The organism is Microvirgula sp. AG722 (assembly GCF_003269145.1).
GTDB classification, from domain to species: Bacteria; Pseudomonadota; Gammaproteobacteria; order Burkholderiales; family Aquaspirillaceae; genus Microvirgula; species Microvirgula aerodenitrificans.
In genome coordinates this window covers 1-55,490 of sequence record NZ_QLTJ01000012.1, presented here as the reverse complement: position 1 = coordinate 55,490, position 55,490 = coordinate 1, and the positions used below count along the sequence as shown (strand labels likewise).

The 55,490-nt window shown below is 64.8% G+C and carries 58 protein-coding genes (1 of these 58 running past the window's edge); 40 read left to right on the top strand and 18 right to left on the bottom strand.

The genetic code is table 11. The features are described from left to right. The 8 genes from DFO50_RS14255 to DFO50_RS14225 all read left to right on the top strand — a co-directional run. Positions 1–13, top strand: partial view of a hypothetical protein gene (locus tag DFO50_RS14255; protein ID WP_146745108.1) — the final stretch only. It extends 1,046 nt beyond the left edge of the window; the window shows 13 of its 1,059 coding nt (coding positions 1,047–1,059); its start codon lies beyond the left edge, outside the window; its stop codon occupies positions 11–13. Between the two features lie 191 nt (positions 14–204). Then, on the top strand, positions 205–1,527 hold the full coding sequence (locus DFO50_RS14250) for a DUF4214 domain-containing protein (protein WP_146745107.1): 1,323 nt from the start codon (positions 205–207) through the stop codon (positions 1,525–1,527). A 206-nt stretch (positions 1,528–1,733) separates the two neighbouring features. Continuing rightward, positions 1,734–2,552: a Crp/Fnr family transcriptional regulator gene (locus DFO50_RS14245; RefSeq protein ID WP_146745106.1), complete on the top strand. Its 819-nt coding sequence runs from the start codon at positions 1,734–1,736 to the stop codon at positions 2,550–2,552. A 141-nt stretch (positions 2,553–2,693) separates the two neighbouring features. Beyond that, positions 2,694–4,418: a type I secretion system permease/ATPase gene (locus tag DFO50_RS14240; RefSeq protein ID WP_276324990.1), complete on the top strand. Its 1,725-nt coding sequence runs from the start codon at positions 2,694–2,696 to the stop codon at positions 4,416–4,418. A gap of 11 nt (positions 4,419–4,429) precedes the next feature. Continuing rightward, entirely contained in the window at positions 4,430–5,794 is a 1,365-nt protein-coding gene (locus DFO50_RS14235) for an HlyD family type I secretion periplasmic adaptor subunit (protein ID WP_199489838.1), read from the top strand. A 2-nt stretch (positions 5,795–5,796) separates the two neighbouring features. Further along, the gene (locus DFO50_RS14230) at positions 5,797–7,134 is read left to right on the top strand and encodes a TolC family outer membrane protein (protein ID WP_036385996.1); all 1,338 of its coding nucleotides are present in this window, start codon (positions 5,797–5,799) and stop codon (positions 7,132–7,134) included. Between the two features lie 88 nt (positions 7,135–7,222). Then, a complete protein-coding gene (locus DFO50_RS18950; protein WP_146745105.1) occupies positions 7,223–7,441 on the top strand; it encodes a hypothetical protein in 219 nt (72 codons plus the stop codon). A gap of 143 nt (positions 7,442–7,584) precedes the next feature. Next, a complete protein-coding gene (locus DFO50_RS14225; RefSeq protein ID WP_107889134.1) occupies positions 7,585–7,830 on the top strand; it encodes a hypothetical protein in 246 nt (81 codons plus the stop codon). A gap of 3 nt (positions 7,831–7,833) precedes the next feature. Here DFO50_RS14225 and DFO50_RS14220 read toward each other — a convergent pair whose 3' ends face one another. Next, positions 7,834–8,157 (bottom strand): hypothetical protein, encoded by a 324-nt coding sequence (locus tag DFO50_RS14220; RefSeq protein WP_028499278.1) that lies wholly within the window; start codon positions 8,155–8,157, stop codon positions 7,834–7,836. 132 nt (positions 8,158–8,289) lie between these two features. On the opposite strand from DFO50_RS14220, the gene DFO50_RS14215 reads away from it, so the two are divergent. The 11 genes from DFO50_RS14215 to DFO50_RS14165 all read left to right on the top strand — a co-directional run bounded on the left by DFO50_RS14215 (position 8,290) and on the right by DFO50_RS14165 (position 17,750). Then, the gene (locus tag DFO50_RS14215) at positions 8,290–9,432 is read left to right on the top strand and encodes a glycosyltransferase family 4 protein (RefSeq protein WP_304598480.1); all 1,143 of its coding nucleotides are present in this window, start codon (positions 8,290–8,292) and stop codon (positions 9,430–9,432) included. A 131-nt stretch (positions 9,433–9,563) separates the two neighbouring features. Then, positions 9,564–10,100, top strand: coding sequence for an iron transporter (locus DFO50_RS14210; protein WP_028499280.1), 537 nt, complete (start codon positions 9,564–9,566; stop codon positions 10,098–10,100). Between the two features lie 86 nt (positions 10,101–10,186). Continuing rightward, on the top strand, positions 10,187–10,507 hold the full coding sequence (locus DFO50_RS14205; RefSeq protein WP_028499281.1) for a cupredoxin domain-containing protein: 321 nt from the start codon (positions 10,187–10,189) through the stop codon (positions 10,505–10,507). A 7-nt stretch (positions 10,508–10,514) separates the two neighbouring features. Continuing rightward, entirely contained in the window at positions 10,515–11,342 is an 828-nt protein-coding gene (locus DFO50_RS14200; protein ID WP_028499282.1) for an FTR1 family protein, read from the top strand. Next, on the top strand, positions 11,339–12,700 hold the full coding sequence (locus DFO50_RS14195; protein WP_028499283.1) for a 4Fe-4S binding protein: 1,362 nt from the start codon (positions 11,339–11,341) through the stop codon (positions 12,698–12,700). The genes DFO50_RS14200 and DFO50_RS14195 overlap by 4 nt, the downstream gene beginning before the upstream one ends. Before the next feature lie 179 nt (positions 12,701–12,879). Next, a complete protein-coding gene (locus DFO50_RS14190; RefSeq protein ID WP_028499284.1) occupies positions 12,880–13,656 on the top strand; it encodes a ferredoxin--NADP reductase in 777 nt (258 codons plus the stop codon). A 171-nt stretch (positions 13,657–13,827) separates the two neighbouring features. Beyond that, positions 13,828–14,895, top strand: coding sequence for a dTDP-glucose 4,6-dehydratase (gene rfbB, locus DFO50_RS14185; RefSeq protein WP_112692762.1), 1,068 nt, complete (start codon positions 13,828–13,830; stop codon positions 14,893–14,895). Then, complete coding sequence (gene rfbD, locus DFO50_RS14180; RefSeq protein WP_107889136.1) at positions 14,892–15,782, top strand: dTDP-4-dehydrorhamnose reductase; 891 nt, start codon at positions 14,892–14,894, stop codon at positions 15,780–15,782. The genes rfbB and rfbD overlap by 4 nt, the downstream gene beginning before the upstream one ends. Before the next feature lie 15 nt (positions 15,783–15,797). Continuing rightward, entirely contained in the window at positions 15,798–16,679 is an 882-nt protein-coding gene (gene rfbA / locus DFO50_RS14175) for a glucose-1-phosphate thymidylyltransferase RfbA (RefSeq protein WP_107889138.1), read from the top strand. Continuing rightward, positions 16,680–17,216 carry a dTDP-4-dehydrorhamnose 3,5-epimerase gene (gene rfbC / locus DFO50_RS14170; protein WP_107889140.1) on the top strand — a complete coding sequence of 179 codons (537 nt, stop codon included), beginning with the start codon at positions 16,680–16,682 and terminating at the stop codon, positions 17,214–17,216. It abuts the gene before it with no gap. A 171-nt stretch (positions 17,217–17,387) separates the two neighbouring features. Next, positions 17,388–17,750 carry an acid-shock protein gene (locus DFO50_RS14165; protein ID WP_107889142.1) on the top strand — a complete coding sequence of 121 codons (363 nt, stop codon included), beginning with the start codon at positions 17,388–17,390 and terminating at the stop codon, positions 17,748–17,750. Positions 17,751–18,032: 282 nt separating this feature from the next. Here the strand turns inward: DFO50_RS14165 and DFO50_RS14160 are convergent, their stop codons facing one another. Together DFO50_RS14160 and DFO50_RS14155 are read right to left on the bottom strand one after the other, a co-directional pair. Then, positions 18,033–19,337, bottom strand: a complete 1,305-nt coding sequence (locus DFO50_RS14160) for an ATP-binding protein (protein ID WP_112692761.1) — start codon at positions 19,335–19,337, stop codon at positions 18,033–18,035. Next, entirely contained in the window at positions 19,334–20,044 is a 711-nt protein-coding gene (locus DFO50_RS14155) for a response regulator (RefSeq protein ID WP_028499290.1), read from the bottom strand. The genes DFO50_RS14160 and DFO50_RS14155 overlap by 4 nt, the downstream gene beginning before the upstream one ends. Before the next feature lie 551 nt (positions 20,045–20,595). On the opposite strand from DFO50_RS14155, the gene DFO50_RS14150 reads away from it, so the two are divergent. Together DFO50_RS14150 and DFO50_RS14145 are read left to right on the top strand one after the other, a co-directional pair. Continuing rightward, positions 20,596–22,671, top strand: coding sequence for a carbon starvation CstA family protein (locus DFO50_RS14150; protein WP_028499291.1), 2,076 nt, complete (start codon positions 20,596–20,598; stop codon positions 22,669–22,671). After that, positions 22,661–22,867, top strand: coding sequence for a YbdD/YjiX family protein (locus DFO50_RS14145; RefSeq protein WP_107889148.1), 207 nt, complete (start codon positions 22,661–22,663; stop codon positions 22,865–22,867). The genes DFO50_RS14150 and DFO50_RS14145 overlap by 11 nt, the downstream gene beginning before the upstream one ends. 57 nt (positions 22,868–22,924) lie before the next feature. Here DFO50_RS14145 and DFO50_RS14140 read toward each other — a convergent pair whose 3' ends face one another. Both DFO50_RS14140 and DFO50_RS14135 read right to left on the bottom strand, forming a co-directional pair. Continuing rightward, positions 22,925–24,130, bottom strand: coding sequence for a multidrug effflux MFS transporter (locus DFO50_RS14140; RefSeq protein ID WP_107889149.1), 1,206 nt, complete (start codon positions 24,128–24,130; stop codon positions 22,925–22,927). Between the two features lie 71 nt (positions 24,131–24,201). Next, entirely contained in the window at positions 24,202–24,789 is a 588-nt protein-coding gene (locus DFO50_RS14135) for a DUF924 family protein (RefSeq protein ID WP_107889151.1), read from the bottom strand. A 95-nt stretch (positions 24,790–24,884) separates the two neighbouring features. Between DFO50_RS14135 and arsC the strand changes: the two genes are divergently transcribed. Next, complete coding sequence (gene arsC, locus DFO50_RS14130) at positions 24,885–25,253, top strand: arsenate reductase (glutaredoxin) (protein WP_028499295.1); 369 nt, start codon at positions 24,885–24,887, stop codon at positions 25,251–25,253. Positions 25,254–25,266: 13 nt separating this feature from the next. On the opposite strand, the gene DFO50_RS14125 is transcribed toward arsC, so the two are convergent. The 4 genes from DFO50_RS14125 to DFO50_RS14110 all read right to left on the bottom strand — a co-directional run bounded on the left by DFO50_RS14125 (position 25,267) and on the right by DFO50_RS14110 (position 27,823). Continuing rightward, positions 25,267–25,638, bottom strand: a complete 372-nt coding sequence (locus DFO50_RS14125) for an META domain-containing protein (protein ID WP_051528855.1) — start codon at positions 25,636–25,638, stop codon at positions 25,267–25,269. 149 nt (positions 25,639–25,787) lie between these two features. Beyond that, positions 25,788–26,726 (bottom strand): homoserine kinase, encoded by a 939-nt coding sequence (locus DFO50_RS14120; protein WP_028499296.1) that lies wholly within the window; start codon positions 26,724–26,726, stop codon positions 25,788–25,790. 8 nt (positions 26,727–26,734) lie between these two features. Continuing rightward, on the bottom strand, positions 26,735–27,076 hold the full coding sequence (locus DFO50_RS14115) for a DUF2782 domain-containing protein (RefSeq protein ID WP_028499297.1): 342 nt from the start codon (positions 27,074–27,076) through the stop codon (positions 26,735–26,737). An 18-nt stretch (positions 27,077–27,094) separates the two neighbouring features. After that, positions 27,095–27,823, bottom strand: coding sequence for a TIGR00730 family Rossman fold protein (locus DFO50_RS14110; protein ID WP_028499298.1), 729 nt, complete (start codon positions 27,821–27,823; stop codon positions 27,095–27,097). A 13-nt stretch (positions 27,824–27,836) separates the two neighbouring features. On the opposite strand from DFO50_RS14110, the gene polA reads away from it, so the two are divergent. Further along, positions 27,837–30,599 carry a DNA polymerase I gene (gene polA / locus DFO50_RS14105; RefSeq protein WP_028499299.1) on the top strand — a complete coding sequence of 921 codons (2,763 nt, stop codon included), beginning with the start codon at positions 27,837–27,839 and terminating at the stop codon, positions 30,597–30,599. A 205-nt stretch (positions 30,600–30,804) separates the two neighbouring features. On the opposite strand, the gene DFO50_RS14100 is transcribed toward polA, so the two are convergent. Further along, positions 30,805–31,515: a phosphatase PAP2 family protein gene (locus DFO50_RS14100; RefSeq protein WP_158537468.1), complete on the bottom strand. Its 711-nt coding sequence runs from the start codon at positions 31,513–31,515 to the stop codon at positions 30,805–30,807. A gap of 113 nt (positions 31,516–31,628) precedes the next feature. After that, positions 31,629–32,855 carry a YihY family inner membrane protein gene (locus tag DFO50_RS14095; RefSeq protein ID WP_112692760.1) on the bottom strand — a complete coding sequence of 409 codons (1,227 nt, stop codon included), beginning with the start codon at positions 32,853–32,855 and terminating at the stop codon, positions 31,629–31,631. 127 nt (positions 32,856–32,982) lie between these two features. Between DFO50_RS14095 and wrbA the strand changes: the two genes are divergently transcribed. Continuing rightward, positions 32,983–33,579 carry an NAD(P)H:quinone oxidoreductase gene (gene wrbA / locus DFO50_RS14090; RefSeq protein ID WP_051528857.1) on the top strand — a complete coding sequence of 199 codons (597 nt, stop codon included), beginning with the start codon at positions 32,983–32,985 and terminating at the stop codon, positions 33,577–33,579. 3 nt (positions 33,580–33,582) lie between these two features. Here the strand turns inward: wrbA and ybaK are convergent, their stop codons facing one another. Beyond that, positions 33,583–34,065: a Cys-tRNA(Pro) deacylase gene (gene ybaK / locus DFO50_RS14085; RefSeq protein WP_028499302.1), complete on the bottom strand. Its 483-nt coding sequence runs from the start codon at positions 34,063–34,065 to the stop codon at positions 33,583–33,585. A gap of 493 nt (positions 34,066–34,558) precedes the next feature. Between ybaK and DFO50_RS14080 the strand changes: the two genes are divergently transcribed. The 5 genes from DFO50_RS14080 (at position 34,559) to DFO50_RS14060 (ending at position 40,691) form a co-directional block, all read left to right on the top strand. Continuing rightward, complete coding sequence (locus DFO50_RS14080) at positions 34,559–35,275, top strand: ABC transporter permease (protein WP_107889157.1); 717 nt, start codon at positions 34,559–34,561, stop codon at positions 35,273–35,275. A 99-nt stretch (positions 35,276–35,374) separates the two neighbouring features. Beyond that, entirely contained in the window at positions 35,375–36,307 is a 933-nt protein-coding gene (locus DFO50_RS14075; protein ID WP_051528858.1) for a glycine betaine ABC transporter substrate-binding protein, read from the top strand. 10 nt (positions 36,308–36,317) lie between these two features. Further along, complete coding sequence (locus tag DFO50_RS14070) at positions 36,318–36,965, top strand: ABC transporter permease (protein WP_028499305.1); 648 nt, start codon at positions 36,318–36,320, stop codon at positions 36,963–36,965. Continuing rightward, a complete protein-coding gene (locus DFO50_RS14065; RefSeq protein ID WP_051528859.1) occupies positions 36,965–38,113 on the top strand; it encodes a betaine/proline/choline family ABC transporter ATP-binding protein in 1,149 nt (382 codons plus the stop codon). Before DFO50_RS14070 ends, DFO50_RS14065 begins: the two co-directional genes overlap by 1 nt. Positions 38,114–38,546: 433 nt before the next feature. Further along, positions 38,547–40,691 (top strand): TonB-dependent receptor domain-containing protein, encoded by a 2,145-nt coding sequence (locus DFO50_RS14060; protein ID WP_158537467.1) that lies wholly within the window; start codon positions 38,547–38,549, stop codon positions 40,689–40,691. Here DFO50_RS14060 and DFO50_RS14055 read toward each other — a convergent pair. The 3 genes from DFO50_RS14055 to DFO50_RS14045 form a co-directional block, all read right to left on the bottom strand. Then, entirely contained in the window at positions 40,675–41,943 is a 1,269-nt protein-coding gene (locus tag DFO50_RS14055) for an AmpG family muropeptide MFS transporter (protein ID WP_028499306.1), read from the bottom strand. The genes DFO50_RS14060 and DFO50_RS14055 overlap by 17 nt on opposite strands. A 97-nt stretch (positions 41,944–42,040) precedes the next feature. Beyond that, positions 42,041–42,628 (bottom strand): methionine biosynthesis protein MetW, encoded by a 588-nt coding sequence (gene metW, locus DFO50_RS14050; RefSeq protein ID WP_028499307.1) that lies wholly within the window; start codon positions 42,626–42,628, stop codon positions 42,041–42,043. Beyond that, the gene (locus DFO50_RS14045) at positions 42,625–43,767 is read right to left on the bottom strand and encodes a homoserine O-acetyltransferase (RefSeq protein WP_028499308.1); all 1,143 of its coding nucleotides are present in this window, start codon (positions 43,765–43,767) and stop codon (positions 42,625–42,627) included. The genes metW and DFO50_RS14045 overlap by 4 nt, the downstream gene beginning before the upstream one ends. 132 nt (positions 43,768–43,899) lie before the next feature. Between DFO50_RS14045 and DFO50_RS19410 the strand changes: the two genes are divergently transcribed. After that, positions 43,900–44,076: a hypothetical protein gene (locus tag DFO50_RS19410; RefSeq protein WP_169735646.1), complete on the top strand. Its 177-nt coding sequence runs from the start codon at positions 43,900–43,902 to the stop codon at positions 44,074–44,076. Between the two features lie 57 nt (positions 44,077–44,133). After that, entirely contained in the window at positions 44,134–45,066 is a 933-nt protein-coding gene (locus DFO50_RS14040; protein WP_028499309.1) for a TIGR01212 family radical SAM protein, read from the top strand. Here the strand turns inward: DFO50_RS14040 and DFO50_RS14035 are convergent. Genes DFO50_RS14035 through DFO50_RS14025 form a run of 3 tightly spaced genes read right to left on the bottom strand, consistent with a single transcriptional unit; the run spans position 45,045 to position 48,105 of the window. Further along, on the bottom strand, positions 45,045–45,746 hold the full coding sequence (locus DFO50_RS14035) for an NleE/OspZ family T3SS effector cysteine methyltransferase (RefSeq protein ID WP_112692758.1): 702 nt from the start codon (positions 45,744–45,746) through the stop codon (positions 45,045–45,047). The two genes, DFO50_RS14040 and DFO50_RS14035, sit on opposite strands and share 22 nt — an antisense overlap. A 60-nt stretch (positions 45,747–45,806) precedes the next feature. Further along, positions 45,807–46,946: a class I SAM-dependent methyltransferase gene (locus DFO50_RS14030; RefSeq protein WP_028499310.1), complete on the bottom strand. Its 1,140-nt coding sequence runs from the start codon at positions 46,944–46,946 to the stop codon at positions 45,807–45,809. 49 nt (positions 46,947–46,995) lie between these two features. Further along, entirely contained in the window at positions 46,996–48,105 is a 1,110-nt protein-coding gene (locus DFO50_RS14025) for a VIT1/CCC1 transporter family protein (RefSeq protein WP_028499311.1), read from the bottom strand. A gap of 141 nt (positions 48,106–48,246) precedes the next feature. Here DFO50_RS14025 and DFO50_RS14020 point away from each other — a divergent pair, with 141 nt between their 5' ends. The 9 genes from DFO50_RS14020 (at position 48,247) to DFO50_RS13980 (ending at position 55,264) form a co-directional block, all read left to right on the top strand. Next, on the top strand, positions 48,247–48,912 hold the full coding sequence (locus DFO50_RS14020) for a MarC family NAAT transporter (protein ID WP_051528862.1): 666 nt from the start codon (positions 48,247–48,249) through the stop codon (positions 48,910–48,912). Positions 48,913–49,000: 88 nt separating this feature from the next. Then, positions 49,001–49,936 carry a protein-methionine-sulfoxide reductase catalytic subunit MsrP gene (gene msrP, locus DFO50_RS14015; protein ID WP_199489837.1) on the top strand — a complete coding sequence of 312 codons (936 nt, stop codon included), beginning with the start codon at positions 49,001–49,003 and terminating at the stop codon, positions 49,934–49,936. Further along, a complete protein-coding gene (locus tag DFO50_RS14010) occupies positions 49,936–50,553 on the top strand; it encodes a sulfite oxidase heme-binding subunit YedZ (protein ID WP_233495270.1) in 618 nt (205 codons plus the stop codon). The genes msrP and DFO50_RS14010 overlap by 1 nt, the downstream gene beginning before the upstream one ends. A 183-nt stretch (positions 50,554–50,736) precedes the next feature. After that, on the top strand, positions 50,737–50,940 hold the full coding sequence (locus DFO50_RS14005) for a hypothetical protein (RefSeq protein ID WP_028499315.1): 204 nt from the start codon (positions 50,737–50,739) through the stop codon (positions 50,938–50,940). Between the two features lie 84 nt (positions 50,941–51,024). Further along, entirely contained in the window at positions 51,025–51,717 is a 693-nt protein-coding gene (locus tag DFO50_RS14000) for a peptidoglycan DD-metalloendopeptidase family protein (protein ID WP_028499316.1), read from the top strand. Positions 51,718–51,773: 56 nt separating this feature from the next. Then, positions 51,774–52,415 carry a paraquat-inducible protein A gene (locus DFO50_RS13995; RefSeq protein ID WP_051528864.1) on the top strand — a complete coding sequence of 214 codons (642 nt, stop codon included), beginning with the start codon at positions 51,774–51,776 and terminating at the stop codon, positions 52,413–52,415. Beyond that, entirely contained in the window at positions 52,412–53,074 is a 663-nt protein-coding gene (locus DFO50_RS13990) for a paraquat-inducible protein A (protein ID WP_036385979.1), read from the top strand. Before DFO50_RS13995 ends, DFO50_RS13990 begins: the two co-directional genes overlap by 4 nt. Further along, positions 53,058–54,704, top strand: coding sequence for an intermembrane transport protein PqiB (locus tag DFO50_RS13985; RefSeq protein ID WP_112692755.1), 1,647 nt, complete (start codon positions 53,058–53,060; stop codon positions 54,702–54,704). The genes DFO50_RS13990 and DFO50_RS13985 overlap by 17 nt, the downstream gene beginning before the upstream one ends. After that, positions 54,701–55,264 carry a membrane integrity-associated transporter subunit PqiC gene (locus DFO50_RS13980; RefSeq protein WP_107889171.1) on the top strand — a complete coding sequence of 188 codons (564 nt, stop codon included), beginning with the start codon at positions 54,701–54,703 and terminating at the stop codon, positions 55,262–55,264. Before DFO50_RS13985 ends, DFO50_RS13980 begins: the two co-directional genes overlap by 4 nt. Positions 55,265–55,490: the final 226 nt, after the last annotated feature.

Here is a 55,490-nt window from a genome sequence, read left to right as displayed (position 1 = left end):
TGCACGGCCTTGAGGCGGAGTGCTGTCCGAACAATTGACGTCGGTATTTTTCTGTCTCAATTAATATTCATTAGTTGGATATAATTTGCAGCGTCTTGGGGGTGTCCATATCGCCCTGCCGTGGCAGGCAGGCAGGGCTGCGGTGCGCCGCGTAATGCGTTTTCCCGAATTGGGTGGCCCCGCAATCTCCTGGAGAAGTGTGTTGTGACCGATATACCCCAGCTTTCCCCCAGCTCTCCGCTCAACATGATCTGCCTGGTGCGGTCGCGTTATGCTGATGGTTCGACCTACTTCGGCACGGGGGTATTCGTCGGTCCCAATGATGTGCTGACCGCATCGCACATGGTGTACGCGCCCGAACTCGGCGCTGCTGTCGAGGTGACGGCTTATGCCGGATATGGCTACTCCGATGAAGGCACGCCGTACAAGGTCAGTAACTTCAACTATTACCGGGTCGGAGAGGGCGACGGCATGATCGCTTACTCCGATGTGCACAGCGATGTGGCCTTGCTGACGACTTCCGGCAAGACCGGATCGTGGTTCGGCATGTCCAATCAGTACGACAGCTACAGCTCCGCGTTGTCGGTGAAACAGTCCGGTTACGACAGCGTACTGGCCAGCATGTACTGGGACCACTATGTCCAGGGGTTGAGTTCCGGCTGGGTGACCAGGCTGTCCGACAGCGTGTGGGATACCAGCCTGCTGAGCATCCATTCCGGCGACAGTGGCTCGCCGGTCTGGATCGACTCTGCCAGTGGTCCCCTGGTGATCGGTGTGGTGTCGACGCAGGACTGGGCTGCCGCGCTGGATACTGCCATGCTCAACACGCTGCGGGGCTGGATTGCAGCCAATGACACGGGGGGCGCCTCGGGAAGCTATGCCGGCACAGCGGCAGCGGACTTCATTTTCGAAGCTGCGCTGCCCGTCGTGACGAGCTCCGGGGAGAAGCCCGGCTGGCTGTATTGCGCAGTGGATGGCGGTGGCGGCATCGATTCCCTGATAGCCGACGGCGCCAGTAATGGTTACTCCCTGTCCCGTGTGGCACCAGATGGCGCGACCTTGTACAACAACGGAGAGCAGATATTTTATTCGCTGGCGTCGGTGGAGCGGGTCAGCTTTACGGATTCACGTGCCCTGGCGCTGGACGATACGGCAACGGATCTGTTTCGGCTGTATCAGGCTGCATTTGATCGTGGACCGGACGAAGCCGGGGTGGGCTACTGGTTGCAGCAGCGGGACCATGGCCTGAGTGCCGGTGATGTGGCGAACAGCTTCGTGGCAAGTGGTGAGTTCCAGACCATGTACGGGGCAGCGGCTGATAATGCCACATTCCTGAACCTGGTTTATGCGCATGTTCTGGGCCGTGCACCGGACCAGGCGGGTATGGACTGGTGGATTAACGAGATGAGCAGTCATCCACTGACGCAGCCACAGGTCTTGCTGAGTTTTGCCGATAGCGCGGAGAATATTTCCCTGACCGCCTCGCAGACTGCAGGCGGGGTCTGGTATGTGCCGTTTTCTGCCTGATTGCTGACGCGCGCGAAAAGCTGCCAATCTCTTCCCCTCGTGAATGCCCCCCCGGATGCCACCCGGCATCGGGGGGGCTTTGTCTGTGCCGATCCGGCTGTTGCCGCAATGTGCATATGCGTGTGGTGACAAAAGCATAATCAGGAATATGGGATTCCCGAACAACGCATAATTTAAGTGTGCAGGGGGGCAATCTCCGATAAAATGTGACGAATATCACATTTTCAGATTTGATGATCATCGAGAAAGGGTCGAAAACCCATGCTGTCAGCGGAGTGCACATGCCGGGAGGCGTGAGCAAGTGCGGAGATTTGCGCGCCGGCCCGTCCATGCTGCAACAGGTGCCGCTGTTTGCCGTGCTGTCGGACGTTGAGCTGGAGCGCCTGCTGAAGTGGGTGGCGATACGTGCCTTCTCCAAAGGCGAGGTCATTGTTGGCCAGGCCCCAGTCCGTGACGAGTTGTACTTTTTGCTGCACGGGCAGTTGCAGGTGCTTGGCCGGCTTGAGGACGGACGCGATTTCAGCCTCGGTACCGTGGTGCCCGGAGGCTTTTTTGGCGAGCTTGGCGTGATTGATGCACTGCCGCCATCCGTGGCGGTGGTGGCGCTGAAGCCATCGCGAGTTGGCGTGTTGCCGGGCGAGCAGGCGCGCGAGTTGTTCTGCCAGGTGCCGGCGGTGGCCGAGCTGATGCTCCGGCACCTGACCCGGATGCTGCGGCAGTCGAATGCGTTCCGCGTTTTGCTTGGCATGCCCAATGCCCCGCAGCGGGTTTACGGTTTTCTGTGCATGCTGCGCCAGCCACAGGCTGGCGGCGTTCAGGTTATCGAGACCATGCCGAGTCAGCAGGATGTCGCCAACATGATCAATACCAGCCGGGAATCGGTGTCGCGGACGCTCAGTGACCTGCTCCGGCGCGGCGTGCTGGAGAAGGGGGGCGGCAAGTACATTGTGCGTCAGCCTGATGTGCTTGAGGCACTGGCTCATGGCATGCCGGTGCGAGCGCTTCGGGTGGAAATGGCAGCATGACCTGACCGCTCTCCGGACACCTTCATACCTTTCGTGCTTTTCCTTTTCGGCATGTGTTCCTGTCATGCAGTCCGGCTCCGACCTGTTGTCGGGTGACCGGATTTTCTGTCTAACCGAGTTCCAAACATGATGAAATCGTTGTTGTCAAAGCGCACTGAACTGGGTGCGGTGCTTTACGACTTTCGCCGGACTTTCTATGCGCTGGGCGCGTTCAGCTTCGTCATCAACCTGCTGATGCTGATGCCGTCGATCTACATGCTGCAGGTGTACGACCGGGTGCTGGCCAGCCAGAACGAAACCACGCTGCTGATGCTGACACTGATGACGCTGGGGTTGTTCGCGCTGATGGAGGCACTTGAATACACACGTTCAGCGGTGCTGATCCGCGTTGGCAATCAGTTGGATATGCGGCTCAATAACCGGGTATTCACTGCTGCATTCGAGAAGAACCTGCGCCGCGCCGGCGGCAACCCTGGGCAGACTATCCATGACCTGACCAGCGTGCGCCAGTTCCTGACCGGCAATGGCCTGTTCGCCTTCTTCGATGCGCCGTGGACACCGATTTATCTGGCTGTGTGCTTCATGTTCCACCCGATGCTGGGCCTGATCGTGCTGTTTGGCGCCGTGGTGCTGTTTTGCCTCGCCTGGGTGACCGAGGTCGCCACGCGCAAGCCGCTGGCCGAGGCCAATCAGGCATCGATTGCCTCTGGTGCTTTCGCCAACAACAATCTGCGCAATGCCGAGGTGATCGAAGCGATGGGCATGCTGCCTGCAATCCGAGGCAAATGGTTCGTTCATCACAGCCGCATCCTCGCGATGCAGACGCTGGCTTCGGACCGGGCGGCCAAGATCAACACCATCACCAAATTCATCCGTATTTCGCTGCAATCACTGATCCTGGGCGCCGGTGCACTGCTGGTGATCGAAGGCAAGCTGACCCCGGGGATGATGATTGCCTGCTCGATCCTGATGGGGCGCGCGCTGCAGCCGGTCGAACTGGCCATTGGTACCTGGAAGCAACTGATCGGTGCCCGTGCCGCCTATGCGCGGCTGGACGAGCTGTTGACCGAGCACCCGCCACGCGGCAGCTCGATGAGCCTGCCGGTGCCGCAAGGGCAGGTGGTGGTGGAAAATGTGATTGCCGCGCCTCCGGGCGCCCAGGCTCCGGTTCTGCGCGGGTTGGGTTTTGCGATGAATCCGGGAGACGTGGTCGGTATTGTCGGCCCGTCGGCTTCCGGCAAGTCGACGCTGGCCCGTCTGCTGGTGGGCGTCTGGCCGGCCCAGTCAGGCAAGGTCCGGCTCGACGGCGCCGACATTTTTCTGTGGAACAAGGACGAACTGGGGCCTCACATCGGCTACCTGCCGCAGGATATCGAACTGTTCGAGGGCACGATTGCCGAGAATATCGCGCGTTTTGGCGAAATCGACAGCGGTATGGTCATTGCTGCGGCACAACTGGCCGGTGTGCACGACATGATCCTGCGTTTTCCGCAGGGTTACGATACCCGGCTCGGTGCTGACGGCAGCCTGCTGTCAGGCGGGCAGAAGCAGCGTATCGGTCTGGCCCGCGCCCTGTATGGCGAGCCGGCCCTGATCGTGCTCGACGAACCGAACTCCAATCTTGACGACATGGGCGAGGCCGCGCTTGTTCGGGCCGTTCTAGGCATGAAGCAGCGCGGCAAGACCGTGGTGCTGATTACTCACCGCACCAGCATCATCAACGCTGTCGACAAGCTGATGGTACTGCGCGACGGCACGATGCAGATGTACGGGCCACGCGACCAGGTGCTGCAGGCTCTGATGCAGGCCCAGCAGCCGGCCGTGCCTGCTCCGCAGCAGGCCCCCGTTTCCACTGATGTCGCTTGAACGAAACGACCATGAAAAGTCTGAAGAAAAAATTTGAAATCATGGATGCCGAGGCGACCCGCCCGGCATCCGAGGGTGAAGCGTCGCCCGTGGATATCAACTCTCATCGTGCAGTGCGTTGGGGGCTGGGTGTGCTGATCCTGGGCTTTGGAGGCTTTATGTTATGGGCCATGCTGGCACCGCTCGATGCCGGGGTGACCTCACCGGGGTCGGTCAAGGTCGCCAGTAACCGCAAGACCATCCAGCATCTGACCGGTGGCACGGTGGATGCGATTCTGGTGCGCGAAGGCCAGGCGGTGAAAAAAAACCAGGTATTGGTCAAGCTGAACCCGACCCAGTCTGGCTCACAGCTGGGTATGGCCGAGGCGCAGTTCATTTCAGCCAAGGCGGTGGAAAGTCGTCTGGTGGCCGAGCGTGATGGCAAGACCAATCTGGAACCGATACCGGAGCTGAAAAGTTTTGGGGACGACCTGCGGGTGAAGGAAGCGATCGCGCTGCAGACCCGCCTGTTCACGACTCGACGTTCGTCGCTGGACAGCGAAATCCGCATTCTGGAAGAAAACCTGGCTGCTGCGCTTGAGCAACTGCATGGGCAGGAACAGGTCCGGCAGTCCCGCCAGCAGCAACTGGGTTTTCTGAACGAGGAACTGAAGGGCGTGCGCGAGATGGCCCGGGAAGGCTATGTGCCGCGCAACCGCATGCTGGGCCTGGAGCGCGATGCGCTGCAGATCAACGGCTCGCTGGCGGAGGATCTGGCCAATATCGGTCGCACCCATAACCAGATTGCTGAGCTCAAGCTCCGCATTCTCCAGCGCCGGCAGGAGTATCAAAAAGAAGTTCAGTCGTTGCTGACTGACGTGCAGAAGGATGCCAATGCCCAGGCTGATCGCCTGAGTGCACTGCGCTACGAATTCGAAAATACGCAGATCAAGTCGCCTATTGACGGCATCGTGGTCGGGCTGAATGTGCATACCGTTGGCGGGGTTATCCAGCCGGGCTTCCACATCATGGATGTGGTGCCGCGCAATGAGCCGATGGTGGTCGAGGCACAGGTGGCGCCGCAACTGATCGACAAGGTGCATCCGGGGCTGCCGGTCGAACTGTCGTTCCCGGCCTTCAGCCATGCCAAGACACCGAATGTTCCGGGTGTGGTCGACACGGTGTCCGCTGACCGCCTGGTCGATGAACGTACCAATATGCCGTATTACCTGGTGCAGGTAAAAGTGACCGACAAGGGACTGGTCATGCTTGGCCAGAACCAGATCCGTCCGGGGATGCCGGCGTCGGTGGTAGTCAAAACGGGCGAACGCACAATGCTCAACTACCTGATCAAACCTTTGCTGGATCGCGTCGATGGCGCGTTCAAGGAGCAATGACGGTGAAACGGACTTTCATTGCCACCTTTGTGGCGCTAGCCTGCGCCGCACCGGCCGTCCAGGCGATCGGCCTGTTTGACGCCTACCACGCTGCGCGCGAGAGCGATCCGACCTGGCGTGCTGCGTTGAAGGAAAACGAGGCTGGACAGGAAAACCGCAACCTCGGGCGCGCCGGCCTGCTGCCGCAGATCAGCGCCAGCGGCTACAAGTACAAGGTGACCGGGGATCGCAAGCAGCCCTACCTGGGCCGGACGTTCACCGAGGACCTTGACTATACGAGCAAGAGCGCCAGCGTGCAGCTTAGCCAGCCACTATTCAATATGCAGCGCCTGGCCGAGTACCGGCAGGGTAATGCGCGCGCTGAATACAGCGATGCGGTGCTGGACCAGAAACTGCAGGATCTGGCTGTGCGCCTGTCAGGCGCTTACATGGACGTCTTGCTGGCGCGCGACTCGATCGACCTGGCCGAGGCCAAGCTCAAGGCCATCAGCGAACAGCTGGCGGCGGCCAAGCGCATGTACGAACTCGGAGACGGAACGGTAACGGACGTGGACGAAGCGACTGCGCGGCGCGATATCGCCGACGCCCAGCGCATTGAGGCCGAGGACCGGCTGCAGGTCTCGCTGAAGACGCTGCAGGAACTGATTGGCGAAACGCCGCGCTCGCTGGCTGTACTCAGCGGCGATGCATTCGTGCTGCCGACGATGCAGGATTCGGCTGCCATGTGGACCGAACGCGCACTGGCCAACAACCCGGAAATCCGTGCCCAGCGCAAGGCGGTCGAAATATCTGACCGTGAAATTGATCGCAGCAAGGCCGGGCACTATCCGACTGTGGATCTGGTTGGTTCGTTCTCCAAGGCCGACAGTGATTCGGTGACGACGGTCAACCAGCGGACGACCAGCAGAAGCATCGGTGTACAGGTCAATATTCCACTGTTCTCTGGTGGCTATACATCGGCACTGACCCGCCAGGCGGCCGCCAATCGGGACAAGGCGAAAGAGGATCTGGAGGCGGCGATCAGCAAGATCCGCACCGAGGTGGTTCGCCAGTATACGGGCACTACCACTGGCGCCAGCAAGGTGCGGGCGCTGGATCTGGCGGTCAAGTCCAGTGAGCGCTCGCTGAAATCCACGCTGATGGGATTCAAGGCCGGTTTGCGCACCAATGCCGACATCCTCAATGCGCAGGAGCAACTTTATCAGTCGCGCCGCGACCTGGCCGAGGCCAAGTACATCTACCTGATCAGCCGCGTGCGTCTGAAAGCGGCAGCTGGCGAGCTCAGCGAGGCGGATATCATCGAGGTTGACCGCTATTTCAGTGCGGAAGCAGCGTTCTGAGGCAAGAGAAGGCATGCCCGCCATGGCGCGATCACGTGTTGTGGCGGGAGGCTGTGGTAATTGAGCGATTCACGCTCATGCGAATGGCGTGAGCTTGATGCTGTTCATGGTCTCCTTGCCTTTCGTGACAGTATTGCCCTTGAAGGTGACCGCAGCTGTGCGGCTGATCGTGCAGTGGGATGCAGGCATGGCTGGCTGTAGCGATGCCGTTGTCGCCGTTCACTGTCCCGTGGCCTGCGCTGCCATGCAGGACATCGATCGATATGTGCGTATTAAATATTGGCCGCGTGACAATTCATGCCATTAGGGTTTTCATGTGTGTGGCTGCTTGCTGAAGAGCGTGTTCTTCATGTCGGTATCGGGTGTGCACGTGGTGGATAGTTGCAACACGCTGGTGAGGCCGGCGTATGATAGCCTGTTACGCTGCCCCGACCTTTCAGAGACTCGCCCATGCCTTCGATTTCCACTGATGATGCCAGGGAGCTGACTGGGTCCTTCGACGCCCTGCCGGTATCGGCGCTGCCGTTGAGCCCCGCCCCCGAGCCGCTGGAACTGCTGTTCGGCGCGCCGGAGCCCACCACGCAGGCCGTTTCCGCTCCGCTGCCCACCTACAACAGCCTCGATGCCTCCGAAGCAGTAGTCCAGTTGATTGGCGGCGGAGATTTCTCCGACGTGCTCTGGCGCTGCCTGCTGTAACGGCTATACCAGAATCAGCGGCAGGGCGGCCATTATGCCGATGGCGTTGGCTGCCATGTCGTACCAGCAAAATCCGCTGCCATAACGCTCGTCCCAGATTTCCTTGACCAGACCAAGCAGGAACGTCGCAGGCAGGCCAATGGCCGGCGTGGCTACTGACGACAGCACCAATGCCAGTCCCATGCTACAGAAAAAGTGCTGCTGCTTGTCGGTTTCGCGGATGCGCGCACGCAGCTGCGCGCGCGGCAGAGCCCGCCACGCGGCCAGCGCTGGTTCGGGCAGGTGGTGCGCCAACCACTGGCGACATTGGGCGGTACTGCGGTTCATCGGTTTCCAGCATAGGGCCGGTTCCCCGGCGTAAGGCAAGTATATGGGGGCGTCCTCGTCATTTGCCAGCGCCGGTACTGGCGGTGGTGGATGGTATCGTGATGGCCGGTCCCGATCTTTCTGGCGGGGGCGATGTGCTTTTCCACCATTGCGAGACGCCATTTGAGAATTCTTCACTTCTTCAAAACCTATTACCCCGACAGTTTTGGCGGGGTCGAACAGGTCATCTATCAGCTTGCCGAAGGAGGGCGCGAATTCGGCCTTGACGCCGAGGTGCTGTCCCTGAGTCCGCGCGGCGCGGCGCGCGACGAGCGTGTGGCTGGGCATGTTGTGCATCGCGCGAGGCTCGATTGCTATGTTGCCTCGACCGGCTTCTCCGCCGCGGTGTTCGGCCGGTTTGCCGAACTCGCACGTCAGGCCGATGTCGTTCACTACCATTTCCCGTGGCCGTTCATGGACGTCGTTCACTTCGCCACGCGGATGAAGAAACCGAGCGTCGTCACCTACCACTCGGACATCGTCAAGCAGAAGACCTTGCTGCACCTGTATCGACCGTTGATGAACCGCTTCCTGTCCAGTGTGGACCGGATCGTTGCCACCTCGCCGAATTACCTGGTCACCAGCCCGGTGCTCCAGCGCTTTGCCGACCGGGTGACAGTGATTCCTCTCGGGGTCGACGAGGGTAGTCAGCCGGTGCCAGATCCGGCCCGGCTGGCCGGATGGCGACAACGGCTGGGCGAAAAGTTCTTCCTGTTCGTTGGTGCCATCCGTTACTACAAGGGTCTGCACATCCTGCTTGACGCGCTGGCAGGCTGCGATTATCCGGTTGCGATTGTCGGGGGCGGACCAATGGAGACCGAACTCCGCGCGCAGGCGCAGCGCCTGGGGCTGCACAACGTGCATTTCCTCGGACCGCTGCCGGATGAAGACAAGGCCGCGTTGCTGGTGCTCTGCCTCGGTGTGGTGTTCCCGTCACACCTGCGTTCCGAGGCGTTCGGCGTGACGCTGATCGAAGGCGCCATGCACGGCAAGCCTCTTGTGTCCTGTGAGATCGGTACCGGCACCAGCTATATCAATCTGGATGGGGAGACTGGCCTGGTAGTTCCACCAGGCAATGTACAAGCCCTGCGCCAGGCGCTGGACCGTCTGTGGCATGAACCGGCGCTGGCGGCCGCGATGGGCGCGCGCGCACGGCAACGCTATCTCGGGCATTTCACTGCGCGGCATATGGTCGAGCGGTACGCTGCGCTGTATCGCGATGTCTCAGGCAAATAATCCGCCTCAGCATTGTCTCTATTTGCGACTGTTTCTCATTCATTGAAATGCGGGTACAATCCTTTATCCGCGCATTTCGTTAACTTCCCGTTAATGATCCGCCCATTTCACCCCTCTGAGGAACACGTCACATGAAAGTGAAAGCGCTGCTGGGGCTCAGCCTCGTTGCCCTCGCACTGCAAGCCAGTGCTGCGGAATACCCGATCGGCAAGCCGACTATCAAGGGCGGCATGGAGATCGCCGCCGTTTACCTGCAACCGGTGAAGATGGACCCGGACGGCATGATGCTGGACGCCGCCAAGAGCGACATCCACCTCGAAGCCGACATCCACGCCGCCAAGGCCAACCCGACCGGTTTCGGCGAAGGCGAATGGATGCCGTACCTGGTGGTCAAGTACGAACTGCAGAAGGTCGGCAGCACCAAGGTGCAAAAGGGCGACCTGATGCCGATGGTTGCGTCGGACGGCCCGCACTACGGCGACAACATCAAGCTCGAAGGCGCTGGCAAGTACAAGCTCAAGTACACCATCCTGCCGCCGAGCGCGAACCAGCATGCTCACTTCGGTCGTCACGTCGACAAGGAAACCGGCGTGGGCCCGTGGTTCAAGCCGATCGAACTCAATTATGAATTCGCCTACGCCGGTACCGGCAAGAAGGGCGGCTACTAAGACGCGCGCGGCGGCCATTGGCCGTCGCTTGTCGCAGAAAAACGGCCTGGCGGCTTCGCCGGGCCGCAAGTGCTTGAGGATGGATCATGCGTTTACCTGCAGCCCTGTGCCTGCTCATGTTCGGCGGTCTGGCCTTCGCCGACGACATGCCGACTTTTCGCGTCGAGCTGAAGGACGGCACGCTGACGCCGACACGCATCGTCGCGCCGGCCAAGACCAAGTTCCGCATCGAAGTCATCAATACCGGCAAGACCCCGGCCGAATTCGAGAGCCTGCCGCTGCGCAAGGAAAAGGTGCTGGCACCCGGCGTCAAGTCGTCGGTGGTGGTGATGGGTGCCTCGCCGGGCGAATACCCGTTTTTTGACGATTTCCACCCGCAGGCGCGTGGCGTCATCGTGGTGAAGTGAGAGCAGGATGGAACAGGTCGCATTTATCGTCTGGCGTGAAAGCGTCGAAGCGCTGCTGGTGGTCGGCATTCTCTATGCATGGCTGAAGGCAAACTCGGATCTGGGGCGCGGCGGCATGCCGTTCCTGTGGGGCGGCGTGGCCGCCGGCCTGGCGCTGTCCGGCGCGCTGGCGCTGATGCTGCTCGGCGTGGCCGACTGGCTGGGCGACGAAGGGCAGGAATACTTCCAGGCCGGCATGGCGCTGGTCGCCGCGGCGCTGGTGGTGCAGATGGTGGTGTGGATGAAGCGCCATGGCCGGACGCTGAAGCGGGAACTGGAGCAGGGGCTGTCCGCCCAGGCGGCGCAGCGCAACTACTGGGGCATGCTGGTGCTGGTGATGATCGCCGTCGCGCGCGAAGGCAGCGAGACGGTGGTGTTCCTGTACGGCACCGTGGCCGGCAGCGACAACCATGCCAGCCTGCTGCTGGCGGGCATTGGCGGCTTTGTCGCCGCGCTGGCCACTTTCTACGTGCTGCAGCTTGGCGGTCGCTGGCTGTCGTGGCGGGTGTTCTTCCGCGTTACCGAAATCCTGTTGCTGCTGCTGGCGGGCGCGTTGCTGAATGCCGGCATCGACCGTCTGATCGGCATGGGCACCCTGCCGGCCGGTATCGACCAGCTGTGGGACAGCTCCGGTCTGCTCGATGAAAGCTATGGCCTCGGCAAGATCCTGGCCGACTTCGCCGGCTATCGTTCACATCCGGCACTGACGCTGCTGCTGGTCTGGCTCGGCTACTGGGTCGTGACCACGCTGCTGCTGAAGCGGGCGGGAAAGTCCGGGGTCGTGGCAAAAGCATGACTGTCGCTACCTATGCCGCGCAGGCAGGAGACTGGCTGCGCGGCCACGCACACTGGCTGCGGCGCCTGCAGTGGGGGATCGTGCTGGTGTACGCGACCCTGCTGGTCGTGCCGCCGTTCCTGCCGCTGCCGACCGAGACCGACCATGCGCTCAACAACCTGACGGTGTTGGCGCAATTTGCGTTCTGGGGCGTGTGGTGGCCGTTCGTGCTGGTGTCCATGCCGCTGTTCGGGCGCGCCTGGTGCGGCTGGCTGTGTCCTGAAGGCATGCTGTCGGAGTGGGCCAGCGAACGCGGCCTGCGCCGGCCGATTCCGCGCTGGATGCGCTGGGGCGGCTGGCCGTTTGTGGCGTTTGCGCTGACCACCATCTATGGGCAACTGGTCAGCGTATACCAGTATCCGCTGGCGGTGCTGCTGGTGCTGGGCGGGTCGACGGTGGCCGCCGTTGCCGTTGGCCTGCTGTATGGCAGCAGCAAGCGGGTCTGGTGTCGCTATCTGTGCCCGGTCAACGGCGTGTTCAACCTGCTGGCGCGGCTGGCGCCGTGGCATTTCAAGGTCGATCACGAGAAATTCCGCGAACCCGGACGCAAGGTCATTCCGATCAACTGTGCGCCACTGGTCGCCATCGGCCATATGCAGGGGGCCGGCGACTGTCACATGTGCGGGCGCTGCAGCGGGTATCGCGATGCGGTGACCCTGGCACCGCGCAGTCCGGAAGCGGAAATCGTCGAGGTAGCCGATTCCGGCCGCTGGCCGACGCTGCTGATCGTCTACGGCATGATGGGCATTGCGCTCGGCGCGTTTGCCTGGTCGTCCAGCCCGTGGCTGGTCGCGCTGAAGCAGGATATTGCTACCTGGCTGATCAACCGCGATATCTACTGGCCGCTGGATGACGGTGCGCCGTGGTGGTTGCTGACGCACTACCCGGAAGTCAACGACAGCTTCAGCTGGCTGGATGGTTCGCTGGTGCTGGGCTTTATCCTCGGTACGGCGGCGGTAGTCGGCAGCATGCTGCTGGCCGGCTTGTGGGCGGCCGATCGCGGATTGCCGGGACGCGCCCGACGCACGCTGGACCAACTGGCCCAGGGGCTGATTCCGCTGGCCGGGGTCGGTGTGTTCCTCGGCCTGTCGATGACCACCGTGACCTTGCTGAAACACGAGGGACTGAATATCCCGAACCTGCCGTGGTGGCGGGCGGCGTTGCTGTCGGCCGCCGCGCTGTGGAGCCTGCGCCTGCTGTGGCGTCTGGCACGCCGGCGTGGTGCGGGCAGGGGACGCAGCCTGCTGGCACTGTCCTGTATCCTGCCCGGTCTCGGGCTGTTTCTCGGGATGTGGGTCTTGTTGTTCTACATCTGGTAGCCCCGGATGATGAATGACATGGGCCGGCCCTTATCCCATGTGGATGGGTCGGCAACCCCATAATTTCCTTTTGTTTTAATGGGCACGCCTGATATTGCTTATCGGTATTTTGTGTAGGCGGCGCTTTACGCTGCCAGTACAATGCGTGCATTCTCAGACACTCACCGTATCCAGTTGCCATGTCGAACATGACCGCCGAACGTGTCCTCTCAGTCCATCACTGGAACGACACCCTGTTCAGTTTCACCTGCACCCGTGACGAGGGACTGCGTTTCATCAACGGCCAGTTCGTGATGATCGGTCTCGAAGTCAACGGCAAGCCGCTGATGCGTGCCTACAGCATCGCCAGCTCGAATTATGACGAGCACCTCGAGTTCTACAGCATCAAGGTACAGGATGGCCCGCTGACGTCGAAGCTGCAGCACCTGCAGGTCGGCGACACCGTGCTGGTCAGCAAGAAACCGACCGGCACCCTGGTGCAGGACAACCTGCTGCCGGGCAAGAACCTCTATCTGCTGTCGACCGGGACCGGGCTCGCCCCGTTCATGTCCATCATCAAGGACCCGGAAGTCTACGAGCGTTACGAAAAAGTCATTCTGACCCACGGCGTGCGCTGGGTCAGCGAGCTCGGCTATCACGACTACATCACCAGAGAACTGCCGGAAAACGAGTACTTTGGCGATATCGTCCGCGAAAAGCTGATCTACTACCCGACCGTGACCCGCGAACCGTACCGCAATCAGGGCCGCCTGACCGACCTGCTGGCGTCCGGCAAGCTGTGCGCCGACATCGGCCTGCCGCAACTCGATCCGGCCAATGACCGGGCGCTGATCTGCGGGAGCCCGGCCATGCTGCACGACCTGACGGTGATGCTGACCGGCATGGGCTTCAAGGAATCGCCGCGCATGGGCGATCCGGCCGACTTCGCCATCGAGCGCGCCTTCGTCGAGAAATGATCTCCGGCGTTTGACGCCAGTCAGTCCAGAGCCGGCGCAAGCCGGCTTTGTCGTGCCCGGACGCCGGTAGCGATTGCGCTAGAATGTGGTTTTTGCGATTTTCATGGCCGGGCGGGTCAAGTTGTCGTCCCGGGTTCCGATCAAAGCGGCATCTCATTCAGGCAGAGCATCATGACCATTCTGGTTACGGGCGGTGCCGGATTCATCGGTGGCAATTTCGTGCTCGACTGGCTGGCGCAAAGCGAGGAGCCGGTGGTCAATCTCGACAAGCTTACTTATGCCGGCAACCTGGATACGCTGCGCAGCCTGCGGGACGATCCGCGGCACCGGTTCGTGCGCGGCGATATCGGCGACCGGACGCTGGTCAGCCAGTTGCTGGATACACATCGTCCACGGGCCGTGATCCATTTTGCCGCCGAAAGCCATGTCGATCGCTCGATCCATGGCCCGGCGGCCTTTGTCGACACCAATATTGTCGGCACCTTTTCCCTGCTGGAAGCGGCGCGTGCGCACTGGCAGACGCTGGGCGAGGGCGAACGGGCGGCGTTCCGCTTCCTGCATGTTTCCACCGATGAAGTCTTCGGCACGCTGTCGGCAGATGACGCTCCCTTCACCGAAGACGATGCCTGTGCGCCAAACAGCCCGTATTCAGCCAGCAAGGCTGCGTCCGACCATCTGGTTCGCGCCTGGTTCCATACCTATGGCCTGCCGGTGCTGACCACCCATTGCAGCAACAATTACGGGCCGTACCATTTCCCGGAAAAGCTGATCCCGCTGGTGATCCTGAATGCGCTGGCCGGAAAACCGCTTCCCGTCTACGGTGATGGCCTGCAGGTGCGCGACTGGCTGTACGTGACCGACCACTGTGCCGCGATCCGCAGGGTGCTGGACGCCGGGCGACCCGGCGACACGTACAATATCGGTGGCTGGAACGAAAAGCCGAATATCGACGTGGTCCGCACCCTGTGCCGAATGCTCGACACATTGCGACCGCGTGCCGATGGCAGCAGCTACGCAAGCCAGATTCAGCATGTGACCGACCGGCCGGGCCACGATCGCCGCTATGCGATCGACGCGCGCAAGCTGGAGCGCGAACTGGGCTGGAAACCGGCGGAAACGTTCGATACCGGCATCCGGAAAACGGTCGAGTGGTATCTGGCCAATCCGGACTGGGTAAACAATGTCACCAGTGGCGCCTACCGCGACTGGGTAGACCTGCACTATGGAAGCCAGGCATGACCCGCATATTGATTACTGGCGCCAACGGCCAGGTCGGATTTGAATCGCAACGCGCGCTGGCATTGCTGGGCGACATCGTCGCCTGTCATCGCGCGCAGATGGATCTGTCCGATCCGGCCTCCATCGAGGCGGCGCTCGATCGCTTCCGGCCCGGCATCATTGTCAATCCGGCTGCTTATACGGCGGTTGACCAGGCGGAAACCGAACCGGCCGCCGCGGCCGCCATCAATGCCGAGGCGCCGGCGCGGCTGGCCGCCTGGGCCGCGCGGCATGATGCGCTGCTGGTCCATTACTCGACTGACTATGTGTTCGATGGTCGCAAGGCGGGCGCCTACGTGGAAGACGATGCAGCGCAGCCGCAGTCGGTGTACGGACAGACCAAGTGGGACGGGGAGCAGGCGATCCGCCGCAGCGGTGCCCGGCATCTGATCCTGCGCACCAGCTGGGTGGTCAGCGCGCATGGCAACAACTTCCTCAAGACGGTGCTGGCGCTGGCGCAACAACGGCAAACACTGAGCATTGTCTCTGATCAGGTCGGGGCGCCAACCTCGGCGGCACTGGTGGCCGATGCGACCGCGCATCTGCTGGCCCGCTACCTGCAGTCGCCGCAGGCCTTCCCGTACGGCACTTACCACCTGACCGCACGTGGCGAGACCAGCTGGTACGACTACGCGCGGCATGTAGTGGGGCTTGCCGAACAGGCCGGGTTGCGGCTGGCGCTGACCACAGATGCCATTCAGCCGATCCCGAGCAGCGACTACCCGCTGCCGGCACCGCGTCCGGCCAATTCCAGGCTGGATTGCGAACGGCTGGAACGGACCTTCGGCCTGCTGATGCCGCACTGGCAGGCTGGTGTCGACCATGTGTTTTCGCAATTGAGCGATTGAGCGGGCACGGTTCCGATGGTACGCAAGGGCATCATCCTCGCCGGCGGCTCCGGTACCCGTCTGTATCCGGCGACACTGGCGGTCAGCAAGCAACTGCTGCCGATCTATGACAAGCCGATGATCTACTATCCGCTGGCCACGCTGATGCTGGCCGGGATTCGTGACATCCTGATCATCTCCACCCCGCAGGACACACCACGTTTTGCGCAGTTGCTGGGCGATGGTCAGGGCTGGGGACTCAACCTGCAATACGCGGTCCAGGCCAGCCCGGACGGGCTGGCGCAGGCCTTCCTGATTGGCGAGGACTTTCTGGCCGGGCAGCCGTCGGCCCTGGTGCTTGGCGACAATATTTTCTACGGTCATGATTTGAGCAAACAGCTCGTGGCAGCCGGCAGCAAAGCCGATGGCGCCAGTGTGTTTGCCTATCGGGTACAGCATCCGGAACGCTATGGCGTAGTCGAGTTCGACGAGGCGGGGCGGGTGCTTGGTCTGGAAGAAAAACCGGCGCAGCCAAAATCCCACTATGCGGTGACCGGGCTGTACTTCTACGACGAGCAGGTTGTGGAGATTGCCCGCTCCCTGCGGCCTTCGGCGCGCGGCGAGCTGGAGATTACCGACGTCAACAAGGCCTACCTGTCACGCGGCATGCTTGATGTGCAGACGCTGCGCCGTGGCTATGCATGGCTGGATACCGGCACTCACGAGTCGATGCTGGAAGCGAGCCAGTTCATTGCCACTATCGAAACCCGGCAGGGCCTGAAGGTGTCCTGCCCGGAAGAAATTGCCTACCGGCTGGGTTATATCGATGCGGCGCAACTGGAGCGGCTGGCCGCGCCATTGCTCAAGAATGCCTATGGTCAGTATCTGCTCAACCTGCTCCAGCACCCGGTATTCTGAATGCGCCTGATTGATACCCCCCTGCCGGGACTTGCTTTGCTGGAACCGACCGTGTTCCATGATGAACGTGGCAGCTTCTGCGAAAGTTACCAGCAGTCGACATTCGATGCGGTAATCGGTCGCACAGTGACCTTCGTCCAGGACAATCAGGTCAGCTCGGTTGAAGGCGTGCTGCGTGGCCTGCACGAGCAGCAGGCTCCGCGTGCACAGGGCAAGCTGGTACGTGCCGTGCAGGGCGAAGTGTTCGACGTCGCCGTCGATCTGCGCGAATCATCGCCGACCTTCCTGCAGTGGGCCGGCGTCACGCTGTCGGCGGCGAACCGGCGGCAGTTGTGGATTCCCGAAGGATTCGCCCACGGCTATCTGGTGCTGTCCGCCGGGGCCGAGGTGCTGTACAAGACCACGGACACCTGGTGCCCGGCGCTGGAGCGGACCATTGCCTGGAACGATCCGCGCATCGGCATCCGCTGGCCACTGGCTCGCGAGCCCATCCTGTCGGAAAAGGACCGGCTGGCGCTGCCCTTCGACCCGCGCTGACGGCAGCGCCTCGCGCGAGGAAATGTGACGGTATCTGACAGCAGCTGACAATACATACGCATACCAAGTGAAACGCTTGCCGCACTGACGCGGAAAGGGCTCGGGACGACACTACATCCATGGCGCAACACATTGAACAGCGCCTTGCCCCGACCGATTTGGAGAAGTGAAATGAACAAGCTGCTGACCACCCTCGTTGCTGCCCTGTTTGCAGGTTCCACCGCCATCGCCATGGCTGCTGCCCCGGCCGAACCGGCTGCTGATGCCGCTGCCGCTCCGGCCGCCAAGACCACGCAAACGACCCAGACGCACAAGAAGGCTGCACACAAGAAAGTGGCTGCCAAGAAGACCCCGGCCAAAAAGGCTGCGGTGAAGAAGGCTCCGGCCAAGGCTGAACAGGAAGCCCAGGCTGACACCACCACCAAGCATGCTGCCAAGCACAAGAAGGCCGCTGCTCATCACAACAAGAAGAGCAGCCACAAGAAGGCCGCCGCCAAGCCGGCTGCTGCACCGGCCGCGACTCCGGCGCAGTAATCAAGCAGGCCTACGGGAAGTAGCCTGGACAATAAAGGGACCGAAAGGTCCCTTTTCTTGTGTCGGTCCCTGCCACGAAGAACGGACGAGCGAAGCGAGGTTTCCCCGCGGCGGCGGGGACGGAAGAGGCAGGATTCAATCAGGCAGACTGCCGTGCTCACGGCAGACTCTGTCAGTCGGGCGTGTACCGACGCCACCGCGACCGTCGGTGCCCAACTTCATGAGCAGTCCGGGGACCGAAAGGTCCCTTTTCTTGCGTCTGTCGAACCCGTTCCGGGCCGGTCATGGCGCCGGGCGCAGGCCGCTCATGCAGAAACGGGCACCGCCAAGCGGCGACTCAAGGGCGGACAGCTTGCCGTGATGCAGTTCGACCGCAGCACGTGCCAGTGCCAGCCCGAGGCCGGTGCCGCCGCTTTCACGGTTGCGTGCCGCGTCCAGGCGGACAAACGGCTCGAAGATCCGCTCGCGCGCGTCTTCCGGAATGCCGGGCCCGTCGTCATCGACGGTCAGTGTCAGACTGTCGTCTTCCTCGATCCGGGCTGCGATGTCGATGCGGGACCGGGCATGGCGAGCGGCATTGCCCAGCAGATTGCGGATGGCCAGCCCGAACTGGACCGGGTCTAGGGTGGCGGTCAGGGCCGTGTCGACCTGACAGTGGATCTCCAGCGCCGGGTAGGCGCGGGCAACCGGCGTGATCTGCTCGGCCAGCCAGTGGGCCAGCGATAGCGGCTGGCTGCGCAGTTCAACCTGGCCACCGGCCATCCGTACCCAGCCGAGGCTGTCGCTGATCAGGCGATCCAGCTCTTCCAGATCGGCATCGATGCCGGCGCTGCGCTGCGCGCGTGCCTGCGGGTCCGGTGCCGTGTCGTGCAGGGCCAGGCCGAAACGCAGCCTGGCCAGCGGGGTCTTCAATTCGTGGGCCAGCGCATGGGCCATGACCTGGCGGCTGGCCAGCAGCGCATCGAGCCGGCTCGCCATGCTGTTCAGCGTGGTGACCATCGGCTGGAACAGCCGTGACTCGGCCGGTGGCGCGCGGGTGGCCAACTGGCCTTCGCCGAGACGCTCGGCGGTATCGAGCAGCATGATCAGGTCGCGCCACTGCGGCTTGAGCCACGCATACAGGCCGATGCCGAAGCCCAGTGCGACCAGCAGCGTCACCACCAGCTCCAGCTGATGCTGGGTATTGAGCAGCAGATCGCGGCTTTTGGTTGCCAGCGCGTCGATCGGGCCGATGACCAGGGTATGGGTCGGTCCGAGCCGGGCGTAGACCAGATCGCCATTCGACGACAGCCACATGTCGGCATGGGCGGGCGCGTCGAGCAGAGCAACCGAGTACGGGCCGGTCGCATTGAAATAGCGGGTCAGCGAGCTCCATTCATCGGCCCGGGTACGGGCGTAGTCGGAGCGCATCAGCTGGATCACGTCGGCGGTACGCCCCAGCGCGTCTTCGCGGACATCCTCGTCAAGCTGGGTGTCGAGCAGCCAGCCGGCCAGGGTCACCAGCAGCGCCAGCGTGCAGGCCAGAATGATGTAGTAGCGGAAGAACAGCCAGAACAGTCCGCGTTTCTGCAGGCCGCGCCGGTTCAAGCGCTGTCTCCGGGCCGGAACAGATAGCCCTGGCTGCGGACCGTCTTGATGCGGTCGAGGTCGCCGCGTTCATCGAGTTTCTTGCGCAGGCGGGACACGCGCGCATCCAGCGAGCGGTCTTCGCCGTCGAAGCCGAGATCGCGCAGCGACTCGAGCAGCGATTCGCGCCCGATGACTTCGCCGGCCCGGCTGGCCAGCAGCCACAGCAGATCGAACTCGGCCGTGCTGAGCGGCAGCGGCGCGCCTGCCAGCAGCACCTGGCGACTGCGACGGTTGCATTCCAGTTCGCCGAAACGCAGCACATCACAGCCGGCGGGGGCGGGGTCCGCCGCCACCGCCGGGGGGGAAACCCGGCGCAGCAGCATGCGGACGCGGGCCAGCAGCAGCCGTGGATCGACCGGCTTGGTCAGGTAGTCGTCGGCACCGAGTTCGAGACCAAGGATCTGGTCGATGGGATCGTCGCGCGCGGTCAGCATCAGGATGGCGCCGGTATAGCGTTCGCGAACCGAGCGACAGACGGCAAAACCGTCCATGCCCGGCAACATCAGATCGAGGATGACCAGATCCGGCGGCGTGGCATGAATGGTGGCGGCCGCGAGGTCGCCACGGGGTTCGATATCGACGAGAAAGCCGTTCTGGCGCAGATAGTCGGCAATCAGGCCGGCCAGCGCCGCATCGTCTTCCACCAGCAACAGTTTTGTGGGCATGGTCGGGGGCAGGAAAATGCGTCAGCGCACACCTTACTCCAAGCGGCGTGTCTGCCAAGAGGGGGAAGGGGCATTTGCTGCCGTTTGCGGGCTGATCGGACAATTTTATTGACGAAAATGCGACAGACGGTCGTGTTCATTTTCGCACTGATCCCGCCATTGCCGGCATCGTTTCCCGTATCGGCAGCGGGTCGGGGGCGGCGCCCGGGCCGCCGGCGCGGGCGGGATGCCCGGACGGCGCCGGCGGCGGGAGAAACAGAAAATGGCAAAGCTGAAAAAACCGGCGATATTAAATGTCATGACCGGCCGACATGCGGCAATGAATCCACCCGTGCCCGCCAGAACCGGCGCCCGACCGGCATGAATGGCGCAAGCGGTCGGCCTGGTCGTCATGTTGGATAAGGAAAATTATTGATTCGTTTATGAATATTTGTGGCGGCGCAAATGTTGCGGCCCGGAAAATCCCGGCTTGAAATCAGGTCGGCAAGCGTGCCAAATGGCACAGTCAGGCGCGTCAGACGCCACAAATCACAACCCGTGGGGACAAACACATGAAATCCATCAAGGACACGCTGCTGTGGGGCGGCGTGGGATTGCTGGGCGCCTGGGCGCTCGGCGTGGTGGCACTCAATCGCGGCGAATCGGTCAATGCCATCTGGCTGATCGTGGCCGCCGTGTCGTGCTACTTCATCGCCTACCGCTTCTACAGCCGCTTCATCGCCAGCAAGGTGCTGGAACTCGATCCGCGCCGGCTGACGCCGGCCGAACGTCACAATGACGGCCTCGATTACGTACCGACCAACAAATGGGTGCTGTTCGGCCACCACTTCGCCGCCATTGCCGGCGCCGGCCCGCTGGTCGGCCCGGTGCTGGCCGCGCAGATGGGTTATCTGCCGGGCACGCTGTGGATCATCGTCGGCGTGATCCTGGCCGGTGCGGTACAGGACTTCCTGATTCTGTTCCTGTCTGCCCGCCGCGATGCCAAGTCGCTGGGCGAGATCATCAAGATGGAACTCGGCCCGGTCGCCGGCGTGGTGGCCTCGGTCGGCATCCTGATGATCATGGTCATCCTGCTCGCCGTGCTGGCGCTGGTGGTGGTCAAGGCGCTGGTCGGCAGCCCGTGGGGCACGTTCACCATTGCAATGACCATCCCGATCGCACTGCTGATGGGGGTGTACATGCGCTACATCCGCCCGGGGCGCATCGGCGAGATCTCGGTGGTCGGCTTCATCCTGCTGATGCTGGCCATCGTCTATGGTGGTGACGTGGCCAGGAGCGAAACGCTGGCGCCGCTGTTCACCCTGACCGGTACGCAGCTGGCCTGGGCACTGATGGCCTACGGCTTCATTGCCTCGGTGCTGCCGGTGTGGCTGCTGCTGGCACCGCGCGACTACCTGTCGACCTTCCTGAAGATCGGCACCATCTGCGGGCTGGCCATCGGCATCCTGATCGTGGCGCCGGACATGCAGATGCCGGCGGTCACCAAGTTTATCGACGGCACCGGCCCGGTCTTTGCCGGCAGCCTGTTCCCGTTCCTGTTCATCACCATCGCCTGCGGGGCGGTGTCGGGCTTCCACTCGCTGGTCAGCTCCGGTACCACACCGAAGATGCTGGAGAATGAAACCCATGCCCGCATGATCGGCTACGGTGCCATGCTGATGGAGTCGTTCGTCGCCATCATGGCGCTGATCGCCGCCTGCGTGCTCGATCCGGGCGTCTACTTCGCCATGAACGCCCCGGCTGCCGTGATCGGCAAGACCGCTGCCGAAGCGGCCCAGGTCATCTCCGGCTGGGGCTTTGTGCTGACACCGGACATGCTGACGCAAATGGCGGCGGACGTCGGTGAAACCACCATCCTGTCGCGCGCCGGCGGCGCCCCGACGCTGGCGGTCGGCATGGCGCACATCCTGCACCAGGTCATCGGCGGCAAGACGATGATGGCGTTCTGGTACCACTTCGCCATCCTGTTCGAAGCGCTGTTCATCCTGACCACCGTCGATGCCGGTACCCGCGTGTGCCGCTTCATGATCCAGGATCTGCTCGGCACCTTCATCAAGCCGCTGGGCAACACCGAGTCGTGGACCGCCAACCTGGTGGCGACCGGGCTGTCGGTCGGCTTCTGGGGCTACTTCCTGTATCAGGGCGTGGTCGATCCGCTGGGCGGCATCAACACGCTGTGGCCGTTGTTCGGCATCGCCAACCAGATGCTGGCCGGTATCGCGCTGATCCTCGCCACCGTCGTGCTGGTGAAGATGAAGAAGGGTCGGTACGTATGGGTGCCGGTCGTACCTGCAGTCTGGGTGCTGATCTCGACCCTGTACGCCGGCTGGCTGAAACTGTTCGACGACAACGTCAAGGTCAGCTTCCTGGCCCATGCCCGCAAGTTCAGCGGCGCCCTGGCCAATGGCGAAGTGCTGGCGCCGGCCAAGACGGCGGCGGAGATGCAGCAGATCATCTTCAACGACTACGTGGATGCGGCGCTGTGCGCCGGCTTCATGGCGGTGGTGGTGATGATGCTGGTGTTCGGATTCCGGGCTATCCTGAAGGCACGTGCACAGGCGCATCCGACCATGCACGAAACCCCGGTCCAGTATCGCAAGGAGGCAACAGGCACCCATGCTGCTTAACGTGAAGCTCGTGGCGCGCCGTCTGGCGCAGACGGCGCGCCTGATGGTGGGGGTGCCGGATTACGACACCTATGTCGCGCACATGCACGACCACCACCCGGACCTTCCGGCGATGAGCCGGGCGGCATTCCACCGCGCGGCCATCGAGGCGCGCTATCCGGGCAAGAGCGGCAAGCTCAGCAAGTGTCCCTGCTGATTGCCGATCCGGAATGACAATGGCCGCAGCGTTTGCTGCGGCCATTGTCGTTGCGCATCAGGACACGGCTTCGGGGCCGGGCCGACGCCGGTGTGCCAGCACGAACATCAGGTAGCCGATGGCGAGGAAGCCGCTCATGCCCATCGCCAGCGCCAGCGGCGAGAACCACAGCAGCGGGGCTACGATCCCGGCCACGGCAGCCGAGAACAGGGTCTGGACGAAGCCCTGCACGCTGGATGCCGTGCCGCGTGCGCCCGGGAACAGGTCGAGCACGAACAGCGTGACCGATGGCGCGGCGATCGACATGCCGGTGGTGTACAGCGCCAGCGGCAGCACGCTCCATGGCAGCGACGGTGCGAAAAACAGGCTGTTGGCCAGATTGGCGGCCGCCGCGATGGCCATCAGGACATAGGCGAGGTGGATCGATTCACGGGCGGAGTAGCGTCCGGCCCGGTGTCCGGACAGCCAGGCGCCAAACATGATGCCGGAGACCGCCGGACCGAACAGCCACAGAAAATCGGTCGGTCCGAGCCCGAGATGGCGGATCAGGAATACCGGGGCCGCCGGAATGTAGAGAAAGAAACCGGCGAAGTTGAACGACAGCGCCAGTGCCAGGAAGCGGAACTGTCGGTTGCAGGCAATGTGCCAGTAATTTTTCGCCAGGGCGCGCGGCGCCAGCGTGGAGCGCTGTTCCCGGGCATGCGTTTCCGGCAACCGCCAGGCGCAGACGGAAAACAGCATGAAACCGACCAGCGCCATGAAGGCAAAAATCGAGCGCCAGCCGAAAGCGCCGTAAAGCCAGCCGCCAATGACCGGCGCAATCGCCGGCGACAGCGAGAACAGCATGGTGACCTGCGACATCAGCTTCTGGGCGGCCGGCCCGTCGAAGGTATCGCGGATGATGGCCCGGCCGACGATCAGGCCGGCGCCGCCACACAGGCCCTGCAGCGCACGGAACAGCAGCAGCTGGCCGAGGGTCTGCGCCAGCAGACAGCCGATCGAGGCGATGGCGAACAGCAGCGTGGCGCCGAGGATGACCGGGCGGCGGCCGATGGCATCGGACAGCGCGCCGTGCCACAGCATCATGGCGCCGTAGCACAGCAGGTAGATCGACAGCGCCTGCTGGATCTCGATCGGGCTGGCATCGAGCGCATGGCCGATCGTCGCCATGGCCGGCAGGAAGGTATCGATCGAAAACGGGCCGAGTGTGGCCAGCGCGGCCAGGATCAGCGCCAGACCGGGGGCGGAGGGAGTACGTGACATGCGGCGGTCCGGGGGAGGCAAACCCGCCGATGGTAGGGGCCCCGTCCCGATCCGGCAAGCCGTGGTGCCGGCTAGAACGAGGAACCGGGCTCGGTCAGGAACTGGGCTTCCTCCAGGGTGCTGTCGCGCCCCAGGACTTCGTTGCGATGCGGGAAGCGGCCGAAACGCACGATGATGTCGCGGTGGCGACGGGCCCAGTCGACACTGCTCGCCAGCGAGGGCTCGTCGCGCGCCAGTGCAGTGAACAGCGCAATGGCGCGGTTCTGGTGGTCGATGTTTTCGGCATGCTCGAACGGCAGATAGGCGAACTGGCGTTCGATCGGCGCCAGCAGCAGGTGGTCGCCGCTGTCGACCAGCCGGATTGCAAGACGGCGGGCCTGCTCGTCGCCGGCATAGGCACGGGCGCTGTCGCGGAACGCGTTGCGCGTCAGCTGGTCAAGTACCAGCAGATGGGCGAGCGCGCCGCGTGGCGAATCGTTCCAGTGGTCCAGTTCCCCGTTCAGGGCGCTGTCGAGAATGTCCCGGTAGCGTGCGCGGATCAGGGCATCGAATGCCGGATCCCGGGTGAACCAGGTGATGCGGGGCAGGCCGTAGTCGGGGTCGTCCGGTCGGCCGAACCAGAAGTCGAGAATGCTGTGGGGGGAGCTTGGAGTCGCCATGGCAGAAACCTGATTTATCTCAAAGTTGATTGCCCGGGATGAGTGTCATCGGCCAGAATGATCCTGTCGTCATCACCTGGAAACCCTGACCAGCCATGCCCGAGGTCGTCATATATCACAATCCGCGTTGCTCGAAATCACGCGAGGCACTGCGCCTGCTGCAGGAGGCCGGCGTGACGCCGCGGGTCGTCGATTATCAGAAAACACCGCTCGACGAAGCGGAAATCAGCCGGCTGATCGACCTGCTCGGCCTGCCGCCGCGCGAACTGATGCGCAGCAACGAAGCGGAATACCGCGATCTGTATCTGGATGACATCACCCTGGATCGCCATCACCTGGTCGCCGCACTGGTCGAATATCCCCGGCTGCTGCAGCGCCCGATCGTCGTCGTCGGCAACCATGCGCTGATTGCCCGGCCGCCGGAAAAGGTCTGCGAACTGCTGGCGCATCTGCAGTCCGGCTGACGGGCATCCGGCCTTAGCGGGTCAGCGTGATCTGGTGGTCGCCGCTGCTGAGAATCAGCGTGCGGTCGCCCTGCCGGGTCACGGTCGGCTTGCTGTCCAGAAAGGCGAACAGCTCGGCTTCCGCCTTCATCAGGTCCGGCGAGCACATCATCTTGGTCGCTGCCAGCGGGCCCGTCACCAGGCGGCCATCCTCGACTTTTGCCGTGCCGGTGAAGCGGTTGCAGCCGGCGCGGCCGGACAGGCGGCCGTCCTCGACCAGCAGGGTGATGCCGGTCGCGCTTTTCCATTCGCCCTGTGCAATGCCGGCGTTGGCAGCGGTGCCGGTGCTGGCGCAGGCGGACAGGACAACAGCGGCCAGCGTGGCCGCGATCGGTGCGAATTTCATACTGGACTCCCTTTGATACGGAACAGGAAACACCGCGCCGATCCGCAAGGATGGGTCGCGGCGTCTTTTTTACCGTAGCACGAAGCCGTGCCCGAAGGGCAGGCCCCGTCCGCGGGCCGGCGTGGCGCGGCCCGGTCGGGAGGTGGGGGTTACAGCCAGAAGTCCGTGCGCTGGCGGTGCCGTTCCAGCACGTGCTGGAAGGCCGCCGGGTCCTTGGCGTAGGTCAGTTCGCCTGCGGCAGGCAGGTGCAGGTCGTACAGCCGCGATACCCAGAAGCGAATGGCTGCCGCACGCAGCATCAGCGGCCAGGCCTCGATTTCCGCCTGCTGCAGCGGGCGCACCGCGCGGTAGGCGTCGATAAACGCCCGGGCGCGCTCGTTGTCGATGTCGCCGTCCGCCAGCATGGCCCAGTCGTTGACCGCGATGGCCAGGTCATACAGCAGCAGGTCGTTGCAGGCGTAGTAGAAATCGATAAAGCCGGAAATCTGCTCGCCGTCGAACAGCACGTTGTCGCGGAACAGGTCGGCGTGGATGATGCCGCGCGGCAGGTACGCATAGCGATGGCTGTTCTGCAGATGCAGCTCGTCGCGCAGCAGCGCGGCGTCGGCGGGAGCCATGAACGGGTAGACGGCCGCCGCGGTCACGCTCCACCAGTGCGGGCCGCGCGGGTTCGGCATCGACATCGGGAAGGTGTCGCCGGCGATATGCATGCTGGCGAGCATGGCACCGACCTGAGCGCACTGTGCCGGCGTCGGGGCGCTGACATCGGTGCCGGGCAGGCAATGGACCAGACAGGCCGGCTTGCCGGCCAGCATGCTGGCGAACTGGTCGGTACGGTCGGCTACCGGCCCGGCCACCGCCACGCCGTGGCGCGACAGGTGGTGGGTCAGGTTCAGGTAGAACGGCAACTCGTCCAGCTGCAACGCCTCGAACAGGGTCAGCACGTAGCGGCCCTGCGTCGTGGTGACGAAGTAGTTGGTGTTGGTGACGCCGGCGGCGATGCCTTTCAGCGCGACCAGCCGGCCGATGTCGTAGCGGGCGAGCCACGGCTCGAGCGCCTCCGGGGTCACGGTGGTGTAAACGGACATGTCGGCGATCAGAAAGTGAACAGGACCCAGTGCGGGATCTTCAGCTTGCCGCGACCGGTCACGTCGTACGGCGTCAGCTCGCCGTCGCCCTTCTGGTCGACCAGGTAGTACGGCGGGCCGACCTTCGGTGTCACCTTGACCGCATACAGCTTGCCGTTGACGCGGTATTCCTCGATCTTCTTGTCGCCTTCCTGACGGATGGTGACGTCCGGCTCGGCGTCGCTGCCGTCGTCAACGCCGATCTGCGGCGGCGGCGGTGCGTTGGGAGCGGGCTTGCCGGCGTCGGCAGCGAGGGCCGGAGCCGCAGCGAGGGCCGCGAGCAGGGCGGCGAGGGCGGTGGAGTTGCGCATTGGCGGTTCCTGAAAAAGTTAGAGGTTGAGCATGCGCTCGCGTTCTTCCGGCGATGCCGAGAAGCCCCGCGTTTCGTAGTGCTCGAAAATGGCGTTCACGACTTCTGCCGGGTCGTCGGTCAGCGTGATCAGTGCCAGGTCGCCGGGATTGATCATGCCGCGTCCGACCAGCTGGTCGGCAAACCAGTCGACCAGCCCGCGCCAGAATGACGTATCGACCAGAATGATGGGAATGCGGCGACTCTTGCCTGTCTGCACCAGCGTCAGCGACTCGAACAGCTCGTCGAGCGTGCCGAAGCCGCCCGGCATCACCACGTAGGCGCACGCATGCTTGACGAACATGACCTTGCGCGAAAAGAAGTGATTGAATTTTAGGCTGATGTCCTGATACTCGTTGCCCTTTTGCTCGTGCGGCAGCACGATGTTCAGTCCGATCGACGGCCCCTTGCCCTGGAACGCCCCCTTGTTGGCGGCCTCCATGATGCCGGGACCCCCGCCGGATATCACGCCGAAGCCCGCGTCCGACAGACGCCGGGCAATGTCCTCCGTCAGCTTATAATCCGCATGATCGCGCGCAGTCCGCGCGCTGCCGAAAATACTTACGGCAGGTTCAATACCCTGCAGTTCCTCGGCGGATTCGACGAATTCCGCCATGATTTTCAGTACATGCCATGCCTCGCGCGAGCGAAATTTTTGCATTACCGCGTAACGATTGCTCGCCGCCGGGATCTTGTCTGACAAGCTCATCCGAAAATACCTTATGAAAACCCTGCTTCTGATCGACGGCTCTTCCTACCTGTACCGCGCGTTTCATGCGATGCCCGATCTGCGCTCGCCCACAGGCGAACCGACCGGCGCGGTCTACGGCATGATAAACATGCTGAGACGACTGGAGCGTGAAGTCGCAGCCGATTATAGCGCGTGCATATTCGACGCCAAGGGCAGGACTTTCCGCGACGACCTGTATCCCGAGTACAAGGCGAACCGGCCGTCGATGCCGACCGAGCTGGCGGCACAGATCGCACCGGTGCACCAGGCGGTACGCGCGCTGGGCTGGCCGCTGGTGGTCAAGGACGGCGTCGAGGCCGACGACGTGATCGGCACGCTGGCCGGCCAGGCCGCCGCCGACGGCTTCCGCGTGGTGATCTCGACCGGCGACAAGGATATCGCCCAGCTGGTGGGGCCCGGTGTGACGCTGGTCAACACCATGACCGACGAGTGGCTCGACGAAGCCGGCGTGCTGGCCAAGTTCGGCGTGCCGCCGGCGCGGATCATCGACTTCCTGACCCTGACCGGCGACAAGGTCGACAATGTGCCCGGTGTCGACAAGTGCGGGCCGAAGACGGCGGTGAAATGGCTGGAACAGTTCGGCGACCTCGACACGCTGATGGCGCGCGCGGACGAAGTCGGCGGCAAGGTCGGCGAAAACCTGCGCGATGCCCTGCCGCGCCTGCCGCTGTCGCGCGCACTGGTCACCATCAAGACCGACGTCGAACTTGATGACGCGATGCCGCATGGCCTCGACTCGCTGGCGCGCCTGCCGGTCGATCGCGCGGCAATGACCGTACTGTGCAAGGACCTGGGCTTCCGCACCTGGCTGAAGGAATACGGCGGCGACAGCGCGCCGGTGGCCAGTGTCAGTGCCGATGCGACGCCGGCCGCCGAGCCGGCCGCGATCGTGGTCGACGATGCACTGTCGCAGCCGACCGACGAGGCCCGCTACGAAATGGTGACCAGCGACGAACGGCTCGATGTCTGGCTGGCCACACTGGACGCGGCCGACGTGGTGTCGTTCGATACCGAGACCGACAGCCTCGACCCGATGCATGCCCGCATCGTCGGCGTCAGCGTCGCCGTCACCCCCGGCATCGCCGCCTACATTCCGCTCGCGCACACCGCGCCGGGCGTCGCCGACCAGCTCGACCGCGAGCATGTGCTCGGCCGGCTGAAGCCGTGGCTGGAGAACCCGGAACGGAAAAAACTGGGCCAGAATCTCAATTTCGACCGCCACGTGCTGGCCAACCACGGCATTGCGCTGGCCGGCGTCGCCGACGACACCATGCTGATGAGCTATGTGCTCGCCAGCCATGAAAAGCACAATATGGACGCCATGGCCGAGCGCGAACTCGGCGTAAAGACGGTCAAGTACGAGGACATCTGCGGCAAGGGTGCCAAGCAGATCGGCTTCTGTGAAGTCGATCTCGAGACGGCGACCCGTTATGCGGCCGAAGATGCCGACATCACGCTGCGGCTGGCGCGCGTGCTGGCGGCGAAACTCGACGGCAAGCGCGCCGATGTGTACCGCAAGATCGAACTGCCGACCGCCGACGTGCTGTTCGTCATGGAACGCAACGGCGTGCTGATCGACCGTGCGGTGCTGGCACGGCAGAGCCAGCAGCTCGGCACGGAAATGCTGGAGATCGAGCGCGAGGTGTACGCGCTGGCGGAGCAGCCGTTCAATCTGAATTCGCCGAAGCAGCTGGGCGACATCCTGTTCAACAAGCTCGGCATCGACGCCAAGGCCCACGGCGTGAAGAAAACCACCACCGGCGCCTGGAGCACTGACGAATCGGTACTGGAAAAACTGGCGCTCGACTACCCGCTGCCGAAAGCGCTGCTGCGCTATCGCGCGCTGGCCAAGCTGAAGTCGACCTATACCGACAAACTGCCGGGCATGATCAATCCGGATACCGGCCGCGTGCACACCCACTATGCGCAGGCCGCCGTGGTGACCGGTCGCCTGAGCTCCAGCGATCCGAACCTGCAGAACATCCCGGTTCGCACCGAAGAAGGCCGCCGCGTGCGCGAGGCCTTTGTCGCCGATGCCGGCAACCTGATCGTGTCGGCCGACTACTCGCAGATCGAATTGCGCATCATGGCGCACCTGTCCGGCGACGAGGGGCTGGTGCAGGCCTTCCGCGACGGCCGCGACATCCACCGCGCGACGGCGGCCGAAGTGTTTGGCGTGGCGCCGGACGCGGTCAGCGCCGAACAGCGCCGCTATGCAAAAACCATCAACTTCGGCCTGATCTACGGTATGAGCGCCTTTGGCCTGGCCGCCAGCCTGGAAATCGACCGCAGCGCCGCGCAATCGTTTATCGAGCGTTATTTTGCCCGCTACCCGGGCGTGGCGGCCTATATGGAACGCACGCGGCAGACGGCGCGAGAACAGGGCTGGGTGGAAACGGTGTTCGGCCGCCGGCTGTACCTGCCGGAAATCCGCTCGTCGAACCCCGGCCGCCGTCAGGGCGCCGAGCGCGCGGCGATCAATGCGCCGATGCAGGGCACCGCGGCGGACCTGATCAAGCTGGCGATGATCAATGTGCAGAACTGGCTGCGGACGGAAAAACTGTCCAGCCGGCTGATCATGCAGGTACACGATGAACTGGTGCTGGAAGTGCCGGCCGCCGAGCTGGAACTGATCCGCACCGAACTGCCGCGGCGCATGGCCGCCGCCGCCGAACTGGCCGTTCCGCTGGTCGCCGAAGTCGGCAGCGGTCCGAACTGGGAAGCGGCGCACTGAGCCGGCCGCAACGGCACGGGGTCACCGTCAATGGCGCAAGTCCGGGCAGGACTGCGCCATTTTTTTGCCCCATGCCGGGCGATGGTCAGAAATGGAAGAAACGGCTTACCCAGTATTCGCTGGCCGTCTTTTTTTAATCCTCCGCCCGCCCGCGCCCTGCCATCAGCCGGGCGGTACACCGCTATCCGTGCGCACCGGAAAGCAGTTACATCCAGCGCCGCCAGCGGTACAGCGCATAGACGACGAGACAGATCGCCCAGCAGAACCACAGCGTCCACAGATTGTGGCTGAGGAAATGCGCGCCGCGAACCATCTGGATACCGCTCATCAGTCCGCCCATCAGCAGCGCGAACAGCGTCAGCGGCAGTACCCAGCGTGGCCGCCAGCCGCGTGCGGCGAACGGCAGCGCCAGCAGTGCGAACCCGGCTGACGCGTGGCCGCCGGGGAAGCACTGGCCGGCACTCTGGCCGGCCGGCAGCGAGGCAAACAGCGGCAAGTGGATCGCCGTGCCGCCGAACTGGACCAGATCCCAGGGGCAATGGTGAACGCTGCCCTGTTTCAGTACCGAGATGGCCAGCGTACACGCCGCCATGCTGAGCAGTACGTAGCCGGCGTGCGTGCGCAGTTCGGGCGAGGTACGCGGCCAGACGATGACCGCCAGGGTGGCGACCCCGATGGCGATGACGAAATTGCGCAGGCCGACATGGCCGATCTCGCGCATCCAGAATGTGTCCTTCAGCGGAAAGCCGCGCTCGGCCGGCGAATACGACAGTGATGCCAGCCAGAAGTCGAGTCGGGCATCCTGCCACAGCCAGAACAGCCCGGCGGCCATCAGCGTCAGTGCCAGCAGGTGGAGACGCCAGAACGCCGTGTCGCGTTGTCGATGGCTGGAAAAGGTAATGTTGGAAATGGGCATGGCAGTCGTCAGGGAGTCGGCGAGCGGGTCAGGCGCTGATTTTTGCATGCCGGAGGGGTTGATAGCCAAATTTGTGCGGCAGAGATTGACCGTGCCACGGGTGTTGTCGTCGCTCAGCCCGTCGTTTCGGCTGCAGATGCCTGCAGTTGCCGGCCAAACTCGGCCAGTGACAGGTCGAGCTGGTGACCGACCGGCACCATCAGCCGGCTGAGTCCGCGTGCGACCTCATCCTCTCCGGCCCGGGTGTCGAGCACGAAGCGGCGGAACAGGTCGTCGAGGCGGATGTCTTCCGGCCGGCGCAGCAGCGCCCAGCGATCGCGCTCGCCGCGCTGCACATAGCCGGCCAGGGTCAGCTCGTCCAGTACCAGCCCGATTTCGTCATAGCCGGTATCGATGACCCGGCGCAGCTCCGGCTGGGTCAGCGCGCGGCCTTCGCGCTGGGCATCGGCCAGGCACAACAGGGCTTCGACCGCATCGCGGAACTGGCGCTGCGCTTCGAACTCGCGTCGCCAGGCTGCACCGCGCCAGTAGCTGAGCGCCGCGGTCGTTTCGGCGCCGAGCAGCACGATCAGCCACAGCAGCTGCAGCCACAGCAGCATGATCGGGAAGGTCGCGAACGCGCCGTAGACGAACTGGTAGGACTTGAAGCCGGACAGGTACAGCGCGAACAGCCATTTGGCCATGCCGAGCACCAGCGAGGTACAGAACGCGCCGGTCAGCGCCTGCGACAGCGGCACGTGGCGGTTCGGCACCAGTCCGTACAGCACGGTCAGCATCAGCGTGGACAGCAGCAGGGTGCCGCCGTCCTGGATCAGGCTGGCGAACCACGGCAGGCGATGACCGAGACCGCTTTCGCGCAGCAGCCAGGCCGAGCCGGAAATGCCGACCCCGAGCAGGATCGGGCCGAGCGTCAGCACGGTCCAGTAGACCAGCATGTTCTGCATCAGCGGCCGTCTTTTCCTGACCCGCCAGATGCTGTTGAACGTGCTGTCGATGGTGAACATCAGCGACAGTGCCGTCACACCGAGCGCGCCGATGCCGACGGCGGTGAGCTTGCCGGCGTTGTCGGTGAACTGCTTCAGGTAGACGGTGATGACCTTGCCGGCGAAATCGGGCACCAGATTGGTCAGCAGAAAGGTCTTGAACGCGGCGGAAATGTCGTCGAACACCGGAAACGCCGAGACGACGATCAGTGCGATGGTGAACAGCGGTACCAGCGACAGCAGCGTGGTGAATGTCAGGCTGGCGGCGACCTGGATGCTGCGGTTGTGCATGGCACGGCGCCAGATGAAGGCGGCGAAACTGAGGGGGGGTTCGAGGCGGGCGGGTAGGGCGGGCATGGCGGGCTGGCTATCCGGGGCAATGGCAGGATTATGGCAGCTTATCGACAGCCGGTGCGCCGTGCCTGCCAATCGCCGCGGCCGGGGCGCTCGCGTACCATGCGGCCGACTGCAAGGAGAAAGCCTGATGATCGAAATTCTGGTGTTGTACTACAGCCGTCATGGCGCGACGCGGGAGCTGGCGCGTCAGATCGCGCGCGGGATCGAGCGGGTACCGGGCTGCCGGGCCCGGCTGCGCACCGTGCCGGCGGTGTCGGCGCTGTGCGAGGCCACCGCGCCGACCGTGCCCGACGAGGGCGCGCCATATGTGGAGCAGGCCGATCTGCGCGCCTGCCACGGACTGGCGCTGGGCAGTCCGACCCGCTTCGGCAACATGGCGTCGGCGATGAAGTACTTCTGGGATGGCACCACGCCGGAATGGCTGTCCGGTGCGCTGGCCGGCAAGCCGGCGGCGGTGTTCACCAGCACCGGCAGCCTGCATGGCGGGCAGGAATCGACGCTGCTGTCGATGATGCTGCCGCTGATGCATCACGGCATGCTGCTGGTCGGCATTCCGTATACCGAGCCGGCGCTGAGCACCACCACCGGTGGCGGTTCGCCGTACGGGGCCAGCCACTGGGCTGGCGTCGAGGGTCAGCACCCGCTGGCCGAGGCCGAGCGCACGCTGGCGCAGGCACTGGGCGCGCGGCTGGCAGCGGTGGCGAAAAAACTGGCCGTCGACTGAGCGTCAGGCCTGTGCCGCGTCGACCAGGGTCGGCTTCAGCAGGCGGATCACGTCGGCCGGCGCCAGACAGACCTGATAACCGCGCTTGCCGCCATTGATGAAGATCTTCGGCAGCCCGGCGATGCTCGCTTCCATGTACACCGGCATCGGATGGCGGGTGCCGAACGGGCTGGTGCCGCCGACCAGGTAGCCGGAGTGCTTGTTGGCGGTTTCCGGCGTGCACGGTTCGATGTGCTTGACACCGGCCTGGCGGGCCAGGCTGCGGGTCGAGACTTCGCGGTCGCCGTGCATCAGCACGATCAGCGGCTTCCGGTTCTCGTCCTGCATGATCAGCGTCTTGATCACGCAGTGCTCGTCGACGCCGAGTGAGGCGGCGGCAACGGCGCTGCCGCCGTGCTCCTCATAGTCGTACAGATGGTCGGTCCATTCGACCCCGGCCGCGCGCAAGGCGCGGATCGCCTGGGTAACGGGAAATTTCTGGCTCATATCGTCTTCGAAAAACGGGTAACTGCGGTACGCAGCGCGGATATTCGCGCTGTGCCGCGTCGAAAAAACGGGATTTCCGGGCGATTGTAGAACGTTGTCGCCGTTCGTGCTCCGTTTGCGGTCAAATCCAGGCCTGGCGGGGTTTTCCGGGGCTTCCTGCGCGGCTTTTCATGGTGAAAACGGTCCGGAAAGTGCGGTAAGGAATTGTTTTTCTGCGTAACCAAGTGTTATAAACGGGGCTGCGGCATCCCCCGCGGCGCGTAACGCCGCACTCAGTTCTGCAGTCAGACGACTGTCAAATGCGCCACCTGGCGCACCTCAATTCAGGTCCGGTCCACCCGGACACCGTGTTTACAAGGCAGCTCTTTACGGGCGTGTTTCTGCCCGCGTTTCGCCATCCGGCGGGAGCGGCAAAGCACCACCCTGGTTGTCGCGATCATTACAGCATTCGCGCAGGACGTCCGGTCCCCGCGAGTCGCCAAGGAGGACGCAGATGTACAAAAGAGCGTTTATCAAGCGCATATCCCTCGGGCTTCTGGTCACGGCCGCCCTGCTGGCCGCACTGGTCTGGGGCATCGGCCCGGACGTGCTGCGGGACTACCGGGAAGACCTCGTCTACCTGGGACGCCAGCACCTGTATCTGGTCGGCGTGTCGATGCTGGCCGCACTGGCCATCGGCCTGCCCAGCGGCATTCTGCTCAGCCGGGCGGCAATGCGCCGCCATGCCGAGAAGTGGATGCAGCTTTTCAATATCGGCAACACCCTGCCGCCGCTGGCGGTGCTGGCGCTGGCCATGGTGCTGATCGGCATCGGCGACCGGCCGGCCATCGTCGCACTGTGCCTGGCATCGCTGCTGCCCATCGTCCGCAATACCTACGCCGGCCTGGCCGGCCTGCCGCCGGCGATGCTGGAAGCGGCTGACGCCCTCGGCATGACGCCGCAGCAGCGGCTGCTCAGGGTCGAACTGCCGAACGCGCTGCCGATGATCCTGTCCGGCGTGCGCGTGGCACTGGCGATCAATGTCGGTACCGCACCGCTGGCCTTCCTGATCGGCGCCAGCAGCTTCGGCGAGCTGATTTTCCCCGGTATCTACCTGAACAACCAGACCGCGTTGTTCATCGGTGCCGCCGCGACCGCACTGGTCGCGCTGTTCCTGGATTTCATCGTCGCCAGCTTCGGCCGGCTGATGACGCCGGGCCAGGCGAACTGATTCCGCCATCCCCCCGTGGCCGGCGGTGACGCCGCCGGCACCGCCATGCCCGCCGCTCCGTGCGACCGGCCGGCTGGCCCCACTTCAAGGAGGACCGTCATGACGACATTCCCGTCGCTTTGTTCCACATTCCGGCGCCATGCCGGGCGGCTGCTGGCCGCCGCCATGCTGGCCATTGCCGGTACCCAGGCCGTCGCGGCCGGGCTGGTGATCGGCAGCAAGAACTTTACCGAGCAGCAACTGCTGTCCGAACTGACGGCGCAGTACCTGGAGCACAAGGGCTTCCAGGTCAGCCAGAAGGGCGATCTGGCCACCGTGATCATGCGCGGGGCACTGGAAAGCCGGCAGCTCGACCTGGTGTGGGACTACACCGGCACCGCACTCATCGTTTACAACAAGATCAACGAGCGCATGACGCCGGAGCAGGCATACGACACGGTCAGACGCCTCGATGCCGACAAGGGCCTGACCTGGCTGAACGCATCGGCGCTGAACAATACCTATGCGTTCGCAATGCAGCGCCAGCGCGCCGAACGCGAGGGGATTCGCACCCTGTCCGATCTGGTGGCAAAAATGAACGCCGTCGCCCTGGCCGATCCGTCCGCGGCCTGGCATCTGGGACTGGACATGGAGTTCGCCGGCCGGCCGGACGGGCTCAAGCCGCTGCAGGCGCTGTACAAGCTGCCGCTGACCCGCCCGCAGATCCGGCAGATGGACCCGGGACTGGTCTATACCGCCATCCGCGACGGCTTCGTGCCGGCCGGACTGGTCTACACCACCGACGGCCGGGTCAAGGGCTTCGACATGGTGGTGCTCGAAGACGATCTCGGCTTCTTCCCCAGCTACGCGGCGACACCGGTCGTGCGTGCCGAGGTGCTGGCGCAGCATCCGGGACTGGCCGACGCGCTGAACACCCTGTCCGCCGCGCTCGACAACGAGGCGATGTCGACCATGAACGCCCGCGTCGACATCGAACACCTGCCGGTGCGGACCGTGGCTGCCGATTTCCTGCGCCAGCGCGGACTGATCTGAGGAGGCCGACATGGAAACCTGGCAATACCTGATCCACAACACCGGCTATCTGCTCGGCCTGACGCGCGAACACCTGCAGCTGGTCGGCCTGGCCGTCGGGCTGGCGGTACTGCTCGGCGTGCCGCTGGGGGTGCTGATCGTTCGCTTCCGTTCGCTGGCGTCGCTGGTGCTGGGGCTGGCGACCGTGGTGCTGACCATCCCCGCCATTGCGCTGTTCGGACTGATGATCCCGCTGTTCTCGCAGATCGGGCACGGCATCGGCGCGGTGCCGGCCGTGACCGCCGCCTTCCTGTATTCGCTGCTGCCGATCGTGCGCAATACCCATACCGCGCTGACCCAGGTCGATCCGGGAATACGCGAGGCCGGGCGCGGCATCGGTCTGACCTTCTGGCAACGGCTGAAATGGGTCGAGCTGCCACTGGCGGTGCCGGTGATTTTCGGCGGCATCCGCACTGCCGTGGTGCTGAATATCGGCGTGATGGCGATTGCCGCCATCGTTGGCGCCGGCGGCCTCGGCACGCTGATCCTGCACGGCATCAGCCAGAGTGACATTCGCAAACTGATCGCCGGTGCCGTGATGGTGAGCCTGCTGGCCGTCGTCATGGACTGGGCGTTGCTGAAACTGCAGCGCGTACTGACCCCGAAAGGAATTCGCTGATGATTGAACTCAGAAACCTGTGCAAGCAATTCGTCCAGAAGAACGGCCAGGCATTCAATGCCGTCGACAATGTCAGTCTCAGCGTGCCGGAAGGCGAAATGTGCGTGTTCCTCGGCCCGTCCGGCTGCGGCAAGACCACGACCATGAAGCTGATCAACCGGCTGATCGAGCCGACCTCGGGTTCGGTGCTGATCAACGGCGAGGACACTGCCGGCATCGATACCGTGGCGCTGCGGCGCAAGATCGGCTACGTGATCCAGCAGATCGGCCTGTTTCCGAACATGACCATCGAGGAAAACATCACCGTGGTGCCGCGCATGCTCGGCTGGGACAAGCGCCGCTGCCGCGAACGCGCCCGCGAACTGATGCACATGGTGGCGCTGGACCCGGATCGCTTCCTGCAGCGCTACCCGCGTGAAATGTCGGGCGGTCAGCAGCAGCGCATCGGCGTGATCCGCGCGCTCGCGGCCGATGCCCCGGTCCTGCTGATGGACGAGCCGTTCGGTGCGGTCGACCCGATCAACCGCGAACAGATCCAGAACGAATTCCTGCAGATGCAGCGCCAGCTCGGCAAGACCGTGCTGCTGGTCAGCCATGACGTCGACGAGGCAATCAAGCTCGGCGACCGCATTGCCGTGTTCCGTCAGGGGCGCATTGTCCAGTGCGCCGGCGCTGACGAGATCCTGGCCAAACCGGCCGACGACTTCGTGGCCTCCTTTGTTGGCCAGGACCGCACGCTGAAGCGGCTGTTGCTGGTGCAGGCCGGCGATGTGGCCGACATGCAGGAAACCCAGACCGCCAGCCTGGATACGCCGCTGGGCACGGCGTTCGGCATCATGGACGACAACGACCTGCGCTATCTGACCGTGGTCGACGGGGCCGGCAAGCCGCTCGGTTTCGTCAAGCGCCGCGAGGCGCGCGGCGCGGACGGCGTCTGTGCCGACCGGCTGACCCCGATTACCGTCACCTCGGGGGCGGACGAAAACCTGCGCGTCGTGCTGTCGCGGCTGTACGAGCACAACCTGACCTGGATGCCGGTGGTCGACGCCGATGGCCGCTACAGCGGCGAGGTGTCGCAGGACTATATCGCCAGCTATCTGACCTCGGGCCGGGTTGCCGGACATGCGTCGGCGCGCATGGCGCGCTGATGCGGCATTGACCATCAGCCGCTTCCTGCCAGGAGGCGGTTCAGACTGCTCATACAGGTGGGCACTGACGTTCACCGTGGCGTCGGTGCACGCCCGACTGACAGAAACTGTCGTGAGCACGGCAGTCTGCCTGATTGAATCCTGTATCTTCCGTCCCCGCCGCTGCGGGGAAACCTCGCTTCGCTCGTCCGTTCTTCGTGGACGGGGTTTACGGACTGTCTGAACCGCTTCCTGCCAGGAAGCGGTTTTTTGTTGTCAGCGGTCCACTTCTCGGATTCCTCTGATTCCGTTGTTTCCTCCCGTGCGGATCATGGCGGAATGCGCTTCCCTGCCCGTTTCTCCGTGCCCCTCTCTCCGTCGCCCTGCTGTTCTGGCGCGACGGCGGGGAAGGGCCCCGTGCGTCGCGCCAGAACAGCAGACGGAGAGCACGGGTATGGAGTGGCATCGTTGGGCAAGGGTAGCGGGCCTGCTGGCCCTGTTGCCGGCAGGGACGGCGCGGGCCGAGCCGGCCGTGGTACTGGAACCGGTCGTTGTCAGTCCGGCCGGAGCGGGTGTCCGGAGCGGGCAGGCGTCCGCCAGTCTGTCGGTCATTGACGGAGACACGCTGGTACGGCGGCGTTTCCACAATCTCGGCGACGGGCTGAAAGAGGTCGAAGGCGTGGATGTCAGCCGGGGCGGCAAGGCCGGCGGGGCGAATATCCGCATCCGCGGCATGCCTGCCGACTACACGCTGATCCTGATCGACGGCAAGCGGCTGAATCAGAGCGCCAGTGTGCGCCCCAACGGTTTTGGTGATGTCGACAGTCACTTCATTCCGCCGGCGTCCGCCATCGAGCGGATCGAGGTCATGCGCGGCGCGATGGCGGTCCAGTACGGTGCCGATGCACTGGGCGGAGTGGTCAACATCATTACCCGCCAGACCGGAAGCCGCTGGGGCGGTTCGTTCCAGCTGGACGGAACCCTGTCGCTGAACCGTGCATTCGACGGGGACCAGGGCGGCACACTGTATGCGAGCGGGCCGCTGAAGGCGGGCCTGCTCGGTCTGGCGGTGCGGGCCGGCGCCACGCACCGGGACGGCGCCGACATCCGTTATGCCGATCGCGACGGCCGGACCGTCACGCCGGGCTTCAACGGACTCGGTGCCGGGCGGAGCGACAACTTCGGGTTGCGGCTGACACTGACGCCGGACCCGGCACATGAACTGCTGCTCGATATCGACCGGGCGCGGCTCGCGTATTCGAACCGGCGCGGCGAGCTGGGCACGCTGAATGAGTCGGTACCGGCCCGCGCAGCCGGTGGCGGCTATGCGCCGGACATGGCATTCGACCGCGACCGTTATGCCTTGACCCACCTGGGGCGCTGGGGCGCAGTGCGCAGCGAAACCAGCCTGCTGCATGACCGGACCGCGACCCGGGGCCGGACCCAGCCGATGCGCTGGCCACGCCGGGCCGATGACGGGCAACCGCGGCGGCTCGAACACGGCAATCTGACGCTGGACAGCCGGCTGGTCGCCCCCTGGCCGGACGCGCCGCACCGGCTGACGGCCGGTGGCCAGTACTGGCAGCAGCGCCTGCACGACACGCTGGCCGACAACCCGCAGTCGTCGCTGACCCGGCGGCAGTGGGCCGTGTTTGCCGAGGACGAGTGGCGACTCAGCGACCGGCTGGCGCTGATGCTGGGCCTGCGGCATGAACACATCCAGGCTGCCGGCGGGCAGTGGAGTCCGCGTGCGTCTCTGCGGTGGAACGCCGATGCACAGTGGACGGTCAGGGGCGGCATCAGCCGCGGGCACAAACCGCCACGGCTGAACCAGACCACGCCCGGCATCATCGGCCTCGGCCGCCAGGGCACGCTGCCGCTGCTCGGCAATCCGCAACTGAAGCCGGAAGCCGCCATCCTGTCCGAGCTCGGCGTGGGCTTCGACACGCTGCGCGGGCGGACGGCTTCGGCGACGCTGTTCCACACCCGCTTCGGCAACAAGATCGAGTCGGTGCGGCTGCCGAACTGCCGCGCAAAGGCGGGCCGGGTACCGGGTTGCGTCGATGTCGGGCCCTGGACCGATCGTCGGGGACGGCCGGTGACCGAGTTCAGTCAGGCGGCCAATATTGGCGCCGCACGCCTGTTCGGACTGGAGCTGGCCACGCGGCAGCCACTGGGCGCGGCCTGGGCGGCCACGCTGAATTACACCCTGACCGACAGCAGGCAGCTCACCGGCCGGGGCCGGGGCCACCCGTTCGGGGACCAGCCACGGCACATGGCCAATGCGCGGCTGGACTGGACGCATGGCGAGGCGGCACGCCTGTGGCTGGGCGTCAGCTATCGCGCCGGCCAGTATCGCGGGCTGACGCCGGCGCGTCGTCCGGTCAGCCATGCCCCGTATCTGCTGTTCGATCTGGGCGGCAGCTACGCTTTCGGCAAATCGGTCGCGCTGTCAGCGACGCTGTACAACCTGCTCGACAAGAACTTTGTCGACTACGGACCCAATCCGCTGTCGCCGGAGGCGGCGGCCTATGTCAACGCCTACCAGCGGATACAGGAGGGACGGCGGCTGTGGCTGTCGGCTACGCTGCGCTTCTGACCTTGTCGCGTTCTGGCGGGTTCCACGGTGCGATCCTGAACAGCAGCAGCATGCCGGGAACCGCCAGCGCCGTGCACAGCAGGAAGAACGGGGTCCAGCCGAGTGCCTCGACCAGATAACCGGTCGTCGAGTTGATCACTGCGCGCGGCACCGAGGCCAGGCTGGTGAACAGCGCAAACTGGGTTGCGGTATAGCGCGGGTCGGTGGTGCGGGCGATAAAGGCGATGAAGGCGGCCGAGCCAAGGCCGACGCCGAGCGCCTCGAAGCCGATGACGGCGGCCAGCACCATGCGGTCCGCCCCGGTCTGGTCCAGCCAGACAAAACCGAGAATGGACACCAGCTGGACCACGCCAAACAGCCACAGTGCGCGGTTGATGCCGAGCTTCAGCATCCAGATGCCGCCGAGCAGGGCGCCGATCACCGCCGGCCACAGCCCGGCGTGCTTGGCGATCAGGCCGATGTCCGACTTGCTGAAGCCGGTATCGAGGTAGAACGGCGTGGCCAGCGCGGTGGCCATGCTGTCGCCGAGCTTGTACAGGAAGATGAAGCCCAGAATCAGCAGCGCCTCGCGCCAGCCGGCCCGGGTGATGAATTCGCGGAACGGCTCGACCACTGCTTCTTCCAGCGTTTTCGGCGCGGCGCGCATCAGTTTCGGCTCGCTGATGGCCAGTGTCATCAGCAGGCCCGGCAGCATGAACAGGGCGGTGATGAAGAAGACCTCGCGCCATGGCAGGTGGTCGGCCAGGATCAGCGACAGCGAGCCGGGGATCAGGCTGGCCAGCCGGTAGGCATTGATGTGGATGGAGTTGCCGAGGCCGAGTTCACGGTCATCGAGGATTTCGCGCCGGTAGGCATCGAGCACGATGTCCTGGCTGGCCGAGCTGAACGACACGCCGATGGCGAGCACGGCGATCAGCGCGATGTCGGCCTGCGGGTGAAACAGCCCGAGCGAGGCGATCAGCACGACCAGCACCAGTTGTGTGGCGCCGATCCAGCCGCGTCGCCGGCCAAGCAGCGGCAGCGAGAAACGGTCCATCAGCGGCGACCAGATGAATTTCCACGTATACGGCAGCTGGATCAGCGCGAACAGGCCGATGGCCTTCAGGTCGACGCCCTCGCTGCGCATCCAGGCCGGGACCAGGTTCAGCAGCACGTACAGCGGCAGGCCGGAGGCGAAGCCGGTGAATACGCAGATCAGCATCTTGCGGGTGAAAATGGCGCGGTACCAGGTCGGGGCTTCGGAGGGGGTCATCAGGCTGTCGCAAAAGCGCCGGCCGGCGCGCGGCCGGCCGGGATCGGGTCGGGAAAGACGCCATTGTGCCACGCTGCGGCGCCATGGCTGGCAGGGATCAGCTGCGGTCGCGCGCGATGCGGTAGAAGGCGAGGCTGCCGCGCAGGTTCGGCAGGAAGTGGATCTCCTTCTCGCCGTCCATGACCTTGCGTTCGGCGATGCGGATGCGGTTCTTTTCGCACAGTGCCTCGAAGTCACCGAGCATGCACCAGTGAATGTTCGGCGTGTCGTACCACTGGTACGGAATGGTCTCGGACACCGGCATGTGGCCACGGAAAATCTGCCAGCGGTTCTGCCAGTAGCCGAAGTTCGGGAAGGTCACGATCGCCTCGTGCGCGACGCGCAGCATGTCGATCAGGATGGCTTCGGTGTTCTTCATGGCCTGGATGGTCTGCGACAGCACGATGGTGTCGAAGGCGTCGTCGCCGAACTCCATCAGCCCTTCCTCGAGGTCGGCCTGGATCACGTTGACGTCGTTGCCGACGCTGGCGATGACATTGTTGACGTCGAAGTCGACACCGTAGCCGGTGACGCGCTTCTGCTTCAGCGCCGCCAGCAGGGTGCCGTCGCCGCAGCCGAGGTCGAGCACGCGGCTGTCGGCGGGCACCCAGTCGTAGATCTGGCGCAGGTCGGGGCGGAGGTTCATGCGTTCACCTCGCGGGCAACGTTGTTCAGGTAGGTACGCATCAGTTCCACATACGGTGGATCGAGCATCAGGAAGGCATCGTGGCCGTGTGCCGATTCGATTTCGGCGTAGGCGACGCGCTTGCCGGCGGCAACCAGCGCCTTGACCGTCTCGTGGCTGCGTTCGGGGCTGAAGCGCCAGTCGGACGTGAATGCGGCGACCAGGAAGCGGGCGCGGGCCGGCTTCAGTGCGGCCACCAGGTCGCCCTGGTGGCTGGCAGCCGGATCGAAGTAGTCCAGCGCCTTGGTCATCAGCAGATAGGTGTTGGCGTCGAAGTAGTCGGAGAACTTGTCGCCCTGGTAGCGCAGATAGCTCTCGATCTCGAATTCGACATCGTAGCCATACTGGTATTCGCCGCTGCGCAGCATGCGGCCGAACTTGGCACCCATGCCGTCGTCGCTCAGATAGGTGATGTGGCCGAGCATGCGCGCCAGCCGCAGCCCGCGGCGCGGGACCACGCCGTGGGCGTAGAAATCACCACCGTGGAAATCCGGGTCGGTCAGGATCGCCTGGCGGGCGACGTCGTTGAACGCGATGTTCTGCGCGCTGAGCCGGGGCGCCGAGGCGATGACCAGCGCATGGGCGATGCGGTCCGGATAGGCCAGCGACCACTGCAGTGCCTGCATGCCGCCGAGGCTGCCACCGATCACTGCCGCCCAGCGCTCGATGCCGAGCCGGTCGGCCAGCCTGGCCTGGGTACACACCCAGTCCGGCACGGTCATCACCGGAAAGCGCGAGCCGAATGGCTGGCCGCTGGCCGGGTCGATGCTCGACGGTCCGGTCGAGCCGTGGCAGCCACCGAGGTTGTTGACGCCGACCACGAAGAAGCGGCGGGTATCGATCGGCTTGCCGGGCCCGACCATGTTGTCCCACCAGCCTGCCGCCTTGTCGTCCGGATGGTAGCGGCCGGCAACGTGGTGGTGCCCCGACAGCGCGTGGCAGATCAGGATGGCGTTGCTGTGGTCGGCGTTCAGTTCGCCGTAGGTCTCGAAACACAGGGTATAGCGGTCGAGCTGGCTGCCGGATGCGAGGGCAAGCGGGGTATCGAAGTGCGCAGTCTGCGCTTCGACCAGACCGACGGAGTCGGGTGCGGAGGTCATGGGGGTCAGGGCGGGGATGACAGTCGTGTACGATTATGCCACGCGAGGGCGGCGTGGCGACGACGGTCGCGCTTGCCCGGTGCCGGCCGCACGCCGACAATCGCCGCTCCTGTCGCCTGCCCGTGGAAACCGATGCTCGGCCGCCTGTTCAAGTTCTTCGTGTTCGCCTTTGTCCTGCTGGCGCTGTACCAGTGGCTGTTTTCGCGCGAACAGCGCAAGAGCTTCCGCGAATGGGCGGTGACGCTGGCGCAGGCGCTGGTCATCTCGTCCGGACTGATTGCCATCCTGTACTGGCTGGGCTGGCACTGACAGCATTGACGACGGGCAAGGGGACATCGGGCCGTCCCCGGTAGACTCTGTCCCCCTATGCAACTTGATCATCTCGTCCATACCCTCGGACACCATCTGAAACGCCGTTTCGGCGAGCGGGTGCACAAACTGGCGCTGAACGCCGACTTTACCTGCCCGAACCGCGACGGCACGCTCGGCCGCGGCGGCTGCACATTCTGCAATGTGCGTGCGTTCAGCCGTGCTGCCACCCTGCCGCTGGACCAGCAACTGGAACAGGGCAAGCTCGACGCCGACCGCGCGCGCAAATACCTCGCCTATTTCCAGGCCTATACCAATACCTATGCCGAAGTGTCGGTACTGCGCGAGATGTACGAAACCGCGCTGCGCTCGGCCGATGTGGTTGGCCTGTGCGTCGGCACCCGGCCCGACTGCGTACCGGACGCTGCACTCGACCTGCTGGCCGGCTATCGCGACCGCGGCGCCGAAGTGTGGCTGGAACTCGGTCTGCAGAGCGCATTCGACGCGACGCTGGAACGGGTCAATCGCGGGCACGGCTTTGCCGCCTACCGCGACGCGGTGACCCGGGCGCATGTGCGCGGCCTGCAGGTCTGCACCCATCTGATTGTCGGCCTGCCGGGCGAAACGGCGACCATGTGCCGGATCACGCTGGACCAGGTGCTGGATGCCGGCGTCGAGGGCATCAAGCTGCATCCGCTGCATATCGTGCGCGGCAGCCGCATGGCCGCACAGTTCCGTCGCGGCGAGCTGGCCCCGGTCGGTTTCGACGATTACGTGACCATTGCCGCCGACCTGATTCGCGCCACGCCGGCCGACGTGGTGTTCCACCGCGTGTCGGCAACGGCCAAACGCGACGTGCTGCTGGCACCGGACTGGTGTGCGGAACGCTGGCCGTCGATGCAGGCGATCGCCGACAACCTGGCACGCCACGGCGGGCAGGGCACGACACTGGGCCAGCCGTGGGCGCCTCAGCCGGTACCCGTGTCCTGAGGGGGCTGGCCCAGCGTGTCGAGGTGCTTCAGGTAGGCGTCGATTGACGCGTCGGTGTAGTGCAGGATCTCGCCCATGGCCCGGGCCACGACTTTCTCCGAGGCAATCGCCTTCTCTGCCGCGCTGCCGGTCATCGACCGCATGACTTCCTGTTTCTGCCGGTACAGCTCGATAAAGCGCCGGGCAAAGCTTTCCCCCTGTTCGGCATCCCGCCGGTAGATGACCACGATCAGCAGGGTGTCGGTGCTCTCCCTGGGAAAAACGAAGGCACCGATCCGGTCGAGCGTCAGTATGGCGTGCAGGACCGGAGAGAACAGCGTGGGGACGGAGAACTGTCCCATCGGCCGCAGGCCGGCCAGCACCGTCTGCCAGCTGGTTTCGGCGCAGTTGGCTTCGCCGGGGTCCAGCCGCCGGAACTGGCAGTGGGGGGTGTACCAGCGCGCCATGTCTTGCTCGATACGCGGCCGCTGGTAGAAGTAAACCGGCAGCAATCGCGCTTCCAGCCGGGTATTGCCGGTAGCGAAGACCCTGTCGGGCACGGTCAGTGGCGCGGCCATGGCCGCGTCCCAGTTGGCCGGGTGGCAGGCGTGTCTGACCCGGTCCAGCAGTGGCAACGCATGCGGGTGATCGCGCCACCCGGTCAGGACGGTGGAATAGGGGGAGACATTGCCGGCATGCATCGGGGGCTCCCATGGCTTGGTGGCATGGCCCCCGATCTTTCCCGCGCGTGCCGCCGATGTCTAATCCGGCTGCGGCGGCTGTGGCGCCAGCCGCCACAGCGAGGTGATTTCCGCGGCGCGCGCAGCATGTAGCGGGTCGTTGTCGTCACTGGCGCGCGGGTGGCGCGGACGGATGTCGTGCCGGTCGATCACGGTCAGTCCGGCCGCGTCGATCATCGCCAGCAGCGCCTCGCGCGTGCGCAGTCCCAGGTGTTCGGCCAGGTCGGACAGGATCAGCCAGCCTTCGCCGCCGGGCGTCAGATGGTCGGCCAGTCCGGCCAGGAAGGCGCGCAGCATGCGGCTGTCCGGGTCGTAGACCGCGTATTCGATCGGTGAACTCGGCCGCGCCGGCACCCAGGGCGGGTTGCACACCACCAGCGGTGCGCGACCCGGCGGGAACAGGTCGGCTTCGATCACCTCGACCTGGTGGTCGACGCCGAGCCGGGCGAGGTTGTCGCGGGCGCAGGCCAGCGCGCGCGGGTCCTGATCGGTGGCAATGATGCGCGCGACGCCGCGTTGCGCCAGTACGGCCGCGAGTACGCCGGTGCCGGTGCCGATGTCGAAGGCCAGCGAGGTGTCCGGCAGCGGTGTGCCGGCAACCAGATCGACATACTCGCCGCGCAGCGGCGAGAACACGCCGTAGTACGGATGGATGCGGGCACCGAGTACCGGAATTTCCACCCCTTTCTTGCGCCATTCATGAGCGCCGACCATGCCCTGCAGCTCGCGCAGCGACATCACATAGGCGTCGTCGGCCGGCCCGCAGGCTTCCTGGCAGGCAGCGCGCACATCGGGCGCGCGGCGCAGCGGCAACTGGTGGCCGGCCTCGAACGGCAGCAGCAGCATGCCCAGCGTGCGGGCGCGCTGCGACTGGGCCTGCCGGTGCAGATGGAAGGCATCGGCGGCTGACGCGGCCGTCTTGCGCGGCTTGCGGTCGGCGCGGCGCGCCATGGCCTGCAGCAACTGGCGCGCGTTGTGGAAGTCGCCGCGCCACAGCAGCGCCGTACCTTCGCAGGCCAGGCGGTAGGCAAGGTCGGCCGGGGTCTGGTCGTCGACGACCTGCACGCGTTTCGGTGCCGGCGTCCCGCCTTCGGCGCGCCAGCGTGCGCTGTGTGCTTCGCCGTTCTCGGTCCAGTGGATCTGCGGGGGGTGTTCGGTCACGGTGTCGGGCTTTTCTGCAGGCAATCGGGCCGCTATTGTAAGGCAGGCATCAGCCGGACAGGGATGCGCCCAGCACATGGCCGACGCCATAGGTGATGGCGGCGGCCAGGCCGGCGATCACGGTCTGGCGCAGCGCGGAGAACAGCGCCGAGCGGCCGTTGAACAGCGAAGTCAGCGCGCCGACCGCAAACAGCGCCAGTGCGCTGAGCACGGCGCTGCCGATCAGGGCCGCCATGCCGTCGAGCAGGGTGAACGGCAGGATCGGCATCAGCGCGCCGAGGGAGAACAGCGCCAGCGACAGACCGGCTGCGCGCCACGGCCGGCCGCCGAGTTCCTTCGGGTCGATGCCGAGTTCCTCGCGCGCCATGGCGTCCAGCGCCGTGTCCTTGTCCGCCATCAGCGTGCCGGCAATGCGCTCGGCCTCGTCCTTCGGCAGCCCCTTGGCGCGGTAGATCAGTGCCAGTTCGTGCCGTTCCGCTTCCGGCGTCTGTTCGATCTCGGCGGCTTCCTTGCCCAGTTGCGAGCTGGCCAGTTCGCGGGCATTGGTGACCGACAGCCATTCGCCCAGTGCCATCGACAGTGCGCCGGCGATCAGACCGGCGCAGCCGGTCAGCAGCACCGACGACGGGCTGGCCGAAGCGCCGGCCACCCCCATCACCAGGCAGAAGTTCGATACCAGACCATCGTTGACGCCGAGTATGGCCGCCCGCAGGTCATTGCCGGAGGCCAGCCCGCGGTGCCACGGCTCGGCGCCGGCAATGGCCGGTCCGCCATCGGCCACGGCCTGAATGACGGCGGCGTGGCCGCGCTCTTCCGACGACAGCGCGGCGGCATCCGGCTGGCCGGCGTACTTGTTGCGGTCGGCGTACTCGGCGGCGGCGATGCTGGAGATGACGAAGGCCGGTCCGAACCAGTGGATCAGCCGCCGCATCAGCCGGGTCCTGAAGTCCTGGCGATGCGGGCGCGGCGTCAGGCCGGCGCCTTCCAGCCGCCGGCGCCAGACCTCGGCATGGCGCCGCTCGGCCTGTGCCAGCTGGGCGAAGATGTCCTTCCGCCCCGGGTCGCGTTCGGCCGCGGCCAGGGCGTCGTACATGGCGGCACTGTTGAGCTCGTCGTGCCAGTTGTCGAGCAGGCGCCGATGTTGGGAATCCGGTTTCATGAGTCTTGATTTGAGTGGGCAATATCGTGGCCGATACCCCGTAGAGTAGGGGGAAATGGCGGCGGATGGCATCCCGGGGGAAAACCGATTTCCCCTCCGGGCGTTAGCCGCTATCCTGCCTGCTCGCTGTGGAGCTTTTCGATGCTGCTGTCCTCGTTGTCTGCCTTTGTTTTTGCCACGGTGATCGGCCTGCTGCCGATTATCAACCCGCTGTCGACCACGGCGCTGCTGCTGGCCATCACCCACGACCTGACACCGGCCGAGCGCAAGCGGCAGGTGACGCTGGCGTGCGCCTATCAGGTCGGCATCCTGACCACTTTCCTGCTCGCCGGCGAGCTGATCATGACTACCTTCGGCATCTCCATTCCCGGGCTGCAGATCGCCGGGGGACTGGTGGTCAGCTTTATCGGTTTCCGCATGCTGTTTCCCGACGAGCAGCCGCTGCCGCGCAAGGTGCACGAGGAAGCGCGCGCCAAGCCGGATGTCGCCTTCACCCCGCTGGCCATGCCGATGCTGGCCGGCCCCGGTTCGATCGCGGTGGTGATCGGCATGTCGTCGTCGATTCGCGACCTGTCGCGCGGCGCGATGTGGATGGGCTTCGTGTCGGTCATCATCGGCATCCTGATCACGTCGGTGGTGTGCTGGCTGACGCTGCGCAGCGCCGGCTGGGTACAGCGTACGCTGGGCACCGGCGGCGTCAGCGCAGTTGGACGGATCATGGGGTTTCTGCTGATCTGCCTCGGCGTGCAGTTCATCATCAATGGCATCAGCAGTGTGGTTCACGGCTTCTCGACAACGCTGATCTGAGCCTTCTGCGGGCGGGCGTGAACGATGGTTGCCGCAGAAGGTCCACGACAGGGTATTGTCCGTTTTCGTCCCGGTGCCGGAGGTTGCCATGTCACTGATCCGTATCGATGATCCATCCGTGCCGCCCGCGTCGGAGATCACGCCGCAGGCGTGCTATCTCGATCGCCGTCGCCTGATGGCGACCGGGCTGGCGGCATCCGCCGGCCTGCTGTGGCCGGGGCTGGCTGCGGCAGCGCCCCTGTCCGGTACGCCGGGCCGCTATTCGACCAGCGAGGCGAAAACCCCGCTCGACGACATCACCCGCTACAACAACTTCTACGAGTTCGGCGCCGACAAGGGCGACCCGGCCCGCAACGCCGGTCACTTCAAGCCCCGGCCATGGGCGGTCGAGGTCGGCGGCTTCGTCGACCGGCCGCGCACCTTCTCGCTCGACGAGATCCTGAAGCTGGCGCCGCTGGAGGAACGCATCTACCGGCTGCGCTGTGTCGAAGGCTGGTCGATGGTGATTCCGTGGCTGGGCTTTCCGCTGTCGGCGCTGCTGAAGCAGGTCGGGCCGCAGTCGCGCGGCAAGTTCGTCGAGTTCGTCACCGTGTCGCGTCCGGCCGAGATGCCGGGGCAGCGGATGCCGCTGCTCGACTGGCCATACCGGGAAGGCTTGCGTATCGACGAGGCCATGCACCCGCTGGCCATCCTTGCCGTCGGCCTGTACGGCGAGACGCTGCCAAACCAGAACGGCGCACCGGTACGGCTGGTGGTGCCGTGGAAATACGGCTTCAAGAGCATCAAGTCCATCGTGAAGATCAATCTGGTCGAGCGTTCGCCGCAGACCAGCTGGATGAAGTCCGCGCCGGACGAATACGGCTTTTTCTCCAATGTGAACCCGGACGTCGATCACCCGCGCTGGAGCCAGGCGACCGAACGGCGCATCGGCGAGCTGTTCAAGCGCAAGACGCTGCCGTTCAACGGCTATGGCGAGCAGGTGGCCGGGCTGTATCGCGGGCTCGACCTGCGCAAATGGTTCTGATGCGCCGCCACTGGCCGCCTGCGCCCGCCCGGCTCAAGGCGCTGCTGTTCGCGCTGTGCCTGCTGCCGCTGGCCTCCATCGTCTGGCGGCTGCTGCTCGGCCACCAGACCAACCCGGTCGAGTTCCTCACCCGGGAAACCGGCTGGTGGACGCTGACCATGCTGATGATCACCCTGGCGGTAACGCCGCTGCGCCGGCTGAGCGGCTGGAACGCGGTGATCCGGTTGCGGCGCATGCTGGGGCTGTTCGCCTTTTTCTATGTGTCGCTGCATTTCCTGACCTATCTGTGGCTGGACCAGATGTTCGACCCGTTCACCATCGTCCATGACGTGGTCAAGCGGCCGTTCATTACGGTCGGCTTCGCCGCCTTCGCCATGCTGGTGCCGCTGGCGCTGACTTCGACCGATGGCTGGATGCGCCGGCTCCGGCGGCGCTGGGGGCAATTGCACCGCCTGGTCTACCCGATCGCCATCGCCGGGGTCGTGCACTTCTGGTGGCTGGTCAAGGCGGACATTCGCGAACCGGCGCTGTTCGCTGCCGTGCTCGGCCTGCTGCTGGGCGTCCGCCTGCACTGGCGCTGGCGGCGCTGGCGGCAATCGGTGGCGGGACCGGTGTAACGGCGACGCCACAGTGCGGCCACTGGCCGCCGCCGCGGGGTGAGCCGGCGCGGGGCCGGATCAAGAAAGGCCCAGATCGTCATGGACTTGCGGTTGCGGCGATGCAACAGCCATGCTATTAAAGTCGTCGCTGTACAGCCGCCGCATCTGAACGAAATTGTTGCCTTTTACAAGGAAACGTTCATGAACCGAAGCACCGGTTATAGCTCGCTGAATACGGCCTCCCTCAAGGAAATCGAGCAGACCACGGGGTTCTCGCTCGGGCCGTGGCGCGAACGCTTCATGCATCGTCCGATTACCCGGACGGACCGCAAGCAGGCAGAGGCCCGCCGCTTTCACGAAGACCTGGACGCGCTGCTCGACGCCGTTTACGGCAAGCGCGATTAGCAACCGCCCTGCCGGACCCGCCACGGTCCGGCATCACACTGCGCGCATCCGGCCATGGCGCCGGCTGATGTTAGAATCCGCCGCATGCGCTTTCTTTCCTCGGCCCTGCTCGCCTGCCTTCTTGCTGCCTGCGGCACAACCGGCTCCAGCCAGCCGGTCGCCGCCGGCTACTATCGGGTCAAATCCGGCGACACGCTGTACCGCATTGCCGTCAATCACGGCCGCAGTGTCGGTGAGCTGACCCGCTGGAATGGCCTGGGCGATGCCTCGCGCATCGAAACCGGGCAGGTGCTGCGGGTTTCGCCGCCAACCGGCGCTTCCCGCCCGTCCGGCGGTACGGCATCGAAACCGTCGACGACAAAACCTGCACCGAAACCGTCAAGGATACCGCCGCCGGCCGAGCCCGCGCCGGCATCGGGCATCAGTCTGGCCTGGCCGGCCAAAGGGCAACTGGTCGGTCGTTTTGACGGCAGCAGCAACAAGGGTATCGACATCGCCGGTGCCGCCGGCGACCCGGTCTATGCGGCAGCGGCCGGCAAGGTGGTGTACGTCGGGCGCGGCATCCGCAGCTACGGCAATCTGCTGATCATCAAGCACAACAACGACTACATTTCCGCCTATGCGCACAACCAGACCCTGATCGCGCGGGAAGGGCAGTCGGTGCGCAAGGGGCAGAAGATCGCGACCATGGGCGATACCGCCAGCAACCGGGTCAAGCTGCATTTCGAGCTGCGCCTGCGCGGCAAGGCGGTGGACCCGCTGCCATACCTGGACTGACGCCGACGCCGGCGTGACGTATTCTTGAAGCTGTTTCTTCCTGCAGGAGAGAGGCGTTGCCTGATGCTCGCGTCGACCTGCCTTCCCTGAACGCCGGCGACAATATCGTCGCCTGCCACGAGTGCGACCTGGTACAGCGGCTGCACTATCCACCGCGTTCGCGCGTGGTGCGCTGCGCCCGCTGTGGCGGCGTGCTGCTGCGGCATGACCCGAACGAGATCTCCCGCACCCTGGCGCTGGCGCTGGCATCGATGATCATGTTCATCGTGGCCAATGCCTTCCCGATCGTGGCCATCGACATGCAGGGCAATACCACGGCCAGCAGTCTGGCCAGCGCCGTTCGCCATCTGTGGCTGGACCGGATGTATCTGGTCGCCATCCTGGTGGCGGTCACCACCATCGTCGCCCCGGCCGGCATTCTCGGCATGCTGGTCTATGTCCTCGGTGCGGTCAGGCTTGGCCTGCGCCCGCCGGCCGCACCGCAGGTGCTGCGCTGGCTGCACCTGTCGCGGCCATGGGGGATGATCGAGGTGTTCCTGCTCGGCGTGCTGGTCTCGGTGGTCAAGCTGACCCACTACGCCAGCGTGATGCCCGGCCTGTCGCTGTGGGCGCTGCTGCTGCTGATCCCGATGATGGCCGGCATGTCGGCGTCGTTTCATCCCGACGCGATCTGGCGCCGGCTGGGGAGCCTGCGGTGACGGTGTGGCGCACGGCGCGACAGCGCGGATTGGCCAGCTGCCATGCCTGCGGTTTGCTGTCACGGCTGCCGGCCGACGGACACGGCCATTGCCCGCGCTGCGATGCGATGCTGCACGTGCGCAAGCCGGCCAGCCTGGCACGCGCGTGGGCGCTGCTGCTGGCGGCAATGATCCTGTATATCCCGGCCAATGCGCTGCCGATCATGATTACCGGCTCCATCGTCGGCGTGCAGGCCGATACCATTCTCAGCGGCGTGGTCTACCTGTGGATCAGCGGCTCCTGGCCGCTGGCGCTGCTGGTGTTCTTCGCCAGCATCATGGTGCCACTGCTGAAAATGATCGCGCTGACGCTGCTGCTGATCACCACCCAGCGTCGCTCGACCTGGCTGCCGCAGCAGCGGCTGAAGCTGTACCGGCTGGTCGAGTTCGTCGGCCGCTGGTCGATGCTCGACATCTATGTCGTCGCCATTCTGGCCGCGCTGGTGCAGATCCAGTCGCTGGCTTCCATCAATCCCGGGCCGGGCGCCGTCGCTTTTGCGGCGGTGGTGGTGCTGACCATGCTCTCGGCCCTGAGCTTCGATCCCCGCCTGATCTGGGATCCGCTCGATGATCAACCGGATGTGGATCGTCCCGGAGAACCGCATGTCGCAAAACCCTGAGCAGGACGCACTGGATGCGCTGCCCGTCGCCAGCGAGGACCCGCCGAAAAAGCGCTCGCTGCAGCTGGTGTGGATCATTCCGCTGGTCGCCGCGCTGATCGGCGGCTGGCTGGCGGTCAAGTCGGTACTCGAGCGCGGACCGGTCATCACCATCACCCTGCTGTCCGCCGAAGGGCTGGAGGCCGGCAAGACCAAGATCAAGTACAAGGACGTCGATATCGGCGTGGTCAGCCATGTCGCGCTGTCACCCGACCGCAAGCATGTGGTCGCAACCGCGGACATGGCCAGGGACACTGACTCCATGCTGCTGAAGGACACCCGCTTCTGGGTGGTCAAGCCGCGTATCGGCGTCGGCGGCGTGTCCGGGCTTGGTACCCTGCTGTCCGGCGCCTATATCGGCATGGATATCGGCAAGTCGACCGAGGAGCGGCGGAACTTCGCCGGACTGGATGTGCCGCCGGTAGTGACCGGCGAGCTGCCGGGTCGCCAGTTCACGCTGTACACCACCGATATCGGCTCGCTGGGGGTCGGTTCGCCGGTCTATTTCCGTCGCATCCAGGTCGGGCAGGTCACGGCATTCCAGCTCGATGCCGACGGGCGCAGTGTCACCCTGCGCGTGTTCATCAACAGCCCGTACGAGAAATACGTGACCAGCAGCAGCCGCTTCTGGCAGGCGAGCGGGCTGGATGTCAGCATCGATGCCAACGGTGTAAAACTGCAGACCGAATCGCTGGCAGCCATCCTGGCCGGCGGTATCGCCTTCCAGGACGCCAGCGACCTGCCGGCCGGTCAGCCAGCGAAGGAAAACACCTCGTTCCGGCTGGCGGCGGACAAGGTGCAGGCGATGAAGACGCCGGATACCGATACCCGCACCTTCCTGATGTATTTCACCGAGAGCCTGCGCGGGCTGTCGGTCGGTGCGCCGCTGGACTTCCGCGGCATCGTCATCGGTGAGGTCAAGTCGATCGATCTCGAATACGACCCGAAGGGCCGAAAACTGCTGTTCCCGGTCGAGGTGGCGATTTACCCGCACCGGTTGCAGGCGCGCTATCGCCGGCCGCAGGATCAAAAACTGGCCGACTACTCCGAGGAACACCAGCGCAAGCTGCTGGATGCGATGGTCGAACACGGCTTCCGCGGCCAGTTGCGTACCGGCAACCTGCTGACCGGGCAGCTGTATATCGCGCTCGATTTCTTCCCGACCCTGCCGAAAACCACAATCGACTGGCGCCAGGAACCGCATGTACTGCCGACCACGCCGGGCAGCTTTGGCGAATTGCAGAACTCGGCCGCCAGCATCCTGAAGAAGATCGACAAGATCCCGTTCGACGAGATCAGCCGTGAGTTGCGCGTCGCCATTCGCGACCTGAACCGCGCCATCAACAGCAGCGACAAGCTGATCCGCCGCCTCGACGGCGAGGTCGCGCCGGAAGCGGCCGCCACGCTGGCCCAGGCGCGGCGGACGCTGGACACTGCCCAGGGCACGCTGGCGCAGGACGCACCGCTGCAGCAGGACCTGCGCGGCACGCTGCGCGAGGTTGGCCGCGCGGCGGAATCGCTGCGCAACCTGACCGATTACCTCGAGCGCAACCCCGAAGCGCTGCTGCGCGGAAAGGAAAAAGACCAATGAGACGCTCCGTTGTTCCGATGATGCTGGTGGCGGCGCTGGCCGCCTGCGCCTCGCCGAGCCCCCGTTTCTACAGCCTGGCCGACAGCTCGCTGCCGGCCGGCGCCTCCGCGTCGGCGCAGGTGAAGCTCGCACTGGTCGCGGTGACCGTGCCGGACGCCGTCGACCGGCCGCAGCTCGTCGTGCGCCAGGACGGCGCGCTGCGGATCATGGAGCAGCGGCGCTGGCTGCAGCCGCTGCGCAGCGATATCGCCATGGCACTGCGTGCCGATCTGGCGACGCGGCTGGGCATGGCCGTGGCGGGGCCGGGGCAGGCTGCAGGCCAGGAGGCGGTCTACCGGCTGACGGTGGATATCCAGCGTTTCGACTCGACGCTCGGGGGACCGGCGGCGCTGGAGGCGCTGTGGACCCTGACCCGTGCCGGGGGCGCGGCGGTCGACAGCGGCCGGGTCGCCCTGAGCGACCGTGCCGCCGACGGCAGTTATGACGCGCTGGTTGCGGCTCATGGCCGGATGCTGGCGGAACTGGCCACGCGTATCGCGGCAGCCGTACCGAAGTCCTGACAACGAGGGGTGAACACCATTGCGGGCGCCTTGTGGGCGCCCGCAATGGTGACCGGGGAGGCAGCCTACTTGCGCTGTCTGGCCTGCATTTCGCGGAACCATTTCGGATGGTGGCTGCGCGCCCAGCTGGCGGTGACCACGCCTTCGACCATGGCCCGGATCGTGCCCTTGACCCAGATTGCCGCATAGACGTGGATGATGATGCCGGCGATCAGGATCAGCGCCG

Excerpts from the sequence above, each read along its gene's own strand:
- DFO50_RS14235 (WP_199489838.1), top strand. The coding sequence starts at position 4,430 with ATGAAAAGTCTGAAGAAAAAATTTGAAATCATGGATGCCGAGGCGACC.
- DFO50_RS14225 (WP_107889134.1), top strand. The coding sequence starts at position 7,585 with ATGCCTTCGATTTCCACTGATGATGCCAGGGAGCTGACTGGGTCCTTC.
- DFO50_RS14220 (WP_028499278.1), bottom strand. The coding sequence starts at position 8,157 with ATGAACCGCAGTACCGCCCAATGTCGCCAGTGGTTGGCGCACCACCTG.
- DFO50_RS14215 (WP_304598480.1), top strand. The coding sequence starts at position 8,290 with ATGTGCTTTTCCACCATTGCGAGACGCCATTTGAGAATTCTTCACTTC.
- DFO50_RS14210 (WP_028499280.1), top strand. The coding sequence starts at position 9,564 with ATGAAAGTGAAAGCGCTGCTGGGGCTCAGCCTCGTTGCCCTCGCACTG.
- DFO50_RS14205 (WP_028499281.1), top strand. The coding sequence starts at position 10,187 with ATGCGTTTACCTGCAGCCCTGTGCCTGCTCATGTTCGGCGGTCTGGCC.
- DFO50_RS14200 (WP_028499282.1), top strand. The coding sequence starts at position 10,515 with ATGGAACAGGTCGCATTTATCGTCTGGCGTGAAAGCGTCGAAGCGCTG.
- DFO50_RS14195 (WP_028499283.1), top strand. The coding sequence starts at position 11,339 with ATGACTGTCGCTACCTATGCCGCGCAGGCAGGAGACTGGCTGCGCGGC.
- DFO50_RS14190 (WP_028499284.1), top strand. The coding sequence starts at position 12,880 with ATGTCGAACATGACCGCCGAACGTGTCCTCTCAGTCCATCACTGGAAC.
- rfbB (WP_112692762.1), top strand. The coding sequence starts at position 13,828 with ATGACCATTCTGGTTACGGGCGGTGCCGGATTCATCGGTGGCAATTTC.
- rfbD (WP_107889136.1), top strand. The coding sequence starts at position 14,892 with ATGACCCGCATATTGATTACTGGCGCCAACGGCCAGGTCGGATTTGAA.
- rfbA (WP_107889138.1), top strand. The coding sequence starts at position 15,798 with ATGGTACGCAAGGGCATCATCCTCGCCGGCGGCTCCGGTACCCGTCTG.
- rfbC (WP_107889140.1), top strand. The coding sequence starts at position 16,680 with ATGCGCCTGATTGATACCCCCCTGCCGGGACTTGCTTTGCTGGAACCG.
- DFO50_RS14165 (WP_107889142.1), top strand. The coding sequence starts at position 17,388 with ATGAACAAGCTGCTGACCACCCTCGTTGCTGCCCTGTTTGCAGGTTCC.
- DFO50_RS14155 (WP_028499290.1), bottom strand. The coding sequence starts at position 20,044 with ATGCCCACAAAACTGTTGCTGGTGGAAGACGATGCGGCGCTGGCCGGC.
- DFO50_RS14150 (WP_028499291.1), top strand. The coding sequence starts at position 20,596 with ATGAAATCCATCAAGGACACGCTGCTGTGGGGCGGCGTGGGATTGCTG.
- DFO50_RS14145 (WP_107889148.1), top strand. The coding sequence starts at position 22,661 with ATGCTGCTTAACGTGAAGCTCGTGGCGCGCCGTCTGGCGCAGACGGCG.
- DFO50_RS14140 (WP_107889149.1), bottom strand. The coding sequence starts at position 24,130 with ATGTCACGTACTCCCTCCGCCCCCGGTCTGGCGCTGATCCTGGCCGCG.
- DFO50_RS14135 (WP_107889151.1), bottom strand. The coding sequence starts at position 24,789 with ATGGCGACTCCAAGCTCCCCCCACAGCATTCTCGACTTCTGGTTCGGC.
- arsC (WP_028499295.1), top strand. The coding sequence starts at position 24,885 with ATGCCCGAGGTCGTCATATATCACAATCCGCGTTGCTCGAAATCACGC.
- DFO50_RS14125 (WP_051528855.1), bottom strand. The coding sequence starts at position 25,638 with ATGAAATTCGCACCGATCGCGGCCACGCTGGCCGCTGTTGTCCTGTCC.
- DFO50_RS14120 (WP_028499296.1), bottom strand. The coding sequence starts at position 26,726 with ATGTCCGTTTACACCACCGTGACCCCGGAGGCGCTCGAGCCGTGGCTC.
- DFO50_RS14115 (WP_028499297.1), bottom strand. The coding sequence starts at position 27,076 with ATGCGCAACTCCACCGCCCTCGCCGCCCTGCTCGCGGCCCTCGCTGCG.
- DFO50_RS14110 (WP_028499298.1), bottom strand. The coding sequence starts at position 27,823 with ATGAGCTTGTCAGACAAGATCCCGGCGGCGAGCAATCGTTACGCGGTA.
- polA (WP_028499299.1), top strand. The coding sequence starts at position 27,837 with ATGAAAACCCTGCTTCTGATCGACGGCTCTTCCTACCTGTACCGCGCG.
- DFO50_RS14100 (WP_158537468.1), bottom strand. The coding sequence starts at position 31,515 with ATGCCCATTTCCAACATTACCTTTTCCAGCCATCGACAACGCGACACG.
- DFO50_RS14095 (WP_112692760.1), bottom strand. The coding sequence starts at position 32,855 with ATGCCCGCCCTACCCGCCCGCCTCGAACCCCCCCTCAGTTTCGCCGCC.
- wrbA (WP_051528857.1), top strand. The coding sequence starts at position 32,983 with ATGATCGAAATTCTGGTGTTGTACTACAGCCGTCATGGCGCGACGCGG.
- ybaK (WP_028499302.1), bottom strand. The coding sequence starts at position 34,065 with ATGAGCCAGAAATTTCCCGTTACCCAGGCGATCCGCGCCTTGCGCGCG.
- DFO50_RS14080 (WP_107889157.1), top strand. The coding sequence starts at position 34,559 with ATGTACAAAAGAGCGTTTATCAAGCGCATATCCCTCGGGCTTCTGGTC.
- DFO50_RS14075 (WP_051528858.1), top strand. The coding sequence starts at position 35,375 with ATGACGACATTCCCGTCGCTTTGTTCCACATTCCGGCGCCATGCCGGG.
- DFO50_RS14070 (WP_028499305.1), top strand. The coding sequence starts at position 36,318 with ATGGAAACCTGGCAATACCTGATCCACAACACCGGCTATCTGCTCGGC.
- DFO50_RS14065 (WP_051528859.1), top strand. The coding sequence starts at position 36,965 with ATGATTGAACTCAGAAACCTGTGCAAGCAATTCGTCCAGAAGAACGGC.
- DFO50_RS14060 (WP_158537467.1), top strand. The coding sequence starts at position 38,547 with ATGGAGTGGCATCGTTGGGCAAGGGTAGCGGGCCTGCTGGCCCTGTTG.
- DFO50_RS14055 (WP_028499306.1), bottom strand. The coding sequence starts at position 41,943 with ATGACCCCCTCCGAAGCCCCGACCTGGTACCGCGCCATTTTCACCCGC.
- metW (WP_028499307.1), bottom strand. The coding sequence starts at position 42,628 with ATGAACCTCCGCCCCGACCTGCGCCAGATCTACGACTGGGTGCCCGCC.
- DFO50_RS14045 (WP_028499308.1), bottom strand. The coding sequence starts at position 43,767 with ATGACCTCCGCACCCGACTCCGTCGGTCTGGTCGAAGCGCAGACTGCG.
- DFO50_RS19410 (WP_169735646.1), top strand. The coding sequence starts at position 43,900 with ATGCTCGGCCGCCTGTTCAAGTTCTTCGTGTTCGCCTTTGTCCTGCTG.
- DFO50_RS14040 (WP_028499309.1), top strand. The coding sequence starts at position 44,134 with ATGCAACTTGATCATCTCGTCCATACCCTCGGACACCATCTGAAACGC.
- DFO50_RS14035 (WP_112692758.1), bottom strand. The coding sequence starts at position 45,746 with ATGCATGCCGGCAATGTCTCCCCCTATTCCACCGTCCTGACCGGGTGG.
- DFO50_RS14025 (WP_028499311.1), bottom strand. The coding sequence starts at position 48,105 with ATGAAACCGGATTCCCAACATCGGCGCCTGCTCGACAACTGGCACGAC.
- DFO50_RS14020 (WP_051528862.1), top strand. The coding sequence starts at position 48,247 with ATGCTGCTGTCCTCGTTGTCTGCCTTTGTTTTTGCCACGGTGATCGGC.
- msrP (WP_199489837.1), top strand. The coding sequence starts at position 49,001 with ATGTCACTGATCCGTATCGATGATCCATCCGTGCCGCCCGCGTCGGAG.
- DFO50_RS14010 (WP_233495270.1), top strand. The coding sequence starts at position 49,936 with ATGCGCCGCCACTGGCCGCCTGCGCCCGCCCGGCTCAAGGCGCTGCTG.
- DFO50_RS14005 (WP_028499315.1), top strand. The coding sequence starts at position 50,737 with ATGAACCGAAGCACCGGTTATAGCTCGCTGAATACGGCCTCCCTCAAG.
- DFO50_RS14000 (WP_028499316.1), top strand. The coding sequence starts at position 51,025 with ATGCGCTTTCTTTCCTCGGCCCTGCTCGCCTGCCTTCTTGCTGCCTGC.
- DFO50_RS13985 (WP_112692755.1), top strand. The coding sequence starts at position 53,058 with ATGTCGCAAAACCCTGAGCAGGACGCACTGGATGCGCTGCCCGTCGCC.
- DFO50_RS13980 (WP_107889171.1), top strand. The coding sequence starts at position 54,701 with ATGAGACGCTCCGTTGTTCCGATGATGCTGGTGGCGGCGCTGGCCGCC.